52 protein-coding genes, 1 rRNA gene and 1 pseudogene (1 of these 54 running past the window's edge) are annotated in these 56,978 nt (G+C 69.4%); 13 read left to right on the top strand and 41 right to left on the bottom strand.

All coding sequences use genetic code 11. The annotated features are described in order from the left end of the window. The 5 genes in view from ACSMFO_RS32735 to ACSMFO_RS32715 are tightly spaced (at most 46 nt apart) and all read right to left on the bottom strand, a layout consistent with a single transcriptional unit that may run on beyond the window. Positions 1-237 carry the 5' portion of an aldehyde dehydrogenase (NADP(+)) gene (locus ACSMFO_RS32735; protein WP_436461655.1) on the bottom strand. It extends 1,224 nt beyond the left edge of the window, so the window shows 237 of its 1,461 coding nt (coding positions 1-237); the start codon lies at positions 235-237; the stop codon falls past the left edge of the window. A 13-nt stretch (positions 238-250) separates the two neighbouring features. Then, positions 251-1,396 (bottom strand): hypothetical protein, encoded by a 1,146-nt coding sequence (locus ACSMFO_RS32730; protein ID WP_436461654.1) that lies wholly within the window; start codon positions 1,394-1,396, stop codon positions 251-253. A 4-nt stretch (positions 1,397-1,400) separates the two neighbouring features. After that, positions 1,401-2,657 (bottom strand): glucarate dehydratase family protein, encoded by a 1,257-nt coding sequence (locus ACSMFO_RS32725; protein WP_436461653.1) that lies wholly within the window; start codon positions 2,655-2,657, stop codon positions 1,401-1,403. Between the two features lie 2 nt (positions 2,658-2,659). Further along, entirely contained in the window at positions 2,660-3,604 is a 945-nt protein-coding gene (locus tag ACSMFO_RS32720) for a 5-dehydro-4-deoxyglucarate dehydratase (protein WP_436461652.1), read from the bottom strand. Between the two features lie 46 nt (positions 3,605-3,650). Beyond that, positions 3,651-5,162 carry a sodium:solute symporter family protein gene (locus tag ACSMFO_RS32715; protein ID WP_038511622.1) on the bottom strand — a complete coding sequence of 504 codons (1,512 nt, stop codon included), beginning with the start codon at positions 5,160-5,162 and terminating at the stop codon, positions 3,651-3,653. A 154-nt stretch (positions 5,163-5,316) separates the two neighbouring features. On the opposite strand from ACSMFO_RS32715, the gene ACSMFO_RS32710 reads away from it, so the two are divergent. Both ACSMFO_RS32710 and ACSMFO_RS32705 read left to right on the top strand, forming a co-directional pair. Beyond that, positions 5,317-6,123, top strand: a complete 807-nt coding sequence (locus ACSMFO_RS32710) for an IclR family transcriptional regulator (RefSeq protein ID WP_037348214.1) — start codon at positions 5,317-5,319, stop codon at positions 6,121-6,123. A 37-nt stretch (positions 6,124-6,160) separates the two neighbouring features. Continuing rightward, complete coding sequence (locus ACSMFO_RS32705; RefSeq protein ID WP_436461651.1) at positions 6,161-6,985, top strand: NAD-dependent epimerase/dehydratase family protein; 825 nt, start codon at positions 6,161-6,163, stop codon at positions 6,983-6,985. Between the two features lie 390 nt (positions 6,986-7,375). Here the strand turns inward: ACSMFO_RS32705 and ACSMFO_RS32700 are convergent, their stop codons facing one another. Together ACSMFO_RS32700 and ACSMFO_RS32695 are read right to left on the bottom strand one after the other, a co-directional pair. Next, positions 7,376-7,978 (bottom strand): TMEM175 family protein, encoded by a 603-nt coding sequence (locus ACSMFO_RS32700; protein WP_436461650.1) that lies wholly within the window; start codon positions 7,976-7,978, stop codon positions 7,376-7,378. A gap of 22 nt (positions 7,979-8,000) precedes the next feature. After that, positions 8,001-8,507, bottom strand: a complete 507-nt coding sequence (locus tag ACSMFO_RS32695) for a DUF6790 family protein (RefSeq protein ID WP_436461649.1) — start codon at positions 8,505-8,507, stop codon at positions 8,001-8,003. Positions 8,508-8,565: 58 nt separating this feature from the next. Here ACSMFO_RS32695 and ACSMFO_RS32690 point away from each other — a divergent pair, with 58 nt between their 5' ends. Next, positions 8,566-9,000, top strand: a complete 435-nt coding sequence (locus ACSMFO_RS32690) for a MarR family winged helix-turn-helix transcriptional regulator (protein ID WP_037348294.1) — start codon at positions 8,566-8,568, stop codon at positions 8,998-9,000. Here ACSMFO_RS32690 and ACSMFO_RS32685 read toward each other — a convergent pair. Further along, positions 8,982-9,695 carry a MerR family transcriptional regulator gene (locus tag ACSMFO_RS32685; protein ID WP_360122797.1) on the bottom strand — a complete coding sequence of 238 codons (714 nt, stop codon included), beginning with the start codon at positions 9,693-9,695 and terminating at the stop codon, positions 8,982-8,984. The genes ACSMFO_RS32690 and ACSMFO_RS32685 overlap by 19 nt on opposite strands. A gap of 43 nt (positions 9,696-9,738) precedes the next feature. Then, positions 9,739-10,347 (bottom strand): TetR family transcriptional regulator, encoded by a 609-nt coding sequence (locus ACSMFO_RS32680; protein WP_436461648.1) that lies wholly within the window; start codon positions 10,345-10,347, stop codon positions 9,739-9,741. A 92-nt stretch (positions 10,348-10,439) separates the two neighbouring features. Here ACSMFO_RS32680 and ACSMFO_RS32675 point away from each other — a divergent pair, with 92 nt between their 5' ends. Together ACSMFO_RS32675 and ACSMFO_RS32670 are read left to right on the top strand one after the other, a co-directional pair. Continuing rightward, on the top strand, positions 10,440-11,501 hold the full coding sequence (locus tag ACSMFO_RS32675; protein WP_436461647.1) for an FAD-dependent oxidoreductase: 1,062 nt from the start codon (positions 10,440-10,442) through the stop codon (positions 11,499-11,501). After that, positions 11,498-12,118 carry a DUF3159 domain-containing protein gene (locus ACSMFO_RS32670; protein WP_436461646.1) on the top strand — a complete coding sequence of 207 codons (621 nt, stop codon included), beginning with the start codon at positions 11,498-11,500 and terminating at the stop codon, positions 12,116-12,118. Before ACSMFO_RS32675 ends, ACSMFO_RS32670 begins: the two co-directional genes overlap by 4 nt. A 43-nt stretch (positions 12,119-12,161) precedes the next feature. Here ACSMFO_RS32670 and ACSMFO_RS32665 read toward each other — a convergent pair whose 3' ends face one another. From ACSMFO_RS32665 to ACSMFO_RS32615, 11 genes and pseudogenes are all read right to left on the bottom strand, one after another. Next, positions 12,162-13,130 (bottom strand): peptidylprolyl isomerase, encoded by a 969-nt coding sequence (locus ACSMFO_RS32665; RefSeq protein WP_436461645.1) that lies wholly within the window; start codon positions 13,128-13,130, stop codon positions 12,162-12,164. A gap of 60 nt (positions 13,131-13,190) precedes the next feature. Next, positions 13,191-15,482 carry a glycosyl hydrolase family 95 catalytic domain-containing protein gene (locus ACSMFO_RS32660; RefSeq protein ID WP_436461644.1) on the bottom strand — a complete coding sequence of 764 codons (2,292 nt, stop codon included), beginning with the start codon at positions 15,480-15,482 and terminating at the stop codon, positions 13,191-13,193. Positions 15,483-15,484: 2 nt separating this feature from the next. Continuing rightward, positions 15,485-17,764 carry a glycosyl hydrolase family 95 catalytic domain-containing protein gene (locus tag ACSMFO_RS32655; protein ID WP_436461643.1) on the bottom strand — a complete coding sequence of 760 codons (2,280 nt, stop codon included), beginning with the start codon at positions 17,762-17,764 and terminating at the stop codon, positions 15,485-15,487. Between the two features lie 120 nt (positions 17,765-17,884). Further along, a pseudogene (locus tag ACSMFO_RS32650) lies at positions 17,885-18,082 on the bottom strand (tyrosine-type recombinase/integrase); the annotation flags it as partial. A gap of 35 nt (positions 18,083-18,117) precedes the next feature. Then, positions 18,118-18,678, bottom strand: a complete 561-nt coding sequence (locus ACSMFO_RS32645) for a hypothetical protein (protein ID WP_436461642.1) — start codon at positions 18,676-18,678, stop codon at positions 18,118-18,120. Positions 18,679-19,248: 570 nt separating this feature from the next. Beyond that, a complete protein-coding gene (locus tag ACSMFO_RS32640) occupies positions 19,249-20,586 on the bottom strand; it encodes a M1 family metallopeptidase (protein ID WP_436461641.1) in 1,338 nt (445 codons plus the stop codon). 20 nt (positions 20,587-20,606) lie between these two features. Beyond that, the gene (locus ACSMFO_RS32635; RefSeq protein ID WP_436461640.1) at positions 20,607-24,509 is read right to left on the bottom strand and encodes a Pls/PosA family non-ribosomal peptide synthetase; all 3,903 of its coding nucleotides are present in this window, start codon (positions 24,507-24,509) and stop codon (positions 20,607-20,609) included. A 247-nt stretch (positions 24,510-24,756) separates the two neighbouring features. After that, the gene (gene der / locus ACSMFO_RS32630; protein ID WP_436461639.1) at positions 24,757-26,226 is read right to left on the bottom strand and encodes a ribosome biogenesis GTPase Der; all 1,470 of its coding nucleotides are present in this window, start codon (positions 26,224-26,226) and stop codon (positions 24,757-24,759) included. A 3-nt stretch (positions 26,227-26,229) separates the two neighbouring features. Then, positions 26,230-26,904 carry a lysophospholipid acyltransferase family protein gene (locus ACSMFO_RS32625; RefSeq protein ID WP_436461638.1) on the bottom strand — a complete coding sequence of 225 codons (675 nt, stop codon included), beginning with the start codon at positions 26,902-26,904 and terminating at the stop codon, positions 26,230-26,232. Then, a complete protein-coding gene (cmk, locus tag ACSMFO_RS32620) occupies positions 26,901-27,605 on the bottom strand; it encodes a (d)CMP kinase (protein ID WP_436461714.1) in 705 nt (234 codons plus the stop codon). Before cmk ends, ACSMFO_RS32625 begins: the two co-directional genes overlap by 4 nt. Positions 27,606-27,697: 92 nt before the next feature. After that, complete coding sequence (locus ACSMFO_RS32615; RefSeq protein ID WP_436461637.1) at positions 27,698-28,276, bottom strand: TetR/AcrR family transcriptional regulator; 579 nt, start codon at positions 28,274-28,276, stop codon at positions 27,698-27,700. 91 nt (positions 28,277-28,367) lie between these two features. On the opposite strand from ACSMFO_RS32615, the gene ACSMFO_RS32610 reads away from it, so the two are divergent. The 3 genes from ACSMFO_RS32610 to ACSMFO_RS32600 are packed head-to-tail and all read left to right on the top strand — an operon-like array spanning position 28,368 to position 30,461. Next, complete coding sequence (locus ACSMFO_RS32610) at positions 28,368-28,760, top strand: DUF4267 domain-containing protein (protein ID WP_038511577.1); 393 nt, start codon at positions 28,368-28,370, stop codon at positions 28,758-28,760. A gap of 15 nt (positions 28,761-28,775) precedes the next feature. Further along, a complete protein-coding gene (locus ACSMFO_RS32605) occupies positions 28,776-29,258 on the top strand; it encodes a cation:proton antiporter regulatory subunit (RefSeq protein WP_436461636.1) in 483 nt (160 codons plus the stop codon). Positions 29,259-29,264: 6 nt separating this feature from the next. Beyond that, complete coding sequence (locus ACSMFO_RS32600; protein ID WP_037348144.1) at positions 29,265-30,461, top strand: cation:proton antiporter; 1,197 nt, start codon at positions 29,265-29,267, stop codon at positions 30,459-30,461. Positions 30,462-30,535: 74 nt separating this feature from the next. Here ACSMFO_RS32600 and ACSMFO_RS32595 read toward each other — a convergent pair whose 3' ends face one another. Further along, the gene (locus ACSMFO_RS32595) at positions 30,536-31,165 is read right to left on the bottom strand and encodes a TetR/AcrR family transcriptional regulator (RefSeq protein WP_436461635.1); all 630 of its coding nucleotides are present in this window, start codon (positions 31,163-31,165) and stop codon (positions 30,536-30,538) included. Positions 31,166-31,234: 69 nt separating this feature from the next. On the opposite strand from ACSMFO_RS32595, the gene ACSMFO_RS32590 reads away from it, so the two are divergent. After that, complete coding sequence (locus ACSMFO_RS32590; protein ID WP_436461634.1) at positions 31,235-32,068, top strand: class I SAM-dependent methyltransferase; 834 nt, start codon at positions 31,235-31,237, stop codon at positions 32,066-32,068. Between the two features lie 380 nt (positions 32,069-32,448). On the opposite strand, the gene ACSMFO_RS32585 is transcribed toward ACSMFO_RS32590, so the two are convergent. From ACSMFO_RS32585 to xerD, 7 genes are all read right to left on the bottom strand, one after another. Further along, complete coding sequence (locus tag ACSMFO_RS32585) at positions 32,449-34,317, bottom strand: Xaa-Pro dipeptidyl-peptidase (RefSeq protein WP_436461713.1); 1,869 nt, start codon at positions 34,315-34,317, stop codon at positions 32,449-32,451. A gap of 93 nt (positions 34,318-34,410) precedes the next feature. Continuing rightward, on the bottom strand, positions 34,411-35,163 hold the full coding sequence (locus tag ACSMFO_RS32580; protein WP_005153474.1) for a pseudouridine synthase: 753 nt from the start codon (positions 35,161-35,163) through the stop codon (positions 34,411-34,413). Next, complete coding sequence (scpB, locus tag ACSMFO_RS32575; RefSeq protein ID WP_436461633.1) at positions 35,153-35,821, bottom strand: SMC-Scp complex subunit ScpB; 669 nt, start codon at positions 35,819-35,821, stop codon at positions 35,153-35,155. Before scpB ends, ACSMFO_RS32580 begins: the two co-directional genes overlap by 11 nt. Further along, on the bottom strand, positions 35,818-36,753 hold the full coding sequence (locus ACSMFO_RS32570; protein WP_038511564.1) for a segregation and condensation protein A: 936 nt from the start codon (positions 36,751-36,753) through the stop codon (positions 35,818-35,820). Before ACSMFO_RS32570 ends, scpB begins: the two co-directional genes overlap by 4 nt. Next, on the bottom strand, positions 36,753-37,178 hold the full coding sequence (locus ACSMFO_RS32565; RefSeq protein ID WP_436461632.1) for a cobyrinic acid a,c-diamide synthase: 426 nt from the start codon (positions 37,176-37,178) through the stop codon (positions 36,753-36,755). Before ACSMFO_RS32565 ends, ACSMFO_RS32570 begins: the two co-directional genes overlap by 1 nt. Further along, a complete protein-coding gene (locus ACSMFO_RS32560) occupies positions 37,175-38,200 on the bottom strand; it encodes a ParA family protein (RefSeq protein WP_038511561.1) in 1,026 nt (341 codons plus the stop codon). Before ACSMFO_RS32560 ends, ACSMFO_RS32565 begins: the two co-directional genes overlap by 4 nt. A 92-nt stretch (positions 38,201-38,292) precedes the next feature. Next, the gene (gene xerD / locus ACSMFO_RS32555) at positions 38,293-39,195 is read right to left on the bottom strand and encodes a site-specific tyrosine recombinase XerD (protein ID WP_037348132.1); all 903 of its coding nucleotides are present in this window, start codon (positions 39,193-39,195) and stop codon (positions 38,293-38,295) included. 119 nt (positions 39,196-39,314) lie between these two features. Here xerD and ACSMFO_RS32550 point away from each other — a divergent pair, with 119 nt between their 5' ends. Then, complete coding sequence (locus ACSMFO_RS32550) at positions 39,315-39,800, top strand: DUF1707 domain-containing protein (RefSeq protein ID WP_038511555.1); 486 nt, start codon at positions 39,315-39,317, stop codon at positions 39,798-39,800. 110 nt (positions 39,801-39,910) lie between these two features. Here ACSMFO_RS32550 and ACSMFO_RS32545 read toward each other — a convergent pair whose 3' ends face one another. Further along, entirely contained in the window at positions 39,911-40,537 is a 627-nt protein-coding gene (locus tag ACSMFO_RS32545; RefSeq protein WP_240593128.1) for an NUDIX domain-containing protein, read from the bottom strand. Further along, positions 40,534-42,234 carry a CTP synthase gene (locus tag ACSMFO_RS32540; RefSeq protein ID WP_436461631.1) on the bottom strand — a complete coding sequence of 567 codons (1,701 nt, stop codon included), beginning with the start codon at positions 42,232-42,234 and terminating at the stop codon, positions 40,534-40,536. The genes ACSMFO_RS32545 and ACSMFO_RS32540 overlap by 4 nt, the downstream gene beginning before the upstream one ends. A gap of 88 nt (positions 42,235-42,322) precedes the next feature. Here ACSMFO_RS32540 and aroA point away from each other — a divergent pair, with 88 nt between their 5' ends. After that, positions 42,323-43,609: a 3-phosphoshikimate 1-carboxyvinyltransferase gene (gene aroA, locus ACSMFO_RS32535; RefSeq protein WP_436461630.1), complete on the top strand. Its 1,287-nt coding sequence runs from the start codon at positions 42,323-42,325 to the stop codon at positions 43,607-43,609. Here the strand turns inward: aroA and ACSMFO_RS32530 are convergent. Both ACSMFO_RS32530 and ACSMFO_RS32525 read right to left on the bottom strand, forming a co-directional pair. Then, a complete protein-coding gene (locus tag ACSMFO_RS32530; protein ID WP_436461629.1) occupies positions 43,606-44,541 on the bottom strand; it encodes an aminoglycoside phosphotransferase family protein in 936 nt (311 codons plus the stop codon). The genes aroA and ACSMFO_RS32530 overlap by 4 nt on opposite strands. Before the next feature lie 24 nt (positions 44,542-44,565). After that, positions 44,566-45,243 (bottom strand): GntR family transcriptional regulator, encoded by a 678-nt coding sequence (locus ACSMFO_RS32525; RefSeq protein WP_038511546.1) that lies wholly within the window; start codon positions 45,241-45,243, stop codon positions 44,566-44,568. Positions 45,244-45,391: 148 nt separating this feature from the next. Here ACSMFO_RS32525 and ACSMFO_RS32520 point away from each other — a divergent pair, with 148 nt between their 5' ends. Then, on the top strand, positions 45,392-46,834 hold the full coding sequence (locus ACSMFO_RS32520) for an NCS1 family nucleobase:cation symporter-1 (RefSeq protein ID WP_436461628.1): 1,443 nt from the start codon (positions 45,392-45,394) through the stop codon (positions 46,832-46,834). After that, positions 46,834-47,553: an aspartate/glutamate racemase family protein gene (locus tag ACSMFO_RS32515; protein ID WP_436461627.1), complete on the top strand. Its 720-nt coding sequence runs from the start codon at positions 46,834-46,836 to the stop codon at positions 47,551-47,553. Before ACSMFO_RS32520 ends, ACSMFO_RS32515 begins: the two co-directional genes overlap by 1 nt. A 238-nt stretch (positions 47,554-47,791) precedes the next feature. On the opposite strand, the gene ACSMFO_RS32510 is transcribed toward ACSMFO_RS32515, so the two are convergent. The 9 genes from ACSMFO_RS32510 to rrf all read right to left on the bottom strand — a co-directional run. Continuing rightward, complete coding sequence (locus tag ACSMFO_RS32510) at positions 47,792-48,739, bottom strand: copper transporter (protein WP_436461626.1); 948 nt, start codon at positions 48,737-48,739, stop codon at positions 47,792-47,794. Beyond that, positions 48,736-49,920 (bottom strand): putative cytokinetic ring protein SteA, encoded by a 1,185-nt coding sequence (gene steA, locus ACSMFO_RS32505; RefSeq protein WP_436461625.1) that lies wholly within the window; start codon positions 49,918-49,920, stop codon positions 48,736-48,738. Before steA ends, ACSMFO_RS32510 begins: the two co-directional genes overlap by 4 nt. Positions 49,921-50,023: 103 nt before the next feature. Then, positions 50,024-51,820, bottom strand: a complete 1,797-nt coding sequence (recN, locus tag ACSMFO_RS32500) for a DNA repair protein RecN (protein WP_073844730.1) — start codon at positions 51,818-51,820, stop codon at positions 50,024-50,026. A 104-nt stretch (positions 51,821-51,924) separates the two neighbouring features. Beyond that, positions 51,925-52,836: an NAD kinase gene (locus ACSMFO_RS32495; RefSeq protein ID WP_037303235.1), complete on the bottom strand. Its 912-nt coding sequence runs from the start codon at positions 52,834-52,836 to the stop codon at positions 51,925-51,927. Further along, entirely contained in the window at positions 52,833-53,648 is an 816-nt protein-coding gene (locus ACSMFO_RS32490) for a TlyA family RNA methyltransferase (RefSeq protein ID WP_038511538.1), read from the bottom strand. Before ACSMFO_RS32490 ends, ACSMFO_RS32495 begins: the two co-directional genes overlap by 4 nt. Positions 53,649-53,652: 4 nt before the next feature. After that, complete coding sequence (locus ACSMFO_RS32485) at positions 53,653-53,832, bottom strand: hypothetical protein (RefSeq protein ID WP_038511536.1); 180 nt, start codon at positions 53,830-53,832, stop codon at positions 53,653-53,655. A 76-nt stretch (positions 53,833-53,908) separates the two neighbouring features. Continuing rightward, positions 53,909-54,898: an HAD-IIA family hydrolase gene (locus ACSMFO_RS32480; protein ID WP_436461624.1), complete on the bottom strand. Its 990-nt coding sequence runs from the start codon at positions 54,896-54,898 to the stop codon at positions 53,909-53,911. After that, a complete protein-coding gene (locus tag ACSMFO_RS32475) occupies positions 54,891-56,711 on the bottom strand; it encodes a hypothetical protein (protein ID WP_436461623.1) in 1,821 nt (606 codons plus the stop codon). Before ACSMFO_RS32475 ends, ACSMFO_RS32480 begins: the two co-directional genes overlap by 8 nt. 160 nt (positions 56,712-56,871) lie before the next feature. Further along, positions 56,872-56,978: ribosomal RNA gene (rrf, locus tag ACSMFO_RS32470) — 5S ribosomal RNA — on the bottom strand; the annotation flags it as partial.

The raw sequence follows: 56,978 nt of genomic DNA, 5'->3' as shown, positions 1-56,978 counted from the left end.
CAGGCGCAGCTGGAACGTCGTGCGCTTCAGCTCGCCCTGCAACCGCGGGGAGGCCGGGAGGTGCGTCTCCTGGTTGGCCAGCGCGATCAGCTCTTCGGCCGCCGCGTCGAGGGCGTCCGCGGCCGCGTTCAGCCATCCGGCGCGCTGGGCTGGGGTCGCGGCCGCCGTCGTGCCTGCCGCATCGGCGGCGGCCGCGAGGATCTGTTCGAGCGTGGCGGGATCCGTTGCCTGGCTCATTTTCTTGCGTCTCCTAGAGTTCTTGCGCGGCGCTGACGGCGGCGATGAGATCCGCCCAGCGCCCCGGGCCGGCGAGGCCGAGGTGGTACAGGTGCAGCTCGGTGGCGCCTGCCTTGCCGAGTTCGGTGGTGTAGGCCTCGATGTCGGGCACCGGGCTCGCCGCCACCGCGGTGATGTAGCTGCCGACGGCGACCTTCTCCGGCAGTTTCGCCCGTGCCGCCGCGACCGCGTTCACGCTGGGGTGACCGGGTGCCCAGTTCTGCAGCACCACCGCGTCGACGTCGTCCGGGGCCGACGGCGTCAGCCCCGGCAGCGCGCCGGTGACCCACGGGTCCATCGCGCCGTGCAGCACGATCCGGGGCCCGGACGGGATCTTCTCGAGCACCGCGCGCCGGAGGGCGTCGGTCGCGTTCTGGCGCGTGTCGAGCAGGACCTGCCGAAGCGTCGGCAGGATCTTGTCCTCCGTGGCACGCAGGTCACCGCTGTCGATCAGCCGCCGGACCTCGGCCCGCAGCTTGCCCAGCGCCTTCGCCGGATCCTGACCGGCCGCGGCCCAGGCGTCGAGACAGTCGTCGCAGCAGCAGATCGACAGCAGCCGCGCCACCGCCGGCGACCAGACTCCGTCGGTCTTCTCGTGCTGGTGCTGGTGCACCGCGCCGAGCGGGCCGCAGGCCTCGAGGATGACCGTGGCGAAGTCGAGCCCGGCGAGGCTCTCCGCCGTCACGTTCGCCGCGTACTCGCGGACCGCGGGTACGCCGGGACACAGTGCCCACGGATACCGCTCGCCGAAACAGTTGCGCACGGTGAAATCCGGGAATTCCGTGCCCAGCTGCGAGTTGTGCGTCAGCACGACCCACGCCGCGGCCGGGATGCCCGCCTCGTTCAGCGCCCGGACGGCGTCGCCCGCGCTGTCTCGGCTTTCCACCCAGTCCGGCTCGGCGGGCTTCAGCTCACCCCACGCCTCGTCGCGCACCGGCCGGTACAGCGCCGCGTGCCGCGCGACGACCGAGGTGCGCTCGGGCGACCAGGGCGTCGCCGCGCGGGCGCTGTGGTACGACACGGCGACGGCGACCTCGTCGACGCCGAGTTCCCGTACGCGCTCGACGAAGCCGGGATCGTCGACGACGTCCCAGGGGTAGGCGTATCCGGTGACCTTCACCCCGTCACCACCGTGCCGTGTTCGGTTCGAAGCTTCCGACGAACTTCCGCATATAGGTCACGTCATCCCGTTTGGTCTGTCCACTTCGGACATATTCTTCATGGGCCCGTGCCAGCGCGTCGGGGTCGAGTTCGACCCCCAGCCCCGGCTTGTCGGGCACCGCGACCGCACCGTCGACGAACTCCAGCGCACCCGGGGCGATGACGTCGGCCGTCTTCCACGGCCAGTGGGTGTCGCAGGCGTAGGTCAGGTGCGGCGTCGCCGCGGCCACGTGCACCATAGCGGCCAGACTGATCCCGAGATGACTGTTCGAATGCATGGAAAGGCCCACGTCGAAGCATTCCGCCGTGATGGAGAGGGCCTGGGTGTCCCGCAGACCACCCCAGTAATGATGGTCCGAAAGTATGACCCCGACCGCTCGCTGCCGGAAGGCGGGCTCGATGTCCGCGAAGCGCACCACGCACATGTTCGTGGCCAGCGGCATGTTCGCCTTCTCCGCGACGCGCGCCATGCCCTCGATACCCGGCGTCGGGTCTTCGAGGTACTCCAGGACGCCGTCGAGTTCTTCGGCGACCCGGATCCCTGTCTCGACCGTCCATGCCGCGTTCGGGTCGATGCGGAGCGGGTGGTCCGGGAACGCGTCCGCGAGCGCGCGGATCCCGTCCATCTCCTGGTCGGGGCCGAACGCGCCGCCCTTGAGCTTGATGGAGCCGAAGCCGTACTCCTCCACCATGCGGCGTGCCTCGCCGACGAGCGCGTCCGGCGTGGTCACCTCGCCCCAGGAGTCCTCCTCGGCGCCGATGTGGGCGCCGAACTTGTAGAACAGGTAGGCGGAGAAGTCGACGGCGTCGCGCGCCTTGCCGCCGAGCAGGTCCACGACCGGCCTGCCGAGATAGTGCCCCTGCGCGTCGAGCGCGGCCACCTCGAACAGCGAGTACACGCTGGCCACGGTCTTGCTGACGGAGAAACCGCCGGTGAGCCCGTGCGCGTCGGCGAAGACGACCTCGCCCAGCGTGGTCGCGACCTTCCGGCGGAGGCCCGGCAGGTCGAATACGTCGTGTCCCTTGAGCTCCGGCAGCACCTTCCGGACCTGGTCGAGGAACGCGAGGTCGCCGTAGGACTCGCCGAGGCCGACCACCCCGTCCTCACAGATCAGCTGGACGACCCCGCGCAGCGCGAACGGCTCGTGCACGCCCATCGCGTTGAGCAGCGGAGGGTCGGCGAAGGCGACCGGGGTCAGGACGACGTCGAGAACCTTCATCTTCAGGCACCGGCCTCGACGGACTTGAGGACGGCGAATCCGTCGTCGATGATCTTCTCCAGGCGGGCGATCTGGTCCGCGGTGGGCTCGACCAGCGGCGGCCGCACCGAGCCGACCTTGTCCCCGCGCAGCCGCGCCGCGGCCTTGACCAGCGACACGGCGAAGCCCTGTCCCTCGTCCCGCAACGCGACCAGCGGGAGGTAGAAGCCGGCGAGCAGCGCCTCCATGACGGCGTCGTCGTTCTCCGCGAGCGCGCGGTGGAACCGGGCCGCGATCTCGGGCGCGAAGCAGTGCACGGCCGAGGAGTACCGCGCCACGCCGACCGCGGAGTAGGCGCGCGCGGAGACCTCCGCCGTCGGAAGACCGTTGAAGAACAGGAAATCCTTGGCCCGGTCGGTGCCGACGGAGCGGATCGTGGTGATGATCCGGCTCATGAGTTCGACGTCGCCGAAGCCGTCCTTGATGCCCACCACCGACGGGATGTCGAGCAGTTTCACCGCCGAGTCCGGGGTGAACACGCCGGTGGAACGGTGGTAGACGATCACCGGGATCGAGGAATCCCCGACGGCGTACCGGACGTGGTCGACCAGCCCGGACGGCGGGCCGGTGACCAGGTACGGCGGCAGGAGGAGGACGCCGTCCGCGCCGCCGGCCTCCGCCGCCGCGATCCCGGCACGGGCCGAGGCCGCACCGCCGCCGGCGCCGACCCAGACGGGCACGCGCCCGGCCACGACCTCACGAGCCTTACGCAGGATCGCTGCGTGCTCGTCCGGGGACAGCGAGCTGAATTCGCCCGTACCGCAGGCGACGAACAGCGCACCGGCTCCGGCGGCCACGTGGCTCTCGACGGTTTCCGCGAACGCGTCGAGGTTGAGTTCCAGCCCCTCGGTGAAGGGGGTCAGGGGGAACGCCAGTAGGCCGTCGAGTTCGATCTTGGGCTGTGCCATGGATTTCTCTTTCGTTCTTTGTGGATGGTCCCGGGTACGGGCCCGGTCAGGCGGGCACGGTGGTGCCGTCCTGCGACTTGCGGGGTAGGACGTCGTCGTCGCGGTCGATCGTGTCGATGATCTCGTCGGTGGAGGCCTTGCGCTCGGGCATGAGGTAGCCGAGCCCGATGAACAGCGCCAGCGAGACCAGGATCGGGGTGGACACGGTGACCGCGAGGGTGGCGTTGTAGCCGTAGTAAGCGATCGCGTAGGCGATGAGACCGCCCGCCCACGAGATCAGGGCCGCGCGGGAGCCGGAGCGGCGGAACGCGGGGAGCATGCCGAGCAGCAGCGGCACCGAGATCGGGCCCATCAGGGCGGCGACCCACAGCACCACGATACCGAGCACACCACCGAGTTTCTCGGCCTGCGTGGCAACCGCCATGGTGAGCACGACGAAGATCACCGTCGAGATCCGCGCGGCGAGCAGCCCCTGCGATTCGGTGAAGTTACGGGCCTTCTTCCACAGCACCGGCATCATGTCGCGGGTGATGACCGCGGAGATCGCGTTGGCGTCGGAGGAGACCATCGCCATGGTGTGCGAGAAGATCCCGGCCAGCACCAGCCCGACCAGACCCGGCGGGAGGAACGTCGTGGTCATGATCGCGTAGGCGTTGTTGGGGTTCGAGATGTTCGGGATCAGCAGCGGGGCGGCGAACATCGGGAACATCATCACCAGCGGCCACACCAGGTACAGGATCGAGGAGAGCCGCGCGCCGCGACGGGCCTCGTAGGTGTTCGGCGCGGCCATGTAGCGCTGCGCCAGGTTCCACATACCGCCGTTGTACTCCAGCGTCTTCACCAGCACGTAGACGAGCAACACGATGGTGGTGAACTTCGAAGTCGTCGGGTTCAGGTGGGCGGGCGGGAGGTCCCCCCACACGGTCCACAGCCCGGAAACGCCGCCGAGCTTGTCCAGCACGACCCACAGCATCACGATCGCCGCGATGGCCTGGATGACGAACTGGCCGAAGTCGGTGAGCGCGTCGGCCCAGAGACCGCCGACGGTGCAGTAGATCAGCGTGATCGAACCGGTGATGATGATGCCCCAGGTGTAGGGCACGCCCGCGAAGACGTTGAGGATCGTCGCGACCGCGAACCATTTGGCCGCGATGTCGAAGATCTTCAGGAGGCTGCCGCTCCAGGCGAGCGCCTGCTGAGTGGGCACGTTGAAGCGCTTCGCCAGATACTCGAGCGGCGAGGCGACACCGAGCTTCGACCGCAGGCGGTTCCACCGCGAGGCGAACAGCCAGCTGCCGATGCCGACACCGATGCCGATACTGGCCATGCCCCAGAAGTAGACGGTGATGCCGTCCGTGTACGCGACGCCCGCGTACGCGACGAAGAGCACGGCGCTGTAGCCGGACATGTGGTGGGAAATACCGGCCAGCCACCACGGCATCTTGCCGCCGGCCGTGAAGAAGTCACTGACCGTGTTGACGCGGCTGTGCGACCACAAGCCGATCACCACCATCAGGACGAAGTACGCGGACACCATGATCCAGTCCAGTAAATGCACCGCTGACTCCTTTCCGCGTTCACGAAGGCCCAGCCCGACCTGTTCACATCCATGAACGGAGTCTGTTATAGTGATTATGTTCATCCATAAGAACGCTGTTCGGGACGCTAATATGGCCGGAGTCACAAGTCAACGGCCGGATGGAGGAGCGCGGATGCCGCAGCAGGAAGCCGCTGTCACGGTGGCGAACGGCGCGCCTGAACCCGCCGGAGTGAAGTCGGCCAGGCGGGCGATCGACCTCATCGAGACCTTCGCCGCGAACGACGTGTGGCTTTCACTGTCCGATCTCCACGCGCGGACCGGCTTCCCCAGGTCGAGCCTGCACGGCCTGCTCCGCACCCTGCTCGAAGCCGGTTGGCTGGAAGTGGACACCAACACCGCCCGCTACCGCCTCGGCGTCCGCGCGCTGATCTGCGGCACGGCTTATCTGGACCGCGACCCGGTCGTCCCGTACGCGACCGAAGCGCTGGAGCGGATCCGGGAGAAGACCGGCTACACGGCGCATTTCGCGCGCCGCGAGGGCACCGACGTCGTGTACCTGGAGACGCGCGAGTCCCGGCACTCGACGCATCTCGTGTCCCGTGTCGGCCGCACGCTGCCCACCCACGCGACCGCGCTGGGGAAGGCGTTGCTGGCCGAACTGACGCACGACGAGATCGACGGCCTCCTGACCGGAGAGCTGTCGGCGCTCACCCCGAACACCATCACCACGGCGGACGCGCTGCACGCCGAATGCGCGAAGACCCGCGAACGCGGCTATGCCTCGGAAATCGAGGAAGGCAGCCTCGGCGTCCGCTGTGTCGCGGCCGTGATCCCGTACCGCATCCCCGGCACCGACGCGATCAGTTGCTCCATGCCGGTCACCGAAGTCACCGACGCCGACGCCCAGCGCGTCGGCGAACTCCTCGCCGAGATCACCGCGGAACTCGGCCAGCAACTGCGCCGCGCCGGCATCCGCTGACCTGATTCGTACTTTCCTTCACTGACAAGGGGTTCCCATGGCAGACCAGCGCGTCCTGATCACCGGCTCGGCGGGTATCGTCGGCACCCTGATGCGGCCGCGGCTGCGCCGTTCCGGACGGGTGCTGCGCCTGCTCGACCTGGCCGCGCAGCCCGAAGCTTCGGGCGGCGAGGACGTCGAGCTGATCACCGCCTCGGTGACCGACCCGGAAGCGATGGCGAAGGCCTGCGCCGGCGTCGACGCGGTGATCCACCTCGGCGGGCACAGCCGAGAGAGTTCATGGGAAGCCACGCTCGACGTGAACATCAACGGCACCCACACCGTCCTCGAAGCCGCGCGTGCCGCCGGTGTGCCGCGCGTGATCTTGGCTTCCAGCAACCATTCCGTCGGTTTCCGCCGCAACGACGAGGCGGGCGCCGACGGCCTCCCCGCCGACTCGACGCCCCGCCCCGACACCTACTACGGCGTCAGCAAGGCGGCCATCGAAGCGCTCGGCAGCCTGTACCACTCGCGGTTCGGCATGGACGTGATCGTCATCCGGATCGGCTCCTGCTTCGAAAGCCCGCTCGTCCTCGGCCCGCGCGGACTCACGACGTGGCTCTCCCCCGACGACGGCGCCCGGCTGTTCGAGGCCTGCCTGAGCTACCCCTCCCCCGGTTACCGGCTGATCTGGGGCGTCTCCGACAACACGCGCCGGATCTACTCGCTCGCCGAAGCCGAGGAACTGGGCTACAAATCGCTCGACAACGCGGAGACCTACGCCGAGCAGCTGGCGGACCTGCCCGCGCCGACCGGGGTGGCGGCGGAGTACGTCGGTGGGCCGTTCTGCACCGCGCCGCTGGGGGCGCACAACCCGCTCTGAGTTCTTCGGGCCACCTTCGGCACCAATCTGGGCGATTTAGTTGCTGTCGCGCGTGGGCTGAAGGCTCCCTTCACCGCGTCTGATGCGGCGAAAGGAGCCTTCGCCCCGGCGACACGCGTGTCGTCCGTCCAGTCACGCGTGTCGTCCACCTGATCACACGCGCCGTCCCCTCAGACACGCACAACCGCCGAAGGGGAGCCGGAAGCACTCCGCGGCAAGGTCGAGTGTGGAGGATTCGGGACGTTGAGTGTCCCGATTCCTACATCGCCGATCTGTCGGTCATGCGTTCGCCGAGCCTGCGCGCAAGATCCGCCAGTTCGTCATCGGGGACGTCCAAGTAGCACCCCGGTAGGCGATGTGATGCCGGGTTGCCCCCATGACTACCCCACCTCACCGAGCTCGCCCCTGAACCCGCCCGGCCACCGCCAACACAAGCGGCGCCGCCACCCAGCACAAGTAAGCCCAAGTACCCGAAGTAACAAACGAAACAGGAATCGAAACCCCGAACACCGCCGCCAGGCACACACTGCGCACCAGGTTCTGGCTGAACGCCCACGGCGGCGTGTCCGGGCGGTAGAGGTGGTCGCGCCGGATCTCCCGGATGATCAGCGCGAACGACGCGGACGCCAGCACCTGCACGATCGCGTACAGGCTGAACCGGGGCGGGAAGGCGCCGTCCGCGGTGATCACCCGCGTCGCGAACGGCGTCAGCACCTGCATGAACAGCCAGGCCAGCGTGAGGCTGATCAGGCGGCTGTTCAGCGAGCGGACGTGGCCGAAGATCTCGTGGTGGGCGCGCCAATGGGCGGCGATCACCACGAAGCTGACGCCGAACGCCAGGTACTCCTTGCCGTGGTCCGCCACCGAACTCAGCATCGCCTCGGTGGTGTCGCCGGCGGGGACGGGGAGTTCCAGCGCCAGCAGGGTGAGCGCGATCGCGATCACCGCGTCGATGAACATGGTGAGCCGCTCGGGAGGGGCCTGAGTCGCCATGATGCGGAAATCTCCCTCTGGGTCAGGCGACGGTCGCCGGGCGGAGCTTCCGGGACCGCACGGCCAGGATGATCATGACGGCCGGGATGAGCAGGTCGTTGGCGAGGACGCCGCCGGTGTTGCCGGGGCTGTGGACGCCGTTCGCGAACCACTGGTAGACGTGGCCGACCAGGGCTCCCCAGAGGAACATCCCGGCGCCGAGCCCGATGGTGACGCGTTCTCGCGCGGACGCCGAGGCGGCGCGGAATCCCATGACGGCCAGTCCGAGGTTCGCGAAGGCGATCTCGAACAGGAAGGGCGTCCGCTCGAAGCCGATGGCGGTGGCCATGACGTCCGGGAACGCGAGGAACGCGACCGTCATCCACAGGCTGCCGAAGCCCAAGGCGCCGATCGCCCACCAGCGCTGCCAGATCTCCAGCCGTTCCCGGGTCGTCGGGGCGTGACGAGCCCGCAGGAACGCCCCGATGGCCGGCACCAGCATCCAGACCAGCGGGAAGGCGGATTGGGCGAGGTAAGAGAAGTTGTCCATGCCCTTCAGTCTTACCTAGTTAATATTAACTCGTCAACAATCAGGTATAGTGACCCTCGTGGATGACGGACTCGCAGACCTGTTGCACCGCGTGGTCATGCTGCTGGGCGAGAACGCCCGGCGGCGCACCGAAGACACCGACGGTTTGACCTACAGCCAGATACGGCTTTTGGGCACGCTCGAGGAAATCGAGCCGGCGACGCAGCATCGGCTCGCGCAGGCGCTTTCCGTGTCCGACCCGGCGATCAGCCGGGCGCTACGACCACTCGAAGCGGACGGCCTGGTACAGATCACCGTCGACCCCGAACACGCGCGCCGACGGCTCGTCCGCCTCACCGAGGTCGGCCGGAAAGCCTTCCACGCCGCCGGAAAGCCGCTCTACGACGAGTTCCGCGCCGGGCTCATCGCGGCGGGCTTCCCCTACGAGCGCTACCTCGAAGACACCCTTCGGCTGGCCGAGATCCTCTCCCCCGATCAGGGAACGCGGCGCTGATCCGGAGCCGCCCACCCGTTGATCACGGCAAGCAGCTCGAGATACCGCTCCCGCCGGGGATCGTCGGCGATGTCCAGCCAGGGCAGATCTCGCCGCGGGGCGGCGTCGTACCCTTCGGCGAGGCGTCGCATGAGGGCCCGGAAATCCGGATCCCTGGCCAGCCCGGCGAGTTCGACCCAGGCGTCGACCTGTTCGACCGCGGGACTTTCGGGTAGTTCGGGCGTCATCGAGCGGGCGATCCCGGCGAACCCGGGATGTTCGAGACCGCCGAAGACGGCGTCGAGGAAGTCGTCGATCAGACGGCGGCGCTCTTCCTCGGTCAGCTTGGCGAGGTCGTGCATGAGAGTGATCTCCTCGGGAGTGGTTCCGCGCCGGGTCACGGCTTTCAGCACCGCATGACGGAGACGCAGCACGTGGATCTGCGCTTCCAGCGCCCGCAGGTGCGCCTCGGCGACATCGGGAAGGGTGGCTTCGCTTTCGACGACCTTCCGGATCGTGGCCAGGTCGAGTCCCAGCTCACGCAACGTGCGCACGAGCTCCAGGCGCGCGAGCGCGTCGACGCCGTAGCGGCGGTGCCCGGACGCGGTGCGGCCTGACGGGGCCAAGATGCCTCGGTCGGAGTAGAAGCGGATGGTCTTGACGGTCAGCCCGGTCCGCCGGGACAGCTCGCCGATCGAGTACCGGGGGTCGTCCATTCGCCTACCCTCGCACCTCCCCTCGGGGGAGATACAAGGGCGATCACGCGCGCGTCGCGGGCCCCGTCAGGCAGTGCTGCACGAGCGGGCCGAACGTGGCGACCACCTCGTCGACGGACGACGACGCGATCGGCTCGATGCGCATGATGTACCGGGCGACCGCGAGCCCCAGGATCTGCACGTTGACCATGCCCGCCCGCAGCGCGGCGTCCGGCGTGTCGAGCAGCGCGGCGAGTCTGCCGGTGATCTCCCGGTCGATGAACTCGCGCAGCAGCGCTTCGGACCGGGAGTCGGTGGGAGCCGACCGCGTCAGCATCATCAGCGGCGTGCGGTCGGATTTGTCGAGGTTCTCCACGAGCGTCCGGACGAGGCGCTCGCCGATGGTGTCGAGGCCGCCGTCGAAAAGGGCCTCGACGGCGGGCGGGACGTCGCCGGAGATCTCGATCGCGGCACTGAACAGGCCTTGTTTGGTGCCGAAGAAGTAAAAGACCATCGCCGGGTCGACCTCGGCGGCGGCGGCGATCATGCGCACGGTCGTGCCGCCGTAGCCGTGCTCGTGGAACAGCTCACGAGCGACGCGCAGGATCCGCTGTTTGCTCTCCGCGCCGGACCGCCAGCGCCCGGAGCGGCGGTTGTTCTCGTGTTCCGTCATGACGAGCCGAAGCCTAACACCGCTTTCTTCACCACTCGGTGAAGTTTTCGGTACCGTGTTCTTCATCAGCCGGTGAAGAATGGGGTGACGCCATGAAGGTGATCGTGATCGGCGCCGGTCTCGGCGGGTTGACGCTCGCTCACGGGTTACGCCGGACGGGGATCGACGTCGCGGTGTACGAGCGAGACACCGCATCGGGACGTCCGCAGGGCGTGAGCCTGCACGTCGACGAGCGCGGCAGGTCGGCGCTGCGCGCATGCCTGCCTCCGGCCCATTTCGCGATGGTCGAGGCCACCACGGGAGGACCGCGCGAACAGACGCTGAAACTGTCCGATGTGGACGGAGAGCTCGCGGTCACGGGCGTTCAGCCGAGCCTGGCAAGACCAGGCAGGCAGGTCCACCGGCCACTGCTGCGAGCGGTCCTGCTGACCGATCTCGACGACGTGGTCAGCTTCGGGGCGGAGTTCACGCGGTTCGAGCAGTGCGCCGACGGCACGGTCCGGGTGTGGTTCGCCGACGGAAGCACGGACACCGCGGACGTCCTCGTCGGCGCGGACGGAATCGGCTCGGCGGTCCGCCGCCACCACCTGCCCGACGTGCGGGTGGTGGACACGGGACGGCGGATGATCATGGGCGCGACCCCGCTGCGCGCCGTACTCGGCACCGGGCTGCCCGGTCTGATCGGCGACAGCCCCGCGAGTGCCCACATCGGCGGCAAGACGATGGTGGTGGCCGTGCTGCGGTTCACCGAATCTCCCCTGGCCGCGCGACGGCGGTGGCTGCCCGCGCTGCGTCGCACCGCGGCCGAAATCGAGGACTACGTGATGTGGGCCTTGCCCGGCACACGGGAGCCGACCATGGAGCTGCCTCCAGCCCTGCGGACGATCATCGGCGAGGCATGGCCGGACTTCACGGTCACGCTGCGCGGCGGCATGATTCCGCCACCGCCGGTTTGGCCCGCCGGTCCGGTGACGCTCCTCGGCGACGCCATCCACCCGGCCCCGGGTTTCGGCGGCAACCTGGCGATGCAGGACGCGCGCCATCTCTGCGAAGCGCTGGCCAAGGCACGCCGTGGACGGCTCGGCCTGCTCGACGCGATCGGCGCCTACGAGGACACGATGCGCCGCAACGGTTTCGCGAAGGTGGGCGCATGAGTCTCGACATGCTGACCCAGAAGTCGCTCTCGCTGTTCAGCGCGGTGGGCGGCTGGCGCACGGTCGCCGAAGGTGTCGCGTCACGGGTGGTGTTCCTCGTCGCGTACCTGGTGACCGGGCAGGTGCTGACGTCGGCACTGATCACGGTCGGCGGCGTGGTCGTACTGGCCGTCGTGCGGTTGTTCACCGACCGCAAAGTCTGGCAGCCGGCGATCGGGGTGATCGTGGTCGGCGTGTCCGCGCTGCTGGCCGGGAATTCCGGCCACGCGGCCGACTTCTACCTGAGCACGGTCCTCTGGCAGGCGGGAGGCGGGGTGCTGTTCGGACTGTCCATCCTGGTGCGACGGCCGGTCATCGGCCTGGTGCTGGGCAGGCTACGCGGCGAACGTCAGACCTGGTGGCGCGATCGACAGCAGCGTCGGCGGTACTACCTGTGCACGGCGGTGTTCCTCGCGAAGTTCGCGATCGCCACGGCCGCGCTGGTGCCGCTGTACCTGGCGGGGACGGTGATCCCGCTCGGCATCGCCGCCACCCTGCTGGGTGGTGCGCCCGCGGCGGGCGTTTGCCTCTATCTGTGCTGGCGGATCCTGCGCGAAGAACCGCGAACCGCCGGGTGAGACGACGGTTGCCAGGAAAGGTCCTTTCCTGGCAACCGCGGGTTCAGCCCACCGCGATGGACTGGAACTTCACCTCGATCCGGGGCGGACCCGTCCCGTCTCCGGCCCCCTTCTCGGCGTCCACGCCACCGCGCGCGACCTTGTCGAGTGTCTGGAGGCCCTCGTCGGAGATGCTCCCGAACACCGTGTACTCCGGCGGCAGCGGCGCTTCACCGAAGACCATGAAGAACTGGCTGCCGCCCGAGTCCGGGTTCTGTGTCTTCGCCATGGCGATGAGCCCTCGGCCGTACTTGAGCTGGGGGAAGATCTCGTCCGGGATCGTGTAGCCCGGTCCGCCCATTCCGGTGCCCTCCGGGTCGCCGCACTGGAGCATCTGCAGCCCCGAAACGCCGAGCCGGTGGCACGAGGTGCCGTCGTAGTAGCCCTGCTGCGCCAGCGAAACGAAGTTCGCCACGGTGCACGGCGCGAGACCGCGGTCCAGCGTCAGTCCGATGTCACCCGCGGTCGTCTTGACCGTGACCGCCGACGTGCCGGAAGCCGGAGTCGGTCCCGCCGCCGGGGGGTTCACCTTCTTCGCCGCCTCCTTGGAGGTGTCCGCCGGGTAGGCGCACTCCGTCGGATCCGCGAGCGGCGTCGTGCGTTTCGGCAGTTCGGTGCGGGCGGACGGGATGTCCACCGGGCTCTGCGTCGCCGTGTCCTGAGTGCTGGACGCCGGAGCCGACGAGGACGACGCGACCGCGTTCTCGCCCTTCGTGTCCGACAGGAAGAACCCTGGCGCCACGAACCCGAGGATCGCCACGACGGCGACCACCACGACGAGTCCCAGCACCCCGAGCCCGACCCACAGCGCCGTCTTGTTCGAAGACGGTGGCGGCTGCTGCGGCGCGCCGTACCAGCCTTGCTGCTGGTAGGGCTGCTGCGGATAAGGCTGCTGCGGGTACGGCTGCCCCGGCTGAGGGCCTGGGTCGGGCGCCTGGCCTTCGGGCTCGCCCGGCTGCGGCGGCTGGGACATCTGTGCTCCTGTCGTCCGGAGGAAGTACAGGAACACTCTTGCGTATCGCCGTTCAGGAGGTCACGGCATCCCCCACGGTGTGCCGTCCCCGTTCGCCGGGACGGGCCGGATCTCGAAATCCGGCCGGTCGCCCGCACGGTGCACGACGGCCTCTTCACCGCGCCGCAGGTCGATCCGGACGTCCCCGTTCGGCAGCCGCCGCCAGCGTTTCGGCCTTCCCCACCGGTCACGGACGGTCAGCTCGCCGTCGAGATCCGTCCGCAGCACGCAGGGCGCCCCAGCCTCGCTGGTGATCTTGACCCACCGCGTCTTCCCGCCCTGCCTGGAGGCGCTGAGCAGGAACGCCCCCTCCGTGCGGAAGTCGCGCAGCGCGGCGTCCGCCCATTTCGCGGGCACGGCCGGGAAGAGCCGGATCACGCCGCCCCAGCTCTGCACGAGCATGTCGTGCAGCGACTGCGCGGCCGAAAGCGGCGTCTCGATCACCGGACCGGATTCCTTGTACATCGTGTTCGGCTGGATGTAGCGCCGCTGCAGTTCGCCGAGGTAGAACTCCGCCTTCTCACCGCGCAGCATCTGCGCCGACATCGACGCGGCGCCGGTGAACGTGTAGCCCTGCAGCGCCCCCTCGAAGCCCACCCAGTGATCGAGCGAGGTCTCGATGATCCGCCGGTGCTCCGGCCGCTCCCAGGTGATCTCGTACAGCGGGTAGATCTGCAGCAGATGTGAGTAGTGCCGATGCGACTTCGCGAACGGCACACCCGCGCCGATCATGTAGCCGTTGGCATCGGCCGGATACGGGACGAGCGTGGCCAGGACCTCCCGCCACCGTCGCGCGAGCGGATCGTCGACGCGCAGTTCCGCCGCCGCCTCCAGCAGGGTCTTGCAACCCCAGCGGATCAGCGCGAGGTCGTAGCTGCAGTCGGGCGCGTTGACGCCGTACTCCGGGGAGAACGTCGCCGGAAGGTGCAGCTTCCCGTCCGTGCCGGGCGTCAGGAAATGGAGGTAGTAGTTGATCGCCTTGCGCAGCAAGGGGAACAGGGTCTCCCGCAGGAGCCGCCGGTCCATCGTGTGCCGATAGGACAGCCAGACGTTGTGCAGCGCCCAGGTGAGGTTCCCGACCTCCGGCGTCGGCGTCTCCTTACCGGGGATGCCGACCGGGAACCCCGCGTTCGTCCCGACCGCGCCGTTGAGCAGGTTCATGTCCGTCGTACGCGGGATGCCCGCCGAATCGTGCTGGTACGGCTCGGCGACCTGGCTCGTCAGGTTGGCCCGGTACTTGCCGAGCGCGTGGCCGACGGCGTCCAGTTCGAGATGGTTGGAGCCGTGGATGAGCCAGTATTCGAGCTGGACGTTGAGGTTCCACCACGTCGCGGGCCACGGGGTCGGCTCCAGCCACGGCCCGCAGGTCGCCATCACCGGAGCTTCCCGGCGCGCGGCGGAGGCGATCTTGTACAGCTGGATCCAGTAGAAGCTTTGGAGCCGGGTGTCCGGAATGGACAGGAAGCCGTGCCGGTAGTAGTCATGCCACCAGCGGCGGTGTCCCGCCGTCAACGCCGAGAACGGCTCGGCCCGGCGGACCGTCTTCAACGCCTCTCGCGCGGCGGTCCGCTTCGGAAACGACCAGGCCACGGACGTGTACAGCGTCCGCTTCGAGCCCTGGGCGACCTCGCGCCACGCTGTGACATGCTCGCCGCCTGCCAGCAGGCTCTGGACGGAAAGCCTGCTGTCACCGCTGCTTTCCAGCCTCGCGGGCGGGTTGGCGACGTACCCGGCGGGCGGCGGCTTCCCGAACTTCGGATCCGTTCTGGGGCTCACCGCCTCGGCCGGATGGAAGACCCACGCGAAACCGCGCTCCCCCTCGGTCGGCTCGACCTCGACGGCCAGCAACGACTGTCCGGTGTGGACGATCGCCCGCAGCGACAGGCTGCCCGCGGCCGTGGTGATCGTGCCCCTGAGTTCGGCGTTCCAGAGGTCCAACCGCCAGTCGATCCCGGTGATGGCACCGACCGGTTCGAGGGTGAAATACCCGATCGGCAGCCGCGCGAGCCCGAACAGGGAGCCGAACTCCGGCCGGTGGTCCTGTACCTCGCTGTGCTGGACGTTGAAGCGGACGGCGTTCCGGCCGGGTTCGGCGTAGATGCCCGACCCGAGGAAACCGTTGCCCAGAAAGGGGCCTTCGTACCAGGTCTTCGGCATCCGGCGCCAGATCAGGTCGGCCGTGCCGAGGAAACCTGGCCAGTCGACGCCGCCGAGCGCGAAGTCGTTCTCCACCGCCGACGCGGACGGCGTGAGTCCGGCCGCGGCCACGCCTGCCAACGCCCCGCCGAGCACGGTCCTGCGAGTGATGTCCATGCTCAGATCCCCCAAGCCGGAGTTCCACGGTCACCGGGCACGTCCCGCGGCTCCGGTTCCGGACGCGTGCCGCGTCGCGAGACGACGGCCGTCCCGCCACGGCGGAGCGGAATCGAGATCGTGCCGGGACCTGTTTGACGCCAAGGAAGCCTTCGTCCGCGCGCGTCACGGACCTCGATGTCTCCGGGGATCCCGTGCCGCAGGACGAGCGGCTCCCCCGCCTCGCTGTGGACTCGGATCCATTCGGTCGTGCCGTTCCGCCGGGACGCGTCCACGAGGAACGCCCCCTCCGCGCGCAGGCTTTCGAAGGAGGCCTCCGGCCACGTCGACGAGACCGACGGGAAGACCTTGAGCACGCCGTGATCACCCTGCAGGAGCATGTCCACAACGGACTGCGCGGCGGTGATGGGACTCTCGATCGCGAGGTTCGCCCCCTCGCGGTACATCGTGTTCGGCGTCAGCTGGGTGTTCGCGACGACGGTTCCGTCGAGGAAGATCTTCAGATAGCGCAGGGCCTCCTCGGGCTCGTCCATCACGGAACTCATCGACGACGCCGCCGCGAAGCTGTAGCCGTGCCATTTCTCCTGCGCGCTCGACCAATGCGCGAAGGTCCGGCGCATGATGTCCCGGTCGCCGGGACGGTCCCAGAGTTTCTCGCGCAGCGGGTGGAGCCAGAGCAGATGCGAGAAGTGCCGATGCGATTCGGCCAGCGGGACACCGTCGCCGATCAGCACGCCTTGAGCGGGATCCTGGTGGTACGGCACCAGTTTTTCGCCGATCTCCCGCCACGCCGGCACCCGCGGATCGTCGATCCGCAGCTTGGCCGCCGATTCGACGAGCGTGCGCGCGGCCCAGCGGATCAACGACAGGTCGTAGGTGCAGTCGGCCGCGTCGGCGTACTCGGGCGACCTCGTCATCGGCAGATGCAAGGCGCCGTCCGGGCCCGTCGCGAGGAAATGCCGGTAGTAGTTGAGCGCTTTGGCGAGCGTCGGATACAGGACGTCGCGCAGGACCCGGTGGTCCATGCTGTGCCGGTACGCGAGCCAGACGTTGTGCAGGCCCCAGATCAGGTTTCCGGTCTGGTCGTTCTTGGTGGCGGGCCCGGGGATCCCGACCGCGCGGGTGCCGCCGGGCCGCAGCCGCCAGTCGCCCGGATGCGAAAGCGCGTACGTTTCGCCGTCCCGGTAGGCGGGAGGTACCGAGAGTTCGAGGTTGGCGTGGTCGCGGCGGAAGGTCGCGGTGACGGCGTCGAGTTCGGGATGGTTGCTGCTGTTGACGATCGGATAGGTGACCTGGACGTTCAGGTTCCACCACACCGCCGTCCAGCTGTTGCCGACCTCCGGGAACCACGGCCCCCATTCGGCGACCACCGGACCGTTCGCGCGGGTGGCGCACGCGGTCTTGTACAGCTGGATCCAGTAGAACCGCTGGATCCGTTTGTCCGGAATGGACACGAAACTGCGCCGGTAGAAGGCGTTCCACCAGCGCCGGTGCCCGGCGACGAGCCGATCCGGGTTCGCCGCCGACGCCCGATCGACCCTCGTGATCGCTTCGGCGGTGTGCGTCGGCTCGGGGAACCCGTACGCGACCGTCGCGACCAGCAGCCGTCGCGTGCCGATGGTCCGCTCACGCCACGCCGTCGTGTACCCGCCACCCGCGTGCAGCGGCTGCTCGCAGTACCGGACGGCGCCCGCGCTGCCGAGCTTCGGATCGGGATTGGCGGTGTACTCGGGCGGTTTGCGGATCGTCCGGGTGGTCGCCGACGTGAGCGGCGTGAACCCCCAGTCCGCCGCCGCCTCCCCGGTGAGCGAGACGAGGAGGAGGTCCTGGTCGTTGTGGACCAGCGCGGAGAAGCGCACCGAGCCGCGAGTGGTGGTGATCGTGCCGCCGAGTTCGGCGTTGTACAGGTCGAGATGCCAGTCCACCGCGGTGATCGCGCCCTCGAAGGTGAGGGTGAGGTAGCCGATCGGGAGCCGCGAGTACCCGATACCCGCTTCCCATTGCCCGCGCTGGTCTTGGACGCGCGAATGGCTGAGCATCACCTTGAGGACGTTCGGCTGCGCCCCCGCGTAGAACTGGACGCCGAGGAAGCCGTTGGCAAGGAACGGGCCCTCCTGCCAGCCTGTCGACATCCGCTTCCAGACCATGCGCGCGTCGTCGACGATCCGGCGGTGGATGTCTTGTCCGGCGAGCGCCGGTGGCGCTCCCTGAGCCCAGAGGCCACCGAGCGCCGCCGCCCCGGCCGCGACCCTCAACATCGATCGCCTGGACAGCTCGGCCATGGGTCGCCTCCAGATTCATACTACGTTTACCGCAGATCAAGTCCTGGCGACCGGCATGTTTCCAGAGGAGAGCGCGCTTTGACCAGAGCCCTCACCCGGAAAGCGGCAGATACATCCGACCTATCGGTCAGCGAGCAAGGAGGCACGAGTAGCCTCAGGCGAGGCGTGACCGAGTATCTCGGAGGTGGTGTCGAGGTCGGCTCCGGCGCGGAGCAGGTTGACGGCGAAGGTCTTGCGCAGCGTTCGCGCAGAGAGCCCCGGCATGCCGATCAAGGTCCCGAATGTCGCCACGACGTCATTGGCCGACCACCGATTTACCGGGGCTGCCGCACGTCTGAAACCAGTGCAGGGCCCTAGCCGGCTTGAGCGTCCACCACAGGTTCAACCGAGATTTCGCGCGAGGCCGCGGCGTCGTACGCGGCGACGAGCTCGGCGGCGACCTTGCCGGGCTCGGATCGCAACCGGCTGGGCAGGGTCTGGAGTACGAGGATCCCCTCGGCGGCGTACCGGCTGTTCCTTTCGAGCGTGCCGGCATACTGCTCCCGCGCGAAGTGGAAGTCGTACGAGTCGACCTCCCAAGCGAGCCGGACCTTCTTGAAGTAGCCATCGGGGGTTCCGATGTAGCGGCCGGAGGCGTCCCGCAATTCGTGGTTCCACAACGGCTCCGGGAGCCCTGTCCGCCGCCAGACCGCCATCGCGTCGACCTCGGCCACCGACCGCGCTCCTCGCAGGACGTCGCGCAGCACTTCACGCGGCAACGCGCTACCGCGGTCACTTCCCGCTTCGAGCTCCCTGATGAGAACCTCGGGATTCAGCCTTCCTCTTTGGACGGCTTCGGTCAGCAATGCCCGGACCGGGTCACGCGCGCTGAAGCGACGGCACTCGTCGAGAACAGCCCGGAATAGGGGCGCCATCGGCACTCCATCCACGACGACCGGCCGGGGCATTCGCGTGGTCCGCTCCACGGTGACCGAGCCGACGCTGCTGACCTGACACGTCGAAGGCACCAGGAGGTGGACTCGATCAGCCTCGCCCCTTGGCCCTCGCAAACCCTGCAGGCGGCAGGCTTGGATACCGGTGATGATCGCTTCAGGTCCACCGTAGAGAAGGGCACCTTCGACCACCTGCCGACGAGTCGGCCGTCCCGAACAGAGCAGCATCACTCCTGGAAGCAACCGCTGCCACGGCCCGCCCGGCCGGCAACGCCGGTAGCAGGTCCTCTTCGAGACACCGAACTCCACGAGTCTCGCGACAGTGATCACCCCGCCGCGGCTCAGCTTGTAAAGGGCCTCGTGATCACGAGCCCGTTCGCCGGTTCGCACAGCAAGATCATCGAGGGCAGCGGCGGGTCCCCACCAGCGCCGATTTCGCCCTTGTGGACAACTCGCCACATCAGCCCCACTGTGGATAACTCAGTCATGCGCCCAATGTGGCATTGGGGACGTTGAGCGTCCCCAATGCCACATTGGGCGCACTGAGGCGCGTCAGGCAGGAGGAAGCGGAGGCAGCGCCAAAGCATCCAGCCAAGCATCGAAGAACGAAGCAAGCGAACGCCCGGCAAAGCGTTCAGCGAGCGCCACGAAACCACCGGTGGTCACCAGACCGTGCCGGTTCTCCACCGCCCAGGCTCTCACCAGCGGGAAGAAGACCTCGTCGCCGACGGTACAACGCAAGGCGTGCAACAAAAGCCCGCCTCGTTTGTACACCCGCTCGTCGAACATCCGCGCCACCCCGGGGTCGGCGAGACGCAGGTCCGCGGGCTTCGCCTTCATCCGCGCGTGCCACGTCTTCGCCCACGCGTGCGCGCTCTGACCGCCGGATTCCTCGGACCAGAGCCATTCCGCGTACGTCGCGAAGCCTTCGTTCAGCCAGATGTGCCGCCAGTCGGCGACGGTCAGGCTGTTGCCGAACCACTGGTGCGCCAGTTCGTGGACGACGAGCCGTTCGTGCGTGCGCCGTCCGTCGACGTGGTTGGCGCCGAAGATCGACATGCCCTGTGCTTCGATCGGGTCGTCGAGGTCGTCGTCGGTGACGACGATGACGTACTCGCCGAAGGGGTAAGGCCCGAACAACCGCTGCAGCGACTCCATGATCTGACCCTGACGCCCGAAATCGCGCGAGAAGGCCCGGCGCAGGCGTGGCGGCACAGCGGCCCGCTGCGGGACACCGCCGGAGGCCAGCACGATGTCGTCGTACCGTCCGATTTGGACACTCATCAGATACGTCGGCGTCGGCTCGGGCCGTTCGAAGACCCACTGAGTGGTGCTCGCGCGCGTGTACCGGGAGACGAGATTCCCGGTCACGGCCACGAGATACGGCGACGACGTCGTGAGCGCGACACGGTACGTCGCCTTGTCCGCCGGATGGTCGTTGCACGGGAACCACGACGGCGCCCCGACCGGCTGACTCGCGACGAGTGAGCCGTCGGTCAGTTCGTCCCAGCCGATGTCGCCCCACAGCCCCGGAAGCGGCCGCGGATTCCCGACGTAGTGGACCTCCACCAGGAACTCGCTGCCGAGCGCCAACGACTTCGCCGGCTTCACCTGCAGTTTGTGCGCGCGGCGCGTGTACTTGGCCGGTTTCCCGTTGACCAGCACCCGGTTGATCCGGAACTCGCCGAAGTCGAGCGTGAACCGCGACAGCGCCTGCGTCGCCTCCGCGGTGATGGCCGCGGCGGCCGACAACCGGTTGGGGCCGATCTTGTAGTCCAGCTCCAGATCGTAGTGCCGGACCCGGTAACCGCCGTTACCGTGACGGGGCAGATAGGAGTCGCCGGAGGTTTCCGCGCCGGGCGAGGGCTGCACGGATGCCTTCGAAATCACCCGCGAAAGACCCCGCTTTCCTACTTCGTCCAGGCCGAGATGGGATTACCCAGCCAGCGCGAGTCGGCGGGAACCGCGTCGCCCCGGGTCACCAGGGAGCCGGGTCCGACGGTCGTCCGCGCGCCGATGCTCGCGCCAGGCAGCACGATACCGTGCGGCCCGAGCGTCGCTCCCTCGTCCAGGGTCACCGGCGACATCGTCATGATCCGATCGTGGAACAGGTGCGTCTGCACGACGCAGCCGCGGTTGATCGTCGCGCCGTCGCCGAGCGTCACGAGGTCCGACTCGGGCAGCCAGTACGTCTCCAGCCACACGCCACGCCCGATCTTGACGCCCATGGTCCGCAGCCACGCCGGCAGCAGCGGCGTGCCGCCGAGCGAACCGATCAGCCACGGCACGGCGAGCGCCTCGACGAACGTGTCGGCGAGTTCGTTGCGCCAGACGAACGAGCTCCACAAGGGATGGTCGACCGCGCGGAACCGGCCGACCAGCAGCCACTTCATCGCCGTGGCGGTCAGCGCGGCGACGGCACCGGCGGCGAGCAGCAGCGGCCCGCCGAGCAGCACCGCGACCAGGAAGCCATACGACGACGCCAGTGCGAAGATCCCGGCGGCCACCAGCACGGTCAGTGCGACACCGCACATCACGGGCACGATCCGGCAGAGTTCGACGAGCGCGCGGGCCGCCTTCAGCCGCAGCGGCGGGGTGTACGTGCGGCTCGTGTCGGCCTCGCCGACCGACCGGCGGACCGGCAGCGGCGGCATCCCGAGGTACGACGAGCCCTTCTTCGCCTTGAGCGGAGCCGATGACAGCACTCCGACCAGACCGCGTTTCGGCACCGAACGTCCCGGCGCGGCCATCCCCGAGTTGCCGAGGAACGCCTGCTTGCCGATCCGCGCCGGGGCGACGTGCAGCCAGCCGTGGCCGAGCTCGTAGGTGGCGACCATGGTGTCGTCCGCGAGGAACGCACCACTGTCCACCTGGGTCATCTTCGGCAGCGCGAGCACGGTGGACGCCTCGACGTTGCGGCCGACCTTCGCGCCGAGCATCCGGAGCCATACCGGGGTGAACAGGCTGGCGTACAAGGGGAACAGCCCTTCACGCGCCATGCCCATCAGCCGCTCGGTCGCCCAGACCTGCCACGCGACGCGGCCGTGCACCGGGTGGTAGCCCTCGACCATGCCGATGCTCAGCGAACGGACGCCGACGAGCACGAGCAGCGCGTACGTCAGGAAGTACGCGACGGTCGCGAGCGGCGTGAACAGCAGTGCCTGGCCGAGCGCGGCGCCCAGCGTGGGCGCGCCGGCGATCGCGTAACCCAGCACCGCGACGGCGGGCAGGGCGGCGACGGCGGGCAGAAGCCCCAGTGCGACCGAAGTCGCGCCGTAGACCGAAGACCAGAACCGCGAGCGCGGCGGACGGCCCGACGGCCACTTCAGCGCGTCCTTGCTGGCACGGGCCGCGGGGGCACCGGCCCAGCGCTGTCCGGCGGGCACGTTGCCACGGACGGTCGACCCGGCCGCGATCTCCGCGCCCTTGCCGATCCGCGCGCCGGGGAACAGCGTGCTGCGCGCGCCGATCCGCGCGTCGGCGCCGATCCGGATCTTGCCGATGTGCACGAGATCGCCGTCCACCCAGTGCCCGGTCAGGTCGACCTCGGGTTCGATGGCGGCACCGCGGCCGAGTTTCAGCATGCCGGTGACCGGCGGCGGGGAGTGCAGGTCGACGTCCTTGGCGATCCGCGCGCCGAGGGCCTTGGCGTACGTCGTCATCCAGGAAGCTCCCGCGACGCTGTCCGCGCCGCTGAACTCGGCGAGTTTCTCGGCGGTCCACAGTCGCAAGTGGACACTCCCGCCGCGCGGGTAGCTGCCGGGACGGACGCCGCGCAGCAGCAGCCGGGAGCCGGTCGCGGAGATCGCGATCCGCCCGGCCGGGCTGAACAGCACGACCCACGCGACGGGGATCCATGCCCAGTTCAGTGTCGGCGCCCAGGCGAACCCGGCCAGCGAAAGCACGTTCGACAGCGTCGCGGCGATCGTCGTCCAGCGCAGGCCGACGAGACCCATCAGCGGGATCATCAGCAGCGACTGGATGATCCCGGCCTTGCGCGGGGTGGGCGCGATGTCCCGGCGTTCGGTCTTCTCGCCGCTCAACGCGTCCAGCATCGACGCGAGCGCGCCGAGCTTCGGGTTGGCGTAGATGTCGCTCACCGACACCTGCGGGTGCCGGGTGCGGATCCGCGCGATCAGCTGGGCGGCGGTCAGGCTGCCACCGCCGTTGCTGAAGAAGTCGGCCTTCGGGTTGTCGACCGAGACGCCCAGGATCTCCGCCCAGCCCTCGGCGAGCCAGCTCTCCGTCGGCGACAGACCGGATTTCGCGGCGTCCACAGTGGACAGCGGCCAGGGAAGCGCGTTGCGGTCGACCTTGCCGGAAGTGCGCGTCGGCAGGTCGTCGATCAGGGCCAGCAGCGGGACGAGCGCGGCGGGCAGCTGCTCGCGCAGCCGGGTCGCGGCCTCGTCGTGGTCGAACTTCGTCCCCTTGGCGGGCACGACGTATCCGACGAGCACCTGGTTGCCCGCCTTGGTGCGGCGGACCGCGGCGGCCGCGCCCTGCACACCGGGCAGCGCCTGGAGCGCGGCGTCGACCTCGCCGAGTTCGATCCGGCGGCCGCCGAGTTTCACCTGCTCGTCGAGGCGCCCGAGGAACAGCAGGCCCTCGGCCTCCGCGCGGACCATGTCGCCGCTGCGGTACGCGCGACGCCAGCCCAGCGACGGCAACGGCGCGAACTTCTCGGCGTCCTTCTCGGGGTCCAGGTAGCGGGCCAGGCCGACGCCGCCGATGACCAGCTCGCCGGTCTCCCCCATCGCGACCGGTTCGCCCGCCTCGTTCACGACGGCGAGCTGCCAGCCCACCAGCGGCAGGCCGATACGGACCGGACCTTCGCCGGTCATCTGCGCGGCGCAGGCGACGACGGTGGCCTCGGTCGGTCCGTAGGTGTTCCAGACTTCGCGGCCTTCGACGGCGACGCGTTCGGCCAGCTCCGGCGGGCACGCTTCGCCACCGAAGATCAGCAGGCGGACGTCTTCGAGCGCGTCGGCGGGCCACAGCGCGGCCAGCGTCGGCACGGTCGAGACGACGGTGATGCCCTGCGCGACCAGCCACGGGCCGAGGTCGACACCGGTGCGCACGAGCGAACGCGGCGCGGGGACCAGGCAGGCGCCGTGGCGCCAGGCGAGCCACATCTCTTCACAGGACGCGTCGAACGCGACGGACAGCCCGGCGAGCACACGGTCTCCGGGGCCGATCGGCTCTTCGGTGAGGAACAGCTGCGCTTCGGCGTCGACGAAGGCGGCGGCAGAGGCGTGCGAGACCGCGACGCCCTTCGGCTTCCCGGTCGAACCGGAGGTGAAGATGATCCAGGCGTCGCCGGTCGGCGCGGGCGAGCCCTCGATGCCGCCCGGCGAGCCGAGCACGGTGATCGCGCCGCCGTCGGTGACGACCGCGGCGACGTCGGCCTCGCCGAAGACCAGTTCGGCGCGCTCTTCCGGATCGTCCGCGTCGACCGGCACATAGGCGGCGCCGACGGACAGGATCGCGAGGATCGCGACGTAGAGCTCAGCGGTGCCGGAGGAGATCCGGACGCCGACCCGGTCGCCGACGCCGACGCCGTTGGCGGTCAGCTTGCGGCCGTAGGCGTCGATCTCCTCGACGAGCTTGCGGTAGGACAGCGTGGTCTCGCCGTCGTCGATCGCGCCCGCGTTGGGGTGGCGGGCGGCGGTCTCGGCGAGGATGTCGATCAGGGTGCGCTCGCCCGCGCCGAGACCGGACCAGAACAGGGCTCGGTCGGCGACCGGGGCGGGCGACGGCGCGACGGTGACGTCCGCGACGCAAGCGATCGGCCGTGAGTCGGCGGTCAGGGTCATCGTGAGATCACCACGGGCACGGCGGAACCATGGGCGCGCAAGCCCATCACACACCTTTCGCGAAGTGCGTCATTCGGGCTCGCTCTCCGAATGAGGCGCCCGCTAGCAGACCATCGACTTTACCGCAGGTGAACGACATATCTCGGGAGGGTCTCGGCAGAGTGTCGAAACTCACCGGTGGACACGCCGAAACCCGAGGTCATCGGCGTGTCCACCCAGTGAAATATTCACCTACATCGTGAGAAAATCAGCGGGTCTTCGGTTTCCCTGCCGCTTTTCCGCCGGCCTTCGGCCTTTGCTTCTTTTCCCGCACTCGGACATTCACCCGAACGGGGCTGCCTTCGAAACCGAACCGCTCACGGAACTTCCGTTCGATGAACCGCCGGTAGCCCGCCTCGAGGAAGCCGGTGGTGAACAAGACCAGCGTCGGCGGCCGGATGCCCGCCTGGGTCGCGAACAGCACCTTCGGCTGCTTGCCGCCGCGCACCGGCGGCGGGGTCGCGGCGATGAGGTCGGCCAGCCAGCCGTTCAGCTGACCGGTGGGCACCCGCTGGTCCCAGGACTTCAACGCGGTCCGCAGCGCGGGCGCGAGCTTGCGCACCGACCGGCCGGTGAGGGCGGAGATGTTGACCTTGTCCGCCCACGGCACCCGCACCAGGCCGCGGTCCAGCTCACGGACCATGGCGTGACGGCGGTCCTCGTCGACGAGGTCCCACTTGTTGAACGCGAGCACGCAGGCCCGGCCCGCCTCGACGACCATGGTCAGCACCCGCAGGTCCTGCTCCGAAAGCGGCTCGGCCGCGTCCAGCAGCACGATCGCGACCTCGGCCGCGTCGATCGCGGTCTTGGTCCGCAGCGACGCGTAGTACTCCGCGCCGTTGGCCGAGTTGACCCGCTTGCGCAGACCGGCGGTGTCGACGAACCGCCAGGTCTCGCCGTCCAGCTCGACCAGCGAGTCGACCGGGTCGACCGTGGTGCCGGCGACCGAGTCCACGACGGACCGCTCCTCGCCGGAGAGCTTGTTCAGCAGGCTGGACTTGCCCACGTTCGGCTTGCCGACCAGCGCGACCCGGCGCGGGCCGGTGGTGGCGCGGTCGCCGTCACGCGGCATCGACGGCAGCGCCTTGACGATGGCGTCGAGCAGGTCGCCCGAGCTGCGCCCGTGCAGCGCGCTGACCGGGTACGGCTCGCCGAGGCCGAGCGACCACAGCGACGCGGTGTCGGCGAGCAGGCGGTCGTCGTCGACCTTGTTGGCGGCGAGCAGCACCGGCTTCTTCGAGCGGCGCAGCACCTTGGAGACGGCCTCGTCGGTCGCCGTCGCGCCGACACTGGCGTCGATGACCAGCAGCACCGCGTCGGCGGTGGCCATCGCCATCTCGGCCTGCGCGGCGACGGAGGCCTGCAGCCCGGTCGCGTCCGGCTCCCAGCCGCCCGTGTCCACCAGCGTGAACCGGCGGCCCGCCCAGAACGCGTCGTAGGCGACGCGGTCCCTGGTCACACCGGGGACGTCCTGCACGACCGCCTCTCGGCGGCCGAGGATGCGGTTGACCAGGGTCGACTTGCCGACGTTCGGCCTGCCGACGACGGCGAGGACCGGCTGCGCGAGCTGCGCCTCCTCCTCGGCCTCGCCAGCGGCGATCTGCGCGTCGAGCGCGGTGAATTCGGACTCGTCGGACCAGGAGCCGTCGATCTCGCCGACTCCGTCAAGCTCTGTCATCAGTTACTTCACATTCTGTCGCGTGTCTTGGAGCCCGTGCTCCAAGCGCCATTCGTCCAGTGCCTTCACGAGGTCCGCGAGCGCGATGCGAAGCCGCTCGGTTCCCTCCTCCAGCCCTGTCCTTCCCTTCCCGATCTCGGGAGTGAAAGGTTCGCCGACCATGATGTCGACGCGTGGCCGCCAACGCCGTTTGGCGCCGGCGGGTTTGTACGTCCCCCGAGTGGCGACCGGAACCACGGTCGCGTTCCCGGCGCGGACCAGGAAGGCCACGCCGCGCTCGAAGTTTTCGGCGTCACCGAGGCCGCGGGTGCCTTCGGGGAAGATCCCGACCGCACCACCGTCCTCGAGCACCTTGACCGCCGCCATCAGCGGTTTGCGGTCCACCGCGCCCCGTTTCACCGGGATCTGGCCCAGTTTCGGGAAGAACCAGCCGACGAAGCCCTTGAAGAGCTCCGCCTTGACCAGGAACGCCGTGCGCCGCGACAACATTCCGAACAGCAGCGCCGGTTCCGTCATCGAACTGTGGTTCGCCATGAACACCACCGGCCCGGACGCCGGTATCCGCTCGGCACCGTGCACCCGGACCCGGAACGCGGGCCGGACGAGGAATTTCGAGATCCCCCGGCCGAAGGTGTGGACCGGGTCGCTCGCGCCTTCGGGAAGTCCCTTCGCGCTCACGTCGTCGCCTCGGCGGGGCAGCCTTCGAGAAGACCGCGGTGCAGCGCGAGTTCCGCCAACGCCACGATCACCTGGTCGATATTCAGCGCCGAAGTGTCCACCTCGACGGCGTCTTCGGCCGCGCGCAAGGGCGAAGCCGCCCGCGTGGAGTCGAGGCGGTCACGCCGTTCCACCGACGCCTTGGCGACGGCGTGCGTGGACTCCCGGCCGGCGGCGGAATCCTGCGCGCTGCGGCGTGCGGCGCGGACTTCGGCCGACGCGGTGAGGAAGATCTTGAGCGGGGCGTCCGGCGAGACGACGGTGCCGATGTCGCGGCCTTCGACCACGATGCCGCCGACCCGGCCGAGCACCTCGGCGATGATCTCGCGCTGCCGGTCGACCAGCAGTTCGCGGACGGCGGGGACGGCCGAAACCGGCGACACCGCGGTGGTGACGTCCGCGCCGCGGATCTCGGCGGCGACGTCTTCACCCGCCAGGGTCACGGTCGCTTCGTCCGGGCTGGTCCCGATGCCGAATTCGGCCTTCCGGGCGACGTCGGCGATCGCGTCCGCGTCGGTCAGGTCGGTCCCGGCGCGCAGGACGGCGAGGGTGACCATGCGGTACATCGCGCCGGTGTCGAGGTAACCGGCGCCGAGCTTCGTCGCGAGCTTCCGCGAAACCGTGGATTTCCCGGTTCCGGACGGGCCGTCCATCGCGACCACACCACGCAGGGCTCCCGCCACCGAAACACTCCTCAGCTCATCCGTCGCTCATCTGATCGACGACCATTCTGCCTGGTGGCGAACGACACGCCTCAGCCGCCCACGGCGAACCGGTCGACGAGCATGCGGATGCGTTCCGCGCGCGCGGCCGCCGGGAGCCGCCTGCTGCGTTCGAGGGTGACCAGGCCGTGCAGGGCGGCCCAGAAGGTCTCGGTGTAGAGGGCGGGGTCGTCTCCACCGGCGACCGGACCCACGACTTCGAGCAAGGCACCGAACGCGTCCTTCAACGGCTCCGGACTGTCCGGGCTGGCGAAGCTCAGTTCACTGGCGAGGGTGAAGATCGCGTCGTAGAGCGCCGGTTTGCGGTCGGCGAAGTCGAAGTAGTTGCCGGCCAGCCGCAGCAGAGCGGCTCGCGCCCCCTCCTCCGCCACGGCACCCTTCCGCATGTGGACGGCCATTTCGGTGCACCCTTCGAGTGCCGCGGCCGCCATGATCGCCCCCTTGCCGGAGAAATGGCTGTAGAGCACGGGCTGGCTGTACTCGATCTTCGCCGCCAGCCGCCGTGTGGTGACGGCGTCCCAGCCCTCTTCCTCAGCGATTTCGCGCGCGGTGGTGACGATCAGCTGTTCGCGTTGCGAGCGATCCCGCTCGCGCCGGGGGTTCGTGACCATACGGACATGCTAGCACCGCTAGACAACCTAGCACTGCTAGCACTAGTGTCGGCGTCGTTCCTAGCACTGCTAGCTTTTGGAGTCGGAGACCATGACCCGCATCAAGATCGCCTACATCCTGTCCGCCGCCCTCGTGCTCTTCGTCCTCTACTTCGGGAGTGGTTACGTGTTCTTCCCGGCGACCCAGACGGGTGGCTTCGGGCTGCCGGTGATGCCGTCCGAGGGCGATCCGATCCTCGCGGTCAAGGGCGTCCGGGACATCGGCACGGCGCTCGTGGTGCTCGCGCTGATCCTGTTCCGGAACGCCCGCGCGCTGGGCTGGGCGATGCTCGCGCTGGCGTTCATCCCGTTCGGCGACATGCTGATCGTGTTGACCCACAACGGTTCCGTGGGCGCCGCGCTCGGCATCCACGGCGCGACGTGCGCCCTCATGGTCGTGATCTCGGCGTTGTTCCTGATCCGTCCCGCGCAAAACGGACAGTGAGTTACTGTTGTTCACGTGAACGTCGAAGTGACCCCGCTCCCCGGAATAGGCGTCCGCAAGGACTTCGCCACCCGCAACGGCCGCCGTGTCGGGGTGGTGACCCATCGCGATGGACACGTCGAGCTGATCGTGTCCAAAACGGACGATCCCGACGCCTGCCTGGCGTCGCTTCCGCTCACCACCGACGAGGCGGGCGCGCTGGCGAACCTGCTCGGCGCGCCCCAACTGGTCGCCCAGCTCACCGAAGAGCACCGGGACCTGCCCGGCATCAACACCAAGCAGCTGCCGATCAAGTCGTCGTCGCCGTTCGACGGGCGGACGCTGGGCGACACCGCCATGCGCACGCGGACGAGCGTCTCGGTGGTCGCGGTGATGCGGGCCGGTCAGGTCCACCCCTCCCCCAGCCCGGACTTCAACCTCACCGCGGGCGACGTGCTCGTCGCGGTCGGCACCTCCGAGGGTCTCGAGGCCGCCGTCAAGATCTTGAAGTACGGCTGATCGCGGATGGATCACACCGCACTGTCCTTGATCGAACTCGGGGCGGTCTTCTTCGGGCTGGGCGCGTTGGGACGCCTGGCCGGGAAGATCGGGATGTCCCCGATCCCGCTGTACCTGATCGGCGGCCTGTGCTTCGGGCAGGGCGGGCTGATCCCGCTCGGCGACATCGGCGACTTCACCCACCTCGCCAGCGAGATCGGTGTCGTCCTCCTGCTGCTCCTGCTGGGCCTGGAGTACTCGGCGGCCGAACTGTTCACCGGGCTGAAACGCTCGTGGGTGGCAGGCCTCGTGGACATCGTGCTCAACGCCGCGCCGGGGGCGATCGTCGCGCTCATCCTCGGCTGGGGGCCGATCGGCGCGATCGTGATGGCAGGCGTCACCTACATCTCGTCGTCCGGGATCATCGCGAAGGTGCTCGGCGATCTCGGGCGGCTCGGTAACCGGGAAACCCCGGTGGTGCTGTCGATCCTGGTGTTCGAGGACCTGGTGATGGCGCTGTACCTGCCGATCCTCACCGCGGTGCTCGGCGGGGTCAGCTTCCTCGGCGGGATGAAGGCCGTCGGGATCTCCCTGATGGTCATCACCGTGGTCCTGGTGATCGCGCTCAAGTTCGGCCGGTACGTCTCCGCGGCGGTGGACAGCCCGGATCGCGAGGTGTTCCTCCTCAAGGTCCTCGGCGCGGCGCTGCTGGTCGCCGGTGTCGCTTCGGCGATGCAGGTTTCGGCCGCGGTCGGCGCGTTCCTGCTCGGCATCGCGATCTCGGGTTCGACGGCGGAGAACGCGACGCACATGCTCGAACCGCTGCGAGACCTGTTCGCCGCCGTGTTCTTCGTGGTGTTCGGGCTCAACACCAACCCCGCTTCGATCCCGCCCGTGCTCGGCTGGGCGGTGGTGCTGGCGGTCGCGACCACGCTCACGAAGGTCGGCACCGGCTGGTGGGCCGCGCGGCGGCAGGGCATCGGGAAGATGGGCCGCGCTCGTGCCGGAGCCGCGTTGGTCGCGCGAGGCGAGTTCTCGATCGTCATCGCCGGGCTGGCGGTGGCGGCGGGCGCGGTGACCGGCGAACTCGCCGCCCTCGCGACGGCGTACGTACTCCTGATGGCGATCCTCGGCCCGACGGCCGCGCGGATCGTCGAACCGGTCGCCCGCGCCCTGCAGCGGAAGCCCTTCGGGTCGAAGAGCCCGGCCTCCCAAACCGGCTGACCCGCCCTCGCACGCGCCATGAAAGGTCCTTTCCTTGCAAATTTCGCAAGGAAAGGACCTTTCCTCGCATTCGGCTAGCCGCGATCGAGCAACTGCGCGGCCAGCGTCTCCTCCACCCAGCGCTCCCACACGGCCGGCGGCCAAGCGCGGTCACGGGTGAGGATCAGGAACATCTCCGGGCTGAGAAGCGCGTAGAGGACGTCCGCCGCCCTGTCGACGTCGAGACCGGTGACCGCGCCCGGTTTTCCCATCAGGGCCTTCGCCGCCGCCGCGTGCACGGCGTGGCGCGGATCCTCCTGTTCCGGCCACAGTTCCCGCAGTTCGGGGTGCGCCGCGGTCGCGGTCGAGACCATGTCGGTGACGGCGGCGACGCGTTCGAGGACGGCCCGGCTGCCGGCGACGAGCGCGGCCAGCGCCTCGCGCGCGTCCGGCGCGTCCGTCACCCGCGCGAACCACGGCCGCTCCATCGTCGCCAGTGGACCGTCGTCGCCGGCGATCGCGACGTCGACCAGTTCCTTCAGCAGCGTCTGCTTGTTGCGGAAGGTGAAGTAAATCGTCTGGACCGCCACGCCCGCCCGGTCCGCGACCTGCTGAAGCGTGGTCGCGCCGTAGCCGTCGGCGAGGAAGAGTTCCGTGGCGGCCGTGATGATCCGCCGCCGGGTTTCCGCCGCCCGCCGGGATCGGGCGCCCTTGACACCACTCATGACTGGAGTCTATCTCTAGAGTCAATCACTAGAGTCCAACTCTAGTAACTATGCGAATGGGGTGCCGCGATGACGGCGATCGTCAATCAGCAACAGGCCGAAGCGTGGAACGGCTGGGAGGGCAAGCTCTGGGCGGATCGCCCGGATCGCTACAACGGGATGATGGAGGCCTTCGACGCGCCGCTCTTCGAGGCGGCGGACATCCGCGACGGTCACGTCGTCCTGGACGTGGGCTGCGGGGCCGGGCTCACCACCCGGATCGCCGCGAAGAAGGCCGGAAGCGGGCACGCGCTGGGCATCGACCTTTCGGCACCACAGCTGGAAAGGGCTCGCCTCGACGCGGCCGCCGAAGGGATCACCAACATCGCGTTCGAACGGGGAGACGCGCAGGTACACCCGTTCGACGGACCCGGTTTCGACGTCGTCATCAGCCGAGGCGGCGTGATGTTCTTCGCCGACCTGGTCGCGGCGTTCACGCATCTCCGCGAAGCGATGGCGCCGGCCGGGCGGCTGGCCTTCGTGGGACCGCGGTCAGACGACGTCGACAGCGCGTACGCCCGGGCGACGGCGGCGCTCGCGCCCTACCTCCGTGAACCCTCCCCCGCCGCGCGCGGGATGGATTCGCTGCTGACGCCCGAACGGATCACCGAAGTGCTCACGGCGGCGGGCTTCCGTGACATCGGGATCAGGCCGGTGGACGCGGACATGGGTTTCGGGGCGGACGCCGCCGACGCGACGGACTTCCTCTTCTCGATGGCCCCGATCCAGCACAACCTGCGGAACGTGGACGCGGCCTCCATCGCCGGACTTCGTGACCAGGTCCGCGACGCGCTCGGCGAGTTCGAGACCCCGCAGGGCGTGCGGATCCCGGGCGGCGTCTGGCTCGTGACCGCCGCCCGCTGACGCCAGGAACGGTCCTTTCCTTGCGAAATTCGCCAGGAAAGGACCGTTCCTAGCGTTCGCTAGCGTCCTGCCTCAGAAGTTCGCGTCGTAAGTCCGTATCGGTATCCCGCCGCGGCGCATGTGGGTCGGATCGTGAAATGAAGGCGGGTCCTTGACTGTCCTTAAGGGACATTCCCCAAGACAGTCTTGCCCGATTTGAGCACTTCGTCCGATATTGCATGAGGTCACGACCACCTCGGCAAACCGGACGCAGGGCATTCACGACAAGACCCCTCATCTCACGCGACGAAGGGCGCCTTACCCGCGTCCCATACGGTGAAAGTCCCCTTCAGCCACCCCGAGGCCAGAACCCATAAGACACGAGCTTCCGGCGCAGGACACTACCCGCGCTCAAGCCCCGAAACGGTGGCGGGAGCGATCTGCGCCGGAGCCACCGGGAGCGCCGCCGGCACCGCCGCCGGACCCGAGCCCGCGACGGGCAGCGCCAGCGAGGTCTTGCCCAGATCCACCGTGATCTTCGGGTACTGCGCCGGTCCCGAGATGAACGAGCCGTCCGTCCCGCCGATGATCAGCGCGAGCTGATGTCCCTGCGGGACGACGTGATCCGTGCTCGCCAGCCGGAACGTCATCGTGTACGGCTGCCCCGGCGTCAGCGGCGACTCCTGGCTCAGCGAACTGTGGTTGGCCAGATCCGCCCAGCCGCGGCTGATGATGTTCAACCCCACCGAGACCGCGTCGGTGCTCGTGTTCAGGTAGCACGCGTCGTTGCCCGAAGCGCTCGAACCCCAGCACGACTGGGTCAGCTCGTTCTTGATGCCTTCCTTCGGTCCGGTGTAGTTCCGGATGGTCGCCGGACCGTAGTCCACCAAGATCGCCGAGAGCCGCGCACTGGACGTCGACGGCGTCGCGGTCACAGTCACCTTCGCCGTTCCGGACACGTGAAGGTCCTTCGCCAGCGCGCCGGTGCTGAACAGCACTCGCCCGTTCGAAGTCTCCGTCGGCCTCGCGGCCCAGCTGTTCGAAGACTGACCGGAGGAGTCCGTGAACGACACCGTGCCCGTGCCAGGAGAGCTGCCGAGCGTGCCGACGCCCGGAGTGGTTCCGGACGCGGGGCGCAGAGTGACGGCGCTGCCCGCGGGCCACGCCGGCTGGTCCACCCAGACATCGGGCTCGCGTTCCACACTCGCGCCCGGGGTCTTCTCGATGCCGTTGTCCACACCGAGCAGGTAGTGGTCGAACCACTTGTGCAACGTGTCGACCCAAGCCGAGCGCCGGTAGTCGAACGGGTCGACGTGACCGGCCTGCGTCAGCCAGATCTTGCGCTCGACGTTCAGCGCTTCCCACCACTGCCCGAAGTTGATGGTCTTGACGTTGAGGTCGCCGAGACCGTGCGAAGCGAGCACGCTCGCCTTCACCTTCGAGGCGCTCTGCACGTAGTCCCGGTCGAGCCAGAACGCGTTGTAGTCGCCGTTCGCAGTCGCGCCCGCGGTGAGTTTGCGGTTGGCCGCGCTGCAGTTCTGTCCGCCGTTGCGCTGCGAAACGGTCTGCGCGAGCCCTGCCGGGCTGCCCTGGCGCAGGTTCGCGCCGTCGGAACGGTAGTAGTCGTACCAGGAACTGATCGCGCCGATCGGCACGATGGTCTTGAGCCCCTCGACACCGGTCGCGGCGACGCCGTTGGCCACCGTGCCGTCGTAGGACTTCCCGATCATGCCGACCGCACCCGTCGACCACGTCGCGTTCGTCCTCGCCGGACCGGTAGCCGTCGTGTAGCCGTTCGCCCGGCCGTTCAGCCAGTCGACCACCTTGCGCGCCGATTCGATGTCCGACGGCCCGCCGATGTCGGTGCACCCGCGGGATTTGTTGGTACCGGCCAGATCCACCAGGACCACGGCGTACCCGCGGGGGACGAAGAAGTTGTCGTAGTAGAGCGGGAACCCGACCGGCCTGCCCGCCGAATCGTAGGTCTTGAGCTCGCTCTCGTTGCCGCGTCCGCAGCACGAGTAGTACGGGCTCGCGTCCATGATGACCGGAACCTTCTTGCCCTGCGCCGCCGGTTCCTTCGGGCGGATGATGTCGGCGGCGACCCGGTCCGAACGGCCGTCGCCGTCCCCGTCGAGCCCGATGTCCACCCAGGCCGTCTCGCGGACGGCCTGGGCGAAGTCGTAGACCGGTTCGCTGCCCCGCGGTTTCGCCGCGGCCTGCGGTGCCGCGACCACGGCCGCGGCCACCGCCAAGATCCCTGCCAGCACAACTGTTTTCACGGTTGAGCCCTTCCCCGTCGGCTGAAAGCCCGTCAGGGAGAGCTAAACGCGGAGATCACTTGTGCAGTAGAGCGGAAAGTCTTACAGATCGACAGCGCGGTACAGCGAACCGACCTCGCCGCGGTTCAGCCGCCGGATCGAACCCGACCGCTGGGCACCGAGCTGGACGTCGCCGAGCGCGGTCCGGACCAGTTTGCGCACCGGGTGCCCGGTGGCCGCCATCAGCCGCCGCACGATGTGCTTGCGTCCCTCGTGGATGACCAGCTCGATCTGGGTGCGCCCGGCCAGCATGTCCTTCACGCGGAACTGGTCGACCTTGACGATGCCGTCCGGCAGCTCGAAACCCGCGCGCAGTTCCTTGCCGAGTCCGCGCGGGACGATGCCCTCGACCTCGGCGAAGTAGGTCTTCAGCACGCGGAACGACGGGTGCATCAGCCGATGCCCGAGGTCGCCGTCGTTCGTGAGGAGCAGCAGGCCTTCGGTGTTCTCGTCGAGCCTGCCGACGTGCACGATGCCGGGCGTCTCCTCGTACCGGCCACGCAGGTAGTCGCCGACGCACGGACGGCCGCGGTCGTCGCTCATCGTGCTGTGCACGCCCTTGGGCTTGTTCAGCAGGAGGTAGACGAGGTCCTCGCGGACCTGGACGCGGGTGCCGTCGACGTGGATCACGGAGTTGTCCGGATCGACCCGGCGGCCGAGTTCGGTGACCACCTTGCCGTCCACGCTCACGCGACCGCGCACGATCAGGTCCTCGGCCGCGCGCCGCGAGGCCACGCCCGCCTGCGAAAGGACCTTCTGCAGCCGAATGCCGTCGGGATGCGGGTCAGATGTCATCGATGGTGTCCACTTCGGGTAGCAACGGAGCGATGGGCGGAAGGTCGGCCAGGGACGACAGGCCCAGTCGCTCCAGGAACAGCTCGGTCGTCACGTACAGCGTGCCAGTGGTTTCGGGGTCGGTCCCCATCTCCTCGATCAGGCCGCGCGCCAGCAGCGTCCTGATCACCCCGTCCACGTTCACCCCTCGGACGGCGGCGACCCTGGCCCTGGTCACCGGCTGCCGATAGGCGATCACGGCGAGGCTCTCCAGTGCGGCTCGCGTCAGCTTGGAACGCTGGCCGTCGAGCAGAAGCTTCTCCACGAACGGGGCATAGACGTCCCTAGTGTAGAACCGCCACCCTTCGCCGACTCGGCGCAGGTCGATTCCGCTGGTTCGCTCGGTGAACTTCTGCGCCATCGTGCGCAGCGCCACGGTCACCCGCGACACCGGCTGCCCGACCGTCTCGGCGAGCGATTCCTCGCTGATCGGCGAGTCGACGACCAGGAGCAACGCCTCCAGCGCCGCTTCGAGCGCCTCGTCCGAGATGACGTCGGGATAGTCGCCGTCGCCGGCCGCGACGAGACCTTCGTCGGCGGGCGGCTCCGCTTCGGCGGCAGGAGTCTCCGCCTGGACGTCTTCGGTCGTCTCTGTCTCTTCGATGTTCTCCGGGCTCACCCGTACTCCTCGTCCTCGACGGCGGCGCGGTCCTGTTCGGCGGCCACCGACGCCTCCGCCACGGACCCACCGGTCCAGCGCACGTGCAGTTCGGCGAGCGCCTCCAGCTGTTCGAACTGGACCGAGGACTCCCGGTACAGCTCCAGCAGTGCGAGGAACCGCGCCACGATCTCGACGGTGTGCTCGCAGTCCTCGACCAGTTCGCCGAAGGTCGCTTCGCCTCGTTCCGCGAGCTTGAGCCGCAGCAGCGCGGCATGCTCGCGCACCGACACCCGGCCCATGTGGATATGCGCGATCGACACCGTCGGCGGCGGCTTCGGTTTGAAGACCGCGACCGCGATCTCGGAGAACTTCCCGACGTCGACGCCGAGCATCACCTCGGGCAGCAGCCCCATGAACCGGTCTTCGAGCGCGACCGACCGCGGATACCGCCGCAGCGCGCCGGCCTCCAGCTCGCCGAACAGCGCCGCGACCTGCTTGTACGCCCGATACTGCAGCACACGCGCGAACAGCAGGTCCCGTGCTTCGAGCAGGGCGAGGTCGTCTTCGCTCTCCACCTCGGCGGCGGGCAGCAGACGCGCCGCCTTGAGGTCGAGCAGGGTCGCCGCGATGACCAGGAACTCGGTCGTCTCGTCGAGGTTCCACTCCGTGCCGAGCGCACGGGTGTAGGCGATGAAATCGTCCGTGACCCGGTGCAACGCGACTTCGGTGACGTCGAGCTGGTGCTGCGAGATCAGCTGGAGCAGCAGATCGAAGGGGCCCTCGAAGTTCTCCAGGTGCACCTTGAACTTGGACGTGCTCAGCTCTTCGCTGGCCAGTCCTTCGGGGACCATCCCGCCGTGCACGGTCTCGTGCACGACGGGGGTCTCGTCTGCCTCTGTCCGCTCGACCGGCTCTGAGCCGCTGGGAGCAGCCGCGGCCGGGTCGTCCATCAGTTCTCGGTCTCTTTCCCGTCCTCGCTGCCCGCCCGCAGGCGTTGGACGAGGACCGAGTCCTCGCCCGCCGCGTCGAAGTCGGCCAGCAGCACGGCCACCGCCTCGCGGACCAGCCTGCCGCGATCGAGCACGAGACCGTGCTTCGCCCGGAGGTTCAGCCTGGCCTGCTCCATCGCCAGCAGTTCGTCGCCGGAGACGTAGACGGTGATCTTCGCGTCGTGCTTGGTCCGCCCGGAACCGCTGCGCGCGGCACGGGTCAGCTGATCCTTGTGCGCGTGCCCCGGCTCGTTCCCGGATCCGTTCCCGTTGCCGTTCCCCTTCGCGGGGGCGGGCTGTTCGGGCGCGGGCGGGAGATCGAGGGCGGGGCTGGAGGTGATCCTGAAGAGTTCGGACGCTCCGGGCAGGGAAGCTCGCCTGCTCACCGAGCGATCACCTCGCGTGCCAGCGCGCGATAAGCCGCCGCGCCCGCTGATTTGGGAGCCCAGGTCGTGATCGGCTCGCCCGCGACCGTCGTCTCGGGGAACCGCACGGTGCGGTTGATCACCGTGTCGAACACGGTGTCGCCGAATGCCTCCACCACTCTCGCCATGACCTCCTTCGAGTGCAGGGTTCTCGGGTCGTACATGGTGGCGAGAATCCCGGTGATGTCCAGTTTGGGGTTGAGGCGTTCCTGCACCTTCTCGATGGTGTCGATCAGGAGCGCTACGCCTCGCAGACTGAAGAACTCGCACTCCAGCGGGATGATCACACCGTCCGCGGCGGTCAGTGCGTTCACCGTCAGCAGGCCTAGCGAGGGCTGGCAGTCGACAAGAACATAGTCGTAGTCGTTCATGACCGGACGAAGGACCCGTAACAAAGTGTGTTCGCGTCCCACCTCTGCGACCAACTGGACCTCGGCCGCGGACAGGTCGATGTTGCTCGGCAGCAGGTCGACGCCGTCCACCCGGGTCTTCCGGATGACGTCGGTGATGCTGACCGACCGCTCCATGATGACGTTGTAGACCGTCTGGTCCAGCTCGTGCGGCTGAATGCCGAGGCCGACCGAGAGCGCGCCCTGCGGATCGAAGTCGACCAGCAGCACCCGGCGGCCGCATTCGGCCAGCGCCGCGCCGAGGTTGATGGTCGAGGTGGTCTTGCCGACGCCGCCCTTCTGGTTGCACATGGCCATCACCAGTGCGGGGCCGTGCCGGTCCAGCGGCGGCGGGTCGGGGATCTCGCGATACGGACGGCCGGTGGGCCCGATGCCGTCCTTGTCGCGTTCTTGCTGCTTGACGTCTTTGGCTTCTTTGGCGCGCTTGGCCTTGCGGCCGCGGGAAGAGATCGTGTCCTCCGACGGTTCGTCGCCGTCGTGTTCGGCGGGGGTTGCGATGGTCACCTGGCTGAGGCTCGCGGCAGCCGAACCGGCGGACGCGGACGGCTTCGCCGGCTCGTTCGGTGTCGACATAACGCGAAAGCTCCTCTTCGGCAGGATCCTCGGCAGCCTATGCGCGATTCGGGAGTCGAGCCAACGAGGCACGCCGGGATCGACCGGGTCGATTAGCCGAGCGCGCGGGGATGTGCTGTCGCGTAAACCTCGCGGAGCGTGTTGACCGTGACCAGCGTGTACACCTGGGTGGTGGTCACGGAAGCGTGGCCGAGCAGTTCCTGCACGACGCGGACGTCTGCGCCGCCTTCGAGCAGATGCGTGGCGAAGGAATGGCGCAACGTGTGCGGCGAAACGCCCGCCGTGATCCCGGCGGATTCCGCGGTGTCCTTGAGAACCTGCCACGCGCTCTGCCGGGAAAGCCTGGAGCCGCGGGCGTTCAGGAACATCGCCGGCGTCCCCCGGCCATGGGTGGCGAGGGCGGGCCGCGCGCGGACGAGGTACGCGTGCACCGCTTCCAGCGCGGGACGGCCGATCGGCACGATGCGCTGTTTGCCGCCCTTTCCGTCGAGCAGCACGGTCCGTTCGGCGTCGTCGATGTCGTCGACGTCGAGCCCGACGGCCTCGGAGATCCGCGCGCCGGTGGAGTAGAGCAGTTCCAGCAGCGCCCGGTCCCTCAGCGGCCGTTCGCCCTCGGGCGGTGGGGTTTCCAGCAGCTTCAGCACGTCGCCGACCGGCAGCGCCTTGGGCAGCCGTTTGGCCGCGGCGGGCGGGCGGACCTCACGGGCCGGGTCGTTCTCGGTGATGCCGTCCGCGTGCGCGAACTTGTGCAACCCCCGCACCGCGACCAGCGCGCGGGCCGCCGAGGACGCGGCCAGCGGCCGATGCTCTTCGTCGCCCTCGCGCAGCGCCGCGCCGAACGAGGTGATGTGCGCGGAGGTGACGTCGGCGAAGCGCTCGACGTCCGCGTCGCCGAGGTACGCGGTGTACCGGCGCAGGTCACGGGAGTAGCTGTCGAGGGTGTTCCTCGCGGTTCCGCGCTCGACCACCAGATGGTCGAGGTAAGCGGCGACCACCTGGGCGACTCCGCTACCGCCGGCCCGTGACACACGGACACTCTAGGACCACCCGCGACCCGATCGGGGGTTCGCCGCGCGTACCGCGCCGCGGGTGTGAAACGGGCTACCTTGGGAGCATGTCGCAGCAACCGGACCCGGAGGAGATGCGCGTCGGCACGGCCGAGCGCGAAGAGGCCGCGCGGCTGCTCGGCGACCATTACAGCCAGGGCAGGCTCACCCCGGACGAGTACGAGGGCCGCGTCCTCGCCGCGTATGAGGCCGTGACGCTCGGCGAACTCCGGCCGCTGTTCCAGGATCTGCCCGCGCCGCTCCCGAAGTACCTGGCGCCGCGGTTCGACCCGCCGCCGTTCGTGCCCGTGTATCAGCGGCCCGCCGCGGTCCTGCCCTACTCGCCGAAGTCGAAGATCGCCGCCGGGGTGCTGCAGATCGTGCTGCCGTTCGGGATCGGGCGGTTCTACACCGGCCACATCGGTCTCGCCCTCGGCCAGCTGGCGGTCGTGCTGGTCACCTGCGGCATCGGGGTGGTCTGGCCGATGGTCGACGGGATCGTGCTGCTGGCGAACGGCGGCACGGACGCGCAGGGCCGCCGTCTCCGCGACTGAGCCCCTGCCCCGGGAGTCCTTCACACCCACCCAAGTACATGAAGGCCCCCTTCACTGCGTCTAGCGCAACGAAGGGGGCCTTCATGTACTTCAAAGGCCAATCACGAGCGTCAAAGGCCGCGCGAAGCGAACTTCGTCGGCCTGTCCTCCCAAGGAGCGTCCGAAGGCCGCGACGAGGCCGCCCCCGAAAGCACCGCGTGCGCGGCGAGCACGCCACCGACGGTCGCCCCGTTCACCAGCTCGCCCGCCAGCGCCATCCGGACCGCCTCGGCGAGCGGGAACTTCCGCATGACGAGGTCGGCCTCCTCCTCGCCGAGCATCTCCCTGTCCACTTCGGACAGTTCGCGGGCGAGGTAGACGCGGACGACCTCGTCGGTGAAGCCGGGCGACGCCGCGACGTCGACCAAGGTCTCCCAGCGCTCGGCGCTGAGCCCGACCTCCTCGACCAGTTCGCGTTTGGCCGCGCCGACGGGGTCCTCCCCCGCCTTGTCGATCAGCCCGGCGGGCAGTTCCCACAGCCGCCGCCCGATCGGGTGGCGGTACTGGTGGATCAGCGTCACCGCGCCGTCCGCGTCCAGCGCGACGACGGCGACCGCGCCGAGGTGCTCGACGACCTCGCGGCGGGCGGTGCCGCCGCCGGGCATCACGACCTCGTCGACCCGCAGCCCCACGACACGTCCGATGTGGACGTCCCTTGTGGACGCGACGGTGAACTCGTGCTTGCCTGGCTCGGTCACCGGGCTCCCGTCTGAGCCGTCTCGGGCAGCTCGACCGGCAGCCGCTCGGCGACCTTGCGGTCCACGACGGCCTTCACGAACGCGCTGAACAGCGGGTGCGGCCGGGTCGGGCGGCTCTTGAGCTCCGGGTGCGCCTGGGTGCCGACGAAGAACGGGTGCTTGTCGGCGGGCAGCTCCACGAATTCGACCAGGCGGTCGTCGGGCGAGGTACCCGAGAACACCAGACCGGCGTCGGAAAGGCGCTTGCGGTAGGCGTTGTTGACCTCGTAGCGGTGACGGTGCCGCTCGGAGACCTCGGTGCTGCCGTACGCCTTCGCGACCTGCGAGCCCGGCTTGAGCTTCGCGACGTAGGCGCCCAGACGCATCGTGCCGCCCATGTCGCGCTCACCCGCGACGACGTCGCGCTGGTCGGCCATCGTCGAGATGACCGGGTTCGGGCCGTCCTCGAACTCGGCCGAGTTCGCGTCCTTGATACCCGCCAGGTTCCGCGCCGCGTCGATCACCATGCACTGCAGGCCGAGACACAGGCCCAGCAGCGGCAGCCCGTGGGTGCGGGCGTAGGCGATGGCGCCGACCTTGCCCTCGATACCGCGGACGCCGAAACCGCCCGGCACCAGCACACCGTCCACATCGGACAGTGCCGCGGCCGCACCGGCCGGGGTCTCGCAGGAGTCCGAGGGGACCCACTCGATCTGGACCTTGGCGCGGTGGGCGAACCCGCCCGCGCGCAGCGCCTCGGTGACCGACAGGTACGCGTCCGGCAGGTCGATGTACTTGCCGACGAGCGCGACCCGCACCGTCTCCGACGGGTTGTGCACGCGGTCGAGCAGGTCGCCCCACACGGTCCAGTCGACGTCGCGGAACGGCAGCCCGAGACGGCGCACCACGTAGGCGTCGAGCGCCTCACGGTGCAGCACCTTCGGGATGTCGTAGATCGACGGCGCGTCGGGGCAGGCGATGACGGCTTCGGTGTCGACGTCGCACATCAGGCCGATCTTGCGCTTGAGGTCCTCGGGCAGCTCCCGGTCGGCGCGGCAGACGAGCGCGTCGGGCTGGATGCCGATGTTGCGCAGCGCGGCGACCGAATGCTGGGTCGGCTTGGTCTTGAGCTCACCCGACGGGGCGAGGTACGGGACCAGCGAGACGTGGAGGAAGAAGCACTGGTCGCGGCCGACGTCGTGGCGGACCTGACGGCAGGCCTCCAGGAACGGCAGCGACTCGATGTCGCCCACGGTGCCGCCGACCTCGGTGATCACGACGTCCGGGCTGTTCCCGTCCTCGTCGGCGCCCGCCGCGGCGGTGATCCTCGCCTTGATCTCGTCGGTGATGTGCGGGATGACCTGCACGGTGTCGCCGAGGTACTCACCGCGGCGCTCCTTGGCGATCACCTCGGAGTACACCTGCCCGGTGGTGACGTTCGCCTTGCCGTCGAGAGCCCGGTCGAGAAAACGCTCGTAGTGCCCGATGTCCAGATCGGTTTCGGCGCCGTCGTCGGTGACGAACACCTCACCGTGCTGGAACGGGTTCATCGTGCCCGGATCGACGTTGAGGTACGGATCCAGCTTCTGCATCGTGACCCGGAGCCCACGTGCGGTAAGGAGCTGACCCAGGCTGGAAGCCGTGAGTCCCTTACCCAGAGAGGAGGCAACGCCTCCGGTGACAAAGACATACTTGGTAGCCCGCGACTGAAGTCCCACGGGCTTCCACCTTATCGCACGCCCGCCGTAGCGCTCATCGGCCACGCCGCAAGCGTCCGATGGAGTGGAAAACCGCTACCCTCGCGGCGTGACAGACGCGCACGACACCTGGACCGCACCGGTCGCGGAAGGCCCGCTCGACGCGGACATCCGCGTCCCCGGTTCGAAGTCGATCACCAACCGGGCCTACGTCCTCGCCGCGCTCGCCAGCGCGCCGACGCGGGTGCGGACCCCGCTCGACTCCCGGGACGCGCGCCTCATGCTCGGCGCCATCTACGCCCTCGGCGCCCACTCGCAGGGCAGCATCGGCGGCTACCTCGTGCATCCGCTCGGCCCCGGCCGCGTCCATCCCGACGAGACCGTCCGGGTGGAACTCGGCAACGCGGGCACGGTCGCCCGGTTCACCCCAGCGCTCGCCGCGCTGGGTACCGGCCCGGCGCTGTTCGACGGCGACGAGGCCATCCGCCGCCGTCCGATCGGGCCGCTGCTGAAGGCGCTGCGCGACCTCGGCGCCCGTATCGACGACGACCGCCGCGAGGCGCCGCCCTTCACCGTCCACGGTGAAGGCGGTCTGCGGGGCGGCAGGGTCGATCTGGACTCCTCGGCGTCGAGCCAGTTCCTGTCCGCGCTGCTGCTCGCCGGGCCGTCGTTCCAGCAGGGTGTCACCGTGCGCCTCGTGGGCGGCCAGGTGCCGAGCGAACCGCATATCGCGATGACGGTCGAGATGCTGCGCCGGTTCGGGGCCACTGTGGACCGCGAGGGCACCGAGTTCCACGTCGCCCCGACACGGCTCTCCTGCCCCGAGTACATCGTCGAGCCGGACCTCTCGACGGCGGCGCCGTTCGTCGCCGCCGCGGTGGCGACCGGCGGCACGGTGCGGATCGCGGGCTGGCCGCAGCGGACGACTCAGCCCGGTGACTGGCTACGCAGCCTGCTTCCCCTCCTAGGCGCGACCGTCGAACTCGACGAGGGCGGCCTGACGGTCACTGGCAGCGGCGCGATCCCCGGCGTCGAACTGGATCTGCACGACGTCGGCGAGCTCACGCCGGTGATCGCGGCGCTGCTGTGCCTCGCCGAGGGACCGTCGGTCATCTCCGGGGTGGCGCATCTGCGCGGTCACGAGACCGACCGGTTAACGGCGCTCGCCACCGAACTGTCGTCGCTCGGCGCCGACGTCCGCGAAACCGAGGACGGTCTGCGGATCACGCCGGCGCCGCTGCACGGCGGGAAGTTCCACACCTACGACGATCACCGGCTGGTGATGGCGGCCGCGGTACTCGGCCTGAAGGTCGAGGGCGTGGAGGTGGAGAACCCGGGGACGGTCGGGAAGACCTTCCCCGGATTCGCCGATGCCTGGACCTCGATGCTCGGCTAAGCGAGCCCTCCGGCAAAGGGGGTGCTCCGCCACTGGTCGATCATCGGTTTCATGCCGTCGACCAGCATCGGCAGCTCGGGCGCCATCGACAAGCAGGCGACCACCTGAAGCAGGCCCAGCCCCTCGAAGGTCCGCAGCACGTCTTCGTCGACCTCGCGCAGACCGAGTTCGACGGCGGCGGCGTTGTAGGCCGCGATGCCTTCGGGGCCGTTGAAGGCGAGGTCGCGTTCGATCGGGCCGCGGTTGACCAGTTCGAAGTCGGAGTACAGCTCGCCTTCGGTGGTGACGATCAGGTTGTAGCCCGGCGAGTCGCCGTGGACCGGTTGCACGGTGGCGTTCGGGAACGCCTTGGCGAAGGCCTCCTCCGATTCCAGCAGCGGCCGGAAGACCTCCCATTCGCGGCGCGCGCGGTCGAGGTCGCCCGCGTCGAGCAGGTCAGGCCTGCCTTCGAGCTGCGCGAGACCGTCGGGGATGAACGGGTCGAGCCCGTTCAGGAACGCGAGCTCGCCGGGATAGTCGCGGAGCGTCGCGTGCAGTTTCGCGACGAGCTCGGCCGAGCGCTCCACGGCGAGGTTGGCGTCCTCGACGAACTCGATCAGTTCCCAGAAGGTCATCGAGAAACCGTCGCGCTGAACCGGTTCCGCAGGCGCGAGCGGGCTCGGCTTGACGACCGGAAGCCCCTTCTCGCCGAGCCAGCCGGCGACGGCGAGCTCACGCCGCTGATCGGTCAGCTGCGTCTCCGGTGTCGTCGTGCGCGGCAGCACGGCCGGCACCCGCACGACGACCGGCGAAGGCGCCAGCCGCACGATGACGGAGAAAACGTCGTACAGGACCTCGGGTTCGGTGGCGGTGATACCCAGGTCGCGTCCCGCGGAGACCGCGGCGGCCACCGCCCGCGCGGTGCGGGCGGCCCGTTGTTCGTCGGTGATCATGTCCGCGAGTCTGACATGTCCGATTCAGCCCGCGGAGCGTTCTCCGCCATCCTCGGGGAACAGCGTCTTCAACGTCACTTCGCGGTTGACCCGCACATGCTCGACGGCATGGGCCCGCGCGCGGTCGGCGTCACCCGAAGCGATCGCGTCGTAGAGGCGGCGGTGCTCGTCGAGCAGTTCGCCCCAGTGTTCGTTCTGGCTGGTCAGCCAGCGCAGCCTGCCCTCGAGCGGCCGGAGGATCTCGTGCAGGAGGCCGTTGCCCGCGAGCGCGACGATCTGGTCGTGAAAGCGGGTGTTGAGCTGGGTGATCCGGGCCGGGTCGCCGCTCTCGGTCGCGCGGGCGGCGTCGGTGAGCAGCCGTTCGAGCGCGCGAAGCTCGGCCTTGCCCGCCCGTTCGGCGGCCAGCCCGGCGGCGAGTCCTTCGAGCGCCTCACGGACGTCGAAGAGCTCCTCGACGTCGGCCTTGGCCAGCTGACGCACGACGATCCGGCGGGGCGACTGGACGGCGAGGAATCCTTCGGCCTCCAGGCTGCGGATGGCTTCGCGCACCGGCACGCGCGAGACGCCGAGATCCTCGGCGAGTTCGCGTTCGACCAGCCTGTCCCCCGGCTTCAGCCGTCCGGCGAGGATACGTTCACGCAGCTCGTCGCGGACCCGTTGCCGGGTCGCGGCCAGCGGCTGACGCTGTCCTTCCTCGGCCACCTGACCCCCCTCTTCAACACCGCCGTAACAGCTCGTAACCCGAGTTTATCGGCAGAAACCTTGACGACGGGCCACCGCGGGGTGATATTTGGGATGCCAAATTTTGGGATACCAAATCGACCGGACTCCCCGTCGATCGGAGGCCCGCATGACCGCCGCCCCAGCAACCCGGTCCGAAGCGCCTACCACCGAGAACGCCGATCCCCGGCTCTGGAACGAAGATCTCGCGCCGGCGAAAGAACGCCGCTGGAAGGTCTACGACATCTTCGCGCTGTGGATGTCGGACGTGCACAACCTCGGCAACTACACCTTCGCGGCGGGCCTGTTCGTCCTCGGGCTCTCGGCGTGGCAGGTGTTCACCGCCCTGCTGACCGGTTTCGTGCTCATCTACTTCGGCATGAACCTCATGGGCCGGATCGGCCAGAAGACGGGCGTCCCCTTCCCCGTCGTCGCCCGCATCAGCTTCGGTACCTTCGGCGCGAACCTGCCCGCGCTGATCCGCGCGATCATCGCGATCTTCTGGTACGGCATCCAGACCTATCTCGCGTCCGTGGCCATCACGCTGCTCGTGCTCGCGATCGATCCGGGGCTGAAACCGTTGACAGAGGTGGGCTTCCTCGGTCTGCACGCGCTCGGCTGGATCTGCTTCATCGCGCTGTGGCTCGCGCAGGCTCTCGTGCTCACCCGCGGCATGGAGGCCGTGCGCAAGTTCCAGGACTGGTGCGGTCCGGGTATCTGGGTGGTGATGATCGCGCTCGCCGGGTGGGTGCTGGCCGCCGCCGACTGGAACATCTCGTTGACCAGCAACCCGAAGGCACTGTCCACAGGGGAGCAAGTACGGCAATGGTTCGGCGCCGTGGGCCTGATCCTGTCCATCTACGGCACGCTGATGCTCAACTTCTGTGACTTCTCCCGGTTCGCCCCGAACCAGAAAACGGTGCGGCGCGGGAACTTCTGGGGTCTGCCGATCAACTCGACGGCGTTCGCCCTGCTGTCGGTACTGGTGACCGCCGGCAGTCTGCAGGTGTTCGGTGAGGCCATCACCGACCCCGCCGAACTGCTGGCCCGCATCGACAACACGCCTGTGCTGATCATCGGCGCGCTGACCTTCGCGATCGCCACCATGGGCGTGAACATCGTCGCGAACTTCGTCTCCCCCGCCTACGACCTGGCCAACATCTGGCCGAAACGGATCACCTTCACCGTCGGCGGGATGATCAGCGCGGTCGCGGCGTTGTGCGTGCTGCCGTGGAAGCTGTACTCCTCGCCCGCGGTGGTCAACTACTTCCTCGGCGGCCTCGGGGCCTTCCTCGGCCCGCTGTTCGGCATCATGATCGTGGACTACTACCTGGTGAAACGCGGCCGGATCGACGTGGACAAGCTGTTCGTGACCGGACCCGATTCGCCGTACCACTACAAACGCGGGTTCAACCCGCGGGCGATGGTCACCTTCCTGCCCACGGCGGCGCTGTCCGCGATCATCGCGCTGATGCCGTTCTTCGCCCCCGCCGCGCCGTACTCGTGGTTCATCGGCACCGCTTCCGCCGCGGCCCTCTACTTCGTGGTGTCACGCAAGCAGCGGGTCGCGTGATGCGGATCCTGGTCACCAACTGCAACACCACCGAGGCGATGACCAAGGAGATCGAGGCGGGCGCCCGCGCCGCCGCGAGTCCCGGCACCGAGATCCTGGCCAGAACACCGCTGTGGGGCCCGGAATCCGCCGAAGGCTGGCTGGACAGCTTCCTGAGCGCCGCGGCCGTCCTCGACCTACTCAACGGGCTGGACGAGCCCTTCGACGCGCTCGTGATGGCCGGTTTCGGCGAGCACGGACGGGAAGGCGCCAGGGAACTGCTCGACGTCCCGGTCGTCGACATCACCGAGGCCGCCGCGCATCTGGCCTGTCTGCTGGGAAGACGCTACGGCGTCGTGACCACATTGGACCGGACGTGCGGGCTCATCGAGGACAGCCTGCATGCCGCGGGCGTCGCGCAGAACTGTGTCGGCGTCCTCGGTGCGGGGCTCGGCGTGCTCGAACTGACCGACGAACGCCGGACGGAATCGGCTTTGCTGACCGCCGGACGGCTCGCCCGCGACGCGGGGGCGGAGGTCCTGGTCCTCGGCTGCGCCGGGATGACCGGCCTCGATCGCCGCATCTCGGCGATGCTGGACATCCCGGTGATCGACGGCGTCGCCGCCGCCGTCCGCCTGGCGGAATCCCTTGTCGCTCTCGACCTCAAGACCAGCCGGGCCGGTTCCTACGCACGCCCGCTCCCGAAAACCCGCCTCTGGCCCCGCATTGCCGAGGGGTGACGCGAGGGTGGCGTGCCTCGCCGCCAAGGCGTGTCGCGAAAGCCACTTTCGCGACGTCTGATGTCCCGAAAGTGGCTTTCGCGACACGGTTGTCCGGGCGAACCCGTCCCACCGAGCCGGGCCGCCAGCGCCGGGAATGAAGGGAGCTTTCCCCGCATCCGATGTGATGAAAGACCCCTTCACCACAGCGGGCACTTCGCCCGGGTACCGCATCCAGAGGACGAAATGCGAAAGGGGGTCAGTTGCCGGCGGCGGCGATCCCGGGGGCGGGAGCCTGGGCGTTGCCCGCGATGCCGTAGCGCCCGGCGCCGCCTTCGAGCTGCTCCCGCAGCGCCATGATCGTGGTGACCCGGCCAGCCGCGGTCTCCGCGTTGTCCACAGTGGACAGGATGGAGGTCGACGAGGTGTCGGCACGCACGACGCCGATCGCACCGGTGCCGTCGGCGGATCCCGCGTCGCCCGCCAGGACGGTGCCCGCACCGGAACGGTCGAGCTGCGCGGCGAACCGCGCGATGGTCGAGGCGCGGTCACCGGCGCCGTCACCGGTGTACTTGGAGCCGGTGAGCACGATCGCGAGCTGGGCGGGCTTCACGTCCCCGCCGGTCTTGAGGAAACCGCCGTCGGTGAGCCCGCCGAGCGCGGCCGCCAGCTCCACCGGGGTGGACTGCGGCTGCGCGTTGTCCTTGTTCAGCAACGCCACGGAGCCGATCAGCGCGCCGGCGAGGGTGCCCGGGTCGCCCGCGGTCGGGAACTGGACACCGGCCGGCTGCAGACGCGACACGACGTCACGCAACTGATCCGACCGCATCGGGTCGGAGAACGCCTCGGTCAGCTGGATCTCACCGGTGACCGAGGCACCGGCCTGACCCACGAGCTGCTTGAGCGCGTCGCGGTCCGCGGGCTTCGCGTCCTCGGTGGTCACCAGCACCACCGAACGCTTGTCCAGCTGCCCCGCGACGACCTTCGGCCCCATCACGCCGGCGAACGCGTCCGCGTCGCCGAGCCTGGCGTTGAGCGAATTGCGCTGTGCCTCCAGATCCGCGACCTGGGAACCCAGATCCTCCTTCTGGCTGGCGAGACCCGAAAGCAGGGAACCGTTCAGCGCCGTCGACCCGAGCACCACGCCGATGGCGAGCGCCAGGAAGCAGGCGGCGATGGAAACGATGTGGTACCGCAGTGAAATCACGTGAAGAGTCCCTTGCCCCAGGCGATGAACGAGTTCCAGGTGTCGCGGATCCAGTCGAGGTACACCGAACCCACATCGGACACCAGCAGCGCGGCCGCGACGGCCACCAAGGCCGCGACGACCAGCAGGACGATGGCGCCGATGGACACCCGGCTGCGGTGCAGGGTCGCGACCGCCTTGCCGTCGACCAGTTTCGTGCCGAGTTTGAGCCTGGTGAGGAACGTCGACGGATTCGACCCGGACCGGCCGTGGTCGAGGAATTCCCGCAGTGTCGCCTGGAATCCGACGGTGACCACCAGGCTCGCCTCGTGCGCGTCGGCCAGCAGCAACGCCAGATCCTCGGCGTTGCCCGTCGCGGGGAAGGTGACCGCGCCGATCCCGAGGTCCTGGATGCGCTCGACCCCCGGCGCGTGCCCGTCCGGCTGCGCCGGGACCACGACCTCGCCACCGCTGCGCAACGTCTCGGCGCCGATCCCGTGCGGGTCACCGACGATGACGTCCGGCTGATAACCCTGCGCGCGCAAGGTGTCGGCCCCGGCGTCGACCCCGATCAGCACCGGCCGGTGCTCGGAGATGTACTTCTTCAGCTTCTTGAGGTCTTCGGCGTGCCCGTTGCCGCCCGCGACCACCAGGGCGTGCCGATCCCGCAGCGGGACACGGATCTCCGGGACGCCGACGCCGTCCAGGATGAGGCTGCGTTCCCGGCGGAGGAATTCGATCGTGTTCGCGGAGAACGCCTCGAGCTGGGTGGACATCCCGGCCTTGGCCTCGATCATCTGGTCCGCGACGCTTTCCCGCGTCTGCTGGACACCCGAGCCGAGCTGCCGCTCTCCGATGTAGACGACGCCCTCGTGCAGACGGAGTTTCGTGCCGTCCTTGACCTTGCGCAGCAGTTCGCCGCCGACCGAATCGACCAGCGGGATCCCGGCCTCGAGCAGGATCTCCGGGCCCAGGTTGGGGAACCGGCCGGAGATCGACGGCGAGGCGTTCACCACCGCCGCGACTTCGGCCTCCACCAAGGCATCGGCCGTCGACCGGTCGAGGTCGAGCTGGTCGAGAACGACGATGTCGCCAGGGCTCAGCCGGCGGAGCAGCTCACGCGTACGCCTGTCGACCCTGGCGACGCCGGTGATCCCGGGGAGGGTCTCTTGGTTACGCGAGAGCAAGCCGGTGAGCTTCATGCGACCGATAGTGACAAATCCGCGCGGGCTTCCGTGTCCGCCACGCCGATGGAAACACGCCGATTAACCCACACCGGATCGGGCTACCCGGTCGCGACAGGCACTACTTCGCCTTCTTCCGCTTCCCACCGCGACGGGCTTTGGGCTTGTCCGGCGCGCTCTTGTCGGCCTCGGCGACGGCGAGCAGTTCTTCCGCGTGCGCCCGGCCGGTTTCGGTGCTTTCCATCCCGGCGAGCATGCGCGCGAGCTCGACGACGCGCTCCGACTGTTCGAGCACGCGCACCCCGCTGCGGGTCACTCCGCCGCTGGTGCCCTTGTCCACGACCAGATGCTGATCGGCGAACGCGGCCACCTGCGGCAGGTGCGTGACCACCAGGACCTGGTGGCTGCGCGCCAGCCGCGCGAGCCGCCTGCCGATCTCGACCGCCGCGCGGCCGCCGACCCCGGCGTCGACCTCGTCGAACACCAGTGTCTGCACGGTGTCCGCGTGCGCGAGGACGACCTCGATCGCCAGCATCACGCGGGAAAGCTCACCGCCGGAAGCGGCCTTGTGCACCGGGAGCGGCGGGGCGCCGTTGTGCGCCCGCAGCAGCAACTCGACGTCGTCGACGCCGTCCGGCCCGGCGTGCACGAGCCTGCCGCCGACCTTCACGGCGTGCGCGTCGCTCTCGTCGACGGTGCGCCGCTCGACGGTGATCTCGATCTCGGCCTGTCCCATGGCGAGCCCGGACATCTCGGCGGTGATCGCCTCGGCCAGCTCGGCGGCGGCCTCGACGCGCGCCTCCGACAGCGTGAGGGCGTGTTCGGCCAGCGTGACGGCGAGTTCGTCGCGGCGCTTGGCCAGTTCGGCCAGCGCCTCCTCGGAGGTGTCCATCGTGGACATCCGGCGACGGGCGTCGTCGGCCCAGGCGAGTACGCCGTCCACGTCCGCCGCGTATTTGCGGGTGAGCCGCTTCAGATCGGCCTGGCGCGCGAGCACCTTCTCCAGCAACGCGGGATCGGCGTCGAGCGTTTCGAGGTAGCTGCCCAGCTCGGCGCCCACTTCGGACAACAGCACCGAGGCCTCGTCCAGCCGGGGACCGAGCTCACGCAGGACGGCGTCCTCGGAGCCGGTCAGGTGGCGGCTCGCCTCACCGATCAGCCCGACCGCGCCGGGCGCGTCCGGGTCGCCGTCGGGCGAACCCGAGACGGCGGCCTGCGCGGCGCTCGCCGCGGACCGCAGTTCGTCGACCGCGGCGAGCCGCTTGATCTGCTCGGTGAGCTCGGTGTCCTCGCCGGGTTCCGGCGCGACGGCGTCGATCTCGGTGAGCCCGTGGCGCAACAGGTCGGCCTGCTGGGCCATCTCGCGTGAGCGGGTGGAGCGCTCGGTCAGTTCGGCGACGACGGCGAGCCATTCGTCCCGGACCGCGCGGTACTGCTCGAGCGGCTCGGTGACGGCCTCACCGGCGAACCGGTCGATCACCGCGCGCTGCTCGGCGGGCCGCAGCAGCCGCAGCTGATCGTTCTGCCCGTGGACCGCGATCAGCTGCTCGGACAGATCGGCCAGCACACCGACCGGCACCGAACGGCCGCCGAGGTGGGCACGGGACCGGCCGTCGACCGAGACCGCGCGCAGCGCGATGACGCTGCCGTCCTCGTCGACCTCCGCCCCGGCGTCGGTGACGATCCGGGTGGCGCCCTCGGCACCGCCCAGTTCGAATCGGCCTTCCACGAAGGCCTTCAGCATTCCCGTCCGCACCTTGGACACTTCGGCTCGGCCGCCGGAGAGCAGGTGCAACCCGCTGACGACCATCGTCTTGCCCGCACCCGTCTCACCGGTGACCACGGTGAAGCCCGCGTGCAGTTCCAGCAGGGCGTCCTCGATGACTCCGAGGCCCTGGATGCGCATCTCGGCCAGCACGACGCCCACCGTAGCGGCCCACCCCGACCATTCCCGCACCCGGCACGTCATGAAAGGGCCGTTCAAGACGGAAATTGTCCTGAACGGCCCTTTCATGACATCCGTCAGCGGGCGTGTCGCTCCCGCCAGCCCTTGATCGGCAACGAGAACTTGTGCACCAGCCGGTCGGTGAACGGGCCTTCCCACAACCGGATCAGCCGCACCGGCACCCGGCCGCAGGTGACCCGCACGGCCGCGCCGGCGGGAAGATCGAAGGTCCGCGATCCGTCGCAGGTCAGGACCGCGGGCGAACCGTCGGGATCGATGGCGACGGTGATCTCCGAGTCCCGCGAGACGACCAGCGGCCGCGAGAACATCGCGTGCGCGTTGCTCGGGACCACCAGCAGGGCCTGGACGTCCGGCCAGATGATCGGCCCGCCCGCGGAGAACGCGTATGCCGTCGAGCCGGTCGGGGTGGCGCACAGGACGCCGTCACAGCCGAAGGAGGACACGGGCCTTCCGTCGACCTCGATGAGCGCGTCCAGCACCCGCTCGCGCGAGCTCTTCTCGACACTGGCCTCGTTGAGCGCCCACGTGTTGACGGTCTCTTCACCGTCGACGGTGACGACGACGTCGACGGTCATCCGCTCTTCGACCTGGTAGTCGCCGTCGACGGCCCGCTGGACGGTGTCCGCGAGCTTGTCCGAATCGGCCTCGGCCAGGAAACCGACGCGGCCGAGGTTCACGCCGAGCACCGGGACGCCGTTCGGCCTGGCCAGTTCCGCGGCCCGCAGCAGCGTGCCGTCCCCGCCGAGCACGAACACCAGCTCGGTACCGGCGGCCGGATCCTGTTCCGGCGCCATGACCGTGCAGGGCGCGCCGATCCCGCCGTCCGCCTCCAGCATCTCGCGGACGTCCTCGTCGAGTACCCGCAGCCGCACACCGGCCTTGGCGAACCGGGCCGACACCTCGCGTGCGGCGTCCCGGGTCGCGTCCCGGTCCGGGTGCACGACGAGCAGCACCTCGCGATCGCTCATTGGGGTCCCTCCAGGACTGCGGTCCGGACGAGCCGCTCGGCGTCGGTGCCGGCGGTCTCCCCCGCCCCGCGGGTAAGCCAGACGAAGTATTCGACGTTCCCCGACGGCCCGGGAAGCGGGCTCGCGACGACGCCGCGCAGGCTCAAGTCCAGCTTCTCGGCCTCGGCGAGCACGGCGAGCACCGATTCGGCCCGCAGCTCCGGGTCACGGACGACGCCGCCGCTGCCGAGCCGGTCCTTGCCGACCTCGAACTGCGGTTTCACCATCGGCACCAGATCCGCGCCGTCCCGCGCGCAGGCGGCCAGCGCGGGCAGCACGAGTTTGAGCGAGATGAACGAGAGGTCCCCGACCACGAGGTCGACCTGCCCGCCGAGGTCTTCCGGGGTCAGGTTGCGGACGTTCGTCTTGTCGAGGACGACCACACGGTCGTCGGTGCGCAGCCGCCAGTCCAGCAGGCCGCGGCCGACGTCGGCCGCGATCACGGTGGCGGCGCCGTTGCGCAGCAGGACGTCGGTGAAGCCGCCGGTCGAGGCGCCCGCGTCGAGGCAGCGCTTTCCTTCGGTGGAAAGACCTTGCGGGGTGAAGGCTTCAAGCGCGCCGAGGAGTTTGTGCGCGCCGCGGGAGGCCCAGCCGGGGTCGTCACCGTCGCGCACCACGATCGGCGCGCCGGACTCGACCCCGGTCGCGGGTTTGGTGGCCACCATCCCGCGCACGGTGACCTTGCCCTCGGCGATCAGCGCCGACGCCTGCTCCCGGGACCGGGCGAGACCCCGCCGGACGAGCTCCGCGTCCAGGCGGGCGCGTTTGGGCACGCGGTCAGACCTTGTCGATGGTGGACAGCGCCACCGTCAGCTCGGTGTGCACGGCCTCGAAACGGTCGACGTGCTCCGAAAGCGGAAGCGCCGCGAGGTCGTCGAGACCCGCCACGGCTTCGTCGATCCCGGCTCGGGGATCCGTGTCCTGCTGCGCGAACTGGTCCGGCGGCGGTCCCGGCACCGGCGGCGGGCCGGGAACCGGGGGTCGCGGAACGGGATGGAAGTGGTCTTGCACCCCACCAAGTTAGCAGCGCTGGTCAGCCGAGGCGCAGCTCGCCGAGCGCGGCGCGGGCGGTGTCGCCCACACCACGGACCTCGGTTATCCCCGACTCCCAGGCCGCCGCGCACAACGCGCGCAGCAGGTCGAGGGAGTCGCCTTCACCGTCGGCTTCGAGCACGTCACCCTGTGCGGTGACGTGCCAGCCTTCCTTGGGCCCGATCTCGAGCAGCTCCGCCCGGCTGCTCAGCCCGGACAGGTCCGCCGCGAGGTAGCGCGGACGCTCCTGGTGCCTCGCCGCGATGAGAGACGCCGCGTCGGCGACGCCGGTCAGGACGCAGAGCGCGTCGATCCCGGCCGCGACCGCGCCCTCGATGTCCGTGTCCAGGCGGTCTCCCACGACGAGGGCACGCTCCGCGCCCGCGTCCCGTGCCGCCGTCGTGAACAGTCCCGGCGCCGGCTTGCCCGCCACCAGCGGTTCGGCGCCGGTGGCATGGCGCAACGCGGCCACCATCGAGCCGTTGCCCGGCAGTAGGCCGCGTTCGCTCGGCAGAGTGGCGTCGACGTTGGTCGCCACCCAGAGCGCGCCCGCGCGGATGGCGAGGCACGCCTCCGCGAGAGCGGCCCAAGTGTTCTCCGGGGAATGCCCCTGAACCACGGCGGCCACGTCCGGACCGGCTTCCCGGACCGTCTTGAGGCCGACGGACTCGACCTGGGCGGCCAGCGAGTCCGTGCCCACGACGAGGACCACCGCGCCCTGAGGCAGCCGCTCACCCAACAGGGCGGCGGCGGCCTGAGAGCTCGTGTGGACCTCTTCGGGGGTGGCGGGCAGTCCGAGTGCCTCCAGGTGCGCGGAGACCTCCGCGGGCGCCTTGGAGGCGTTGTTGGTCACCCACCGGACGGCCGTGCCGTGGTCCCGGAGCGCCCGAAGCGCTTCCGGTGCGCCCGGGACCACCTTGCTGCCGTGGTAGACCGTGCCGTCGAGGTCGAACAGGACCGCGTCGTACCCGGCCGACAGGGCGTCAGCCATTCGTGAGCTCCGCGGCGCGCTCGGCGGCGTCGGTCTCGTCCTCCTCGTCGGCCTCTGCCGCGTTCAGGAACCAGCGGATCGCCTCGTCCTTGCGGTCGGCCGCGGCGAGGTTGTCGGCGTAGGCGTAGAACAGCCGGGCGCTCCACGGGTCGCGCTTCTCCGCCTTGAGGTCGTCGCTCTGCAGGGAGACGACGGCCGCGTCCAGCTGACCGAGGTCGCGCCGGGCACCGGCGGCGACGATCGCGAGCTCGATCTGGGTCGCCTTGGACAGACGCTCCTTGTCGACCTCCTTCGCGAGGTCGAGCGCCCGCTCCGGGCGGCCGATGGCACGCTCGGCGTCAGCGATGATCGCGATGTGGTCGTCGGTGCGGGTCATCCGGCGGACGGCCCGCAGCTCCGACAGCGCCTCGGACCAGTTGCCCGCGTGGTAGGCGACCAGGCCGAGCGCCTCACGGACGATCGGGACCCGCGACGCCTTGGCCTTCGCGTACTTGGCGTGCTCCATGGCGGCTTCGGGGTCTTCGTCGACGAGGCCGCCGGCCGCTACGAGGTGCTTTCCGACGGTCTCCGCGAGCGCCTTGGGCAGGGTGCGGAGCTCCCGGCGGACCTCTTCGTCCAGATCGGAGAACTCGATGCCCTCGGGCAGTTCCGGAGCCTCGAGCAGCTCACGCGCCAAGGTCTCGTCGTCGACCGGCCTGTCGTCGGTGCGCGGCGAGGAACGGAAGTCCTTGCGGCCCTCGGAACGGTCACGCTGGGGACGGTCGTCGCGCTTGCGCTCGAACCGGCCTTCGCCGCCGCGGGAGTCGTACCGCTTCTCCGGCCGGTCGCCGGAGGGGCGACGGTCTCCGCGGTTGTCGCGGTCGCCGTAGGACTTGCGCTCGTAGCCACCACCGCTGGGACGACGGTCACCCGAGGACGAGCCCGAGCCGCGCCGGTCGCCGTTGTACCCGCCGGAACGGGAACCGCCGCGATCGTCACGGTCGCGATAGGACGGACGACGGTCGTCGCCGCCTCGGCTGTCGCGGCTGTCGCGGTCGCCATAGGACTTGCCCTGGGGGCGTCCTTCGTAGCGGTTGCCGGAGGGACGGTCGTCGGACCGGCCGCGGTTGTCCGAGCCGTAGCCGGAACGGGCCGGGCGGCTGTCGGAACGCTTCTCGTAGCGGCCCTCGGAACGGTTGTCCGAGCGGCTGTCCGAACGGTTGTCGTAGCGACGCTCGGGACGGCTGTCGGACGAGCGGTAGCCGCCGCGGTCCTCGCCTCCCCGGTTGTCCGAGCGGTACCCGCCACGGTCGCTGCCGCCCCGGTATCCACCACGGTCGCCGCCGCGGTTGTCCCGGCTGTCGCGGTTGTCGGACCGGTAGCCGCCACGGTCGCTCCCGCCACTACGGCTGTCCGAGCGGTAGCCGCCACGACTGTCGCCGCCGCGGTAGCCGCCCCGGCTGTCCCGGCTGTCCCGGCCGCCGGACCGGTCGTCACGACGGTCGCCGCCACCGGGGCCACGACGGTCGTCGTTGTTGTAGCGAGAGCGGTTCTCGTCACGGCCCTGGCCGCCGAACCGGCCGCCGGAGCGCTGGTCGCGGGAGCCTTCGCCGCTGCGCGCGGGATAGCTGCCGGAACCGCGGGCACCGCGGTCGTCACGACGAGGGCGGCCCTGGTAGCCGCCATCGCGGCCTCCTCGGTCCTGCCTGCCGCCGGCGGAACCGCGCCGGTCACCTCGCTGCGCGTCAGACCGGCCTCCGCGGGGACTGTCGTCCCGGCGACCCGACCGGCCGGACGCGCCATCATCTGAGTCACGTCGACCGAACTCGGACACCTGGCCTCCTGCCACTATTGAAAAGTTTCGACATACGCCCACCACGAGGCGGGCCAACGGACCATTCTAGTCCGTGCCTGGACATGAAAAGAGACAGGGCCCTGACCGGGGAGAACCTGTTGGGGTTCTCGACCCTGGTCAGGACCCTGTCCTGAAGTTAGTCCGGCGGTGTCCTACTCTCCCACAACCCTTCGGTTGCAGTACCATCGGCGCTGTCAGGCTTAGCTTCCGGGTTCGGAATGGGACCGGGCGTTTCCCTGACGCTAT

It is taken from the genome of Amycolatopsis sp. w19 (genome assembly GCF_051373225.1).
In the GTDB taxonomy this organism is placed as follows: domain Bacteria; phylum Actinomycetota; class Actinomycetes; order Mycobacteriales; family Pseudonocardiaceae; genus Amycolatopsis; species Amycolatopsis japonica.
The sequence above is the reverse complement of the archived record's forward strand: the minus strand, read 5'-3'. Positions and strand labels throughout refer to the sequence as shown.

Coding starts and splice junctions, on each gene's coding strand:
- der (WP_436461639.1), bottom strand. CDS start 26,226: ATGACAGAGCTTGACGGAGTCGGCGAGATCGACGGCTCCTGGTCCGAC.
- ACSMFO_RS32695 (WP_436461649.1), bottom strand. CDS start 8,507: ATGGACAACTTCTCTTACCTCGCCCAATCCGCCTTCCCGCTGGTCTGG.
- ACSMFO_RS32635 (WP_436461640.1), bottom strand. CDS start 24,509: ATGACCCTGACCGCCGACTCACGGCCGATCGCTTGCGTCGCGGACGTC.
- ACSMFO_RS32515 (WP_436461627.1), top strand. CDS start 46,834: ATGCGGATCCTGGTCACCAACTGCAACACCACCGAGGCGATGACCAAG.
- ACSMFO_RS32725 (WP_436461653.1), bottom strand. CDS start 2,657: ATGAAGGTTCTCGACGTCGTCCTGACCCCGGTCGCCTTCGCCGACCCT.
- ACSMFO_RS32520 (WP_436461628.1), top strand. CDS start 45,392: ATGACCGCCGCCCCAGCAACCCGGTCCGAAGCGCCTACCACCGAGAAC.
- ACSMFO_RS32700 (WP_436461650.1), bottom strand. CDS start 7,978: ATGGCGACTCAGGCCCCTCCCGAGCGGCTCACCATGTTCATCGACGCG.
- ACSMFO_RS32600 (WP_037348144.1), top strand. CDS start 29,265: ATGGATCACACCGCACTGTCCTTGATCGAACTCGGGGCGGTCTTCTTC.
- ACSMFO_RS32680 (WP_436461648.1), bottom strand. CDS start 10,347: ATGACGGAACACGAGAACAACCGCCGCTCCGGGCGCTGGCGGTCCGGC.
- ACSMFO_RS32550 (WP_038511555.1), top strand. CDS start 39,315: ATGTCGCAGCAACCGGACCCGGAGGAGATGCGCGTCGGCACGGCCGAG.
- ACSMFO_RS32480 (WP_436461624.1), bottom strand. CDS start 54,898: ATGGCTGACGCCCTGTCGGCCGGGTACGACGCGGTCCTGTTCGACCTC.
- ACSMFO_RS32665 (WP_436461645.1), bottom strand. CDS start 13,130: ATGTCCCAGCCGCCGCAGCCGGGCGAGCCCGAAGGCCAGGCGCCCGAC.
- ACSMFO_RS32660 (WP_436461644.1), bottom strand. CDS start 15,482: ATGGACATCACTCGCAGGACCGTGCTCGGCGGGGCGTTGGCAGGCGTG.
- ACSMFO_RS32675 (WP_436461647.1), top strand. CDS start 10,440: ATGAAGGTGATCGTGATCGGCGCCGGTCTCGGCGGGTTGACGCTCGCT.
- ACSMFO_RS32590 (WP_436461634.1), top strand. CDS start 31,235: ATGACGGCGATCGTCAATCAGCAACAGGCCGAAGCGTGGAACGGCTGG.
- ACSMFO_RS32615 (WP_436461637.1), bottom strand. CDS start 28,276: ATGGTCACGAACCCCCGGCGCGAGCGGGATCGCTCGCAACGCGAACAG.
- ACSMFO_RS32560 (WP_038511561.1), bottom strand. CDS start 38,200: ATGTCGACACCGAACGAGCCGGCGAAGCCGTCCGCGTCCGCCGGTTCG.
- ACSMFO_RS32595 (WP_436461635.1), bottom strand. CDS start 31,165: ATGAGTGGTGTCAAGGGCGCCCGATCCCGGCGGGCGGCGGAAACCCGG.
- ACSMFO_RS32610 (WP_038511577.1), top strand. CDS start 28,368: ATGACCCGCATCAAGATCGCCTACATCCTGTCCGCCGCCCTCGTGCTC.
- ACSMFO_RS32655 (WP_436461643.1), bottom strand. CDS start 17,764: ATGGCCGAGCTGTCCAGGCGATCGATGTTGAGGGTCGCGGCCGGGGCG.
- ACSMFO_RS32670 (WP_436461646.1), top strand. CDS start 11,498: ATGAGTCTCGACATGCTGACCCAGAAGTCGCTCTCGCTGTTCAGCGCG.
- ACSMFO_RS32720 (WP_436461652.1), bottom strand. CDS start 3,604: ATGGCACAGCCCAAGATCGAACTCGACGGCCTACTGGCGTTCCCCCTG.
- ACSMFO_RS32580 (WP_005153474.1), bottom strand. CDS start 35,163: ATGACATCTGACCCGCATCCCGACGGCATTCGGCTGCAGAAGGTCCTT.
- ACSMFO_RS32710 (WP_037348214.1), top strand. CDS start 5,317: ATGCCGCAGCAGGAAGCCGCTGTCACGGTGGCGAACGGCGCGCCTGAA.
- ACSMFO_RS32685 (WP_360122797.1), bottom strand. CDS start 9,695: ATGGACGACCCCCGGTACTCGATCGGCGAGCTGTCCCGGCGGACCGGG.
- ACSMFO_RS32705 (WP_436461651.1), top strand. CDS start 6,161: ATGGCAGACCAGCGCGTCCTGATCACCGGCTCGGCGGGTATCGTCGGC.
- ACSMFO_RS32495 (WP_037303235.1), bottom strand. CDS start 52,836: ATGAGCGATCGCGAGGTGCTGCTCGTCGTGCACCCGGACCGGGACGCG.
- steA (WP_436461625.1), bottom strand. CDS start 49,920: ATGAAGCTCACCGGCTTGCTCTCGCGTAACCAAGAGACCCTCCCCGGG.
- ACSMFO_RS32530 (WP_436461629.1), bottom strand. CDS start 44,541: ATGATCACCGACGAACAACGGGCCGCCCGCACCGCGCGGGCGGTGGCC.
- ACSMFO_RS32570 (WP_038511564.1), bottom strand. CDS start 36,753: ATGGACGACCCGGCCGCGGCTGCTCCCAGCGGCTCAGAGCCGGTCGAG.
- ACSMFO_RS32645 (WP_436461642.1), bottom strand. CDS start 18,678: ATGGCGCCCCTATTCCGGGCTGTTCTCGACGAGTGCCGTCGCTTCAGC.